This window comes from Micromonospora sp. NPDC051300 (assembly GCF_044455315.1).
Lineage (GTDB): Bacteria > Actinomycetota > Actinomycetes > Mycobacteriales > Micromonosporaceae > Micromonospora > Micromonospora robiginosa.
This window is the reverse complement of the sequence record NZ_JBITEP010000003.1, coordinates 187,988-242,213: the sequence shown is the minus strand read 5'-3', so window position 1 is coordinate 242,213 and position 54,226 is coordinate 187,988. Positions and strand designations below refer to the sequence as shown.

General features: G+C 71.6%; 71 protein-coding genes and 2 pseudogenes (2 of these 73 cut by a window edge). 24 read left to right on the top strand and 49 right to left on the bottom strand.

The window, feature by feature from the left end; genetic code table 11:
• From tsf to ACIA5A_RS06170, 3 genes are all read right to left on the bottom strand, one after another.
• Nucleotides 1-174, bottom strand: the beginning of a protein-coding gene (gene tsf / locus ACIA5A_RS06180) for a translation elongation factor Ts (RefSeq protein WP_396756953.1). 654 nt of this gene lie to the left of the window's left edge; only the first 174 of its 828 coding nucleotides appear in the window; its start codon is at nt 172-174; the stop codon falls past the left edge of the window.
• A gap of 127 nt (nt 175-301) precedes the next feature.
• Entirely contained in the window at nt 302-1,183 is an 882-nt protein-coding gene (gene rpsB, locus ACIA5A_RS06175; RefSeq protein ID WP_396756951.1) for a 30S ribosomal protein S2, read from the bottom strand.
• A 274-nt stretch (nt 1,184-1,457) separates the two neighbouring features.
• A complete protein-coding gene (locus ACIA5A_RS06170; RefSeq protein WP_396756949.1) occupies nt 1,458-2,483 on the bottom strand; it encodes a hypothetical protein in 1,026 nt (341 codons plus the stop codon).
• Nucleotides 2,484-2,698: 215 nt separating this feature from the next.
• On the opposite strand from ACIA5A_RS06170, the gene ACIA5A_RS06165 reads away from it, so the two are divergent.
• From ACIA5A_RS06165 to ACIA5A_RS06080, 18 genes and pseudogenes are all read left to right on the top strand, one after another.
• Nucleotides 2,699-3,058, top strand: a complete 360-nt coding sequence (locus ACIA5A_RS06165; RefSeq protein WP_396756947.1) for a YraN family protein — start codon at nt 2,699-2,701, stop codon at nt 3,056-3,058.
• A 1-nt stretch (nt 3,059) separates the two neighbouring features.
• A pseudogene (locus ACIA5A_RS06160) lies at nt 3,060-4,496 on the top strand (YifB family Mg chelatase-like AAA ATPase); the annotation flags it as partial.
• 103 nt (nt 4,497-4,599) lie between these two features.
• On the top strand, nt 4,600-4,998 hold the full coding sequence (locus tag ACIA5A_RS06155; RefSeq protein ID WP_396756945.1) for a hypothetical protein: 399 nt from the start codon (nt 4,600-4,602) through the stop codon (nt 4,996-4,998).
• A complete protein-coding gene (locus ACIA5A_RS06150; protein WP_396756943.1) occupies nt 4,995-6,029 on the top strand; it encodes a DUF6907 domain-containing protein in 1,035 nt (344 codons plus the stop codon). Before ACIA5A_RS06155 ends, ACIA5A_RS06150 begins: the two co-directional genes overlap by 4 nt.
• A complete protein-coding gene (locus ACIA5A_RS06145; protein WP_396756941.1) occupies nt 6,026-6,229 on the top strand; it encodes a hypothetical protein in 204 nt (67 codons plus the stop codon). Before ACIA5A_RS06150 ends, ACIA5A_RS06145 begins: the two co-directional genes overlap by 4 nt.
• 46 nt (nt 6,230-6,275) lie before the next feature.
• On the top strand, nt 6,276-7,058 hold the full coding sequence (locus tag ACIA5A_RS06140) for a sigma-70 family RNA polymerase sigma factor (RefSeq protein WP_396756939.1): 783 nt from the start codon (nt 6,276-6,278) through the stop codon (nt 7,056-7,058).
• A complete protein-coding gene (locus ACIA5A_RS06135; protein WP_396756937.1) occupies nt 7,055-7,510 on the top strand; it encodes a hypothetical protein in 456 nt (151 codons plus the stop codon). Before ACIA5A_RS06140 ends, ACIA5A_RS06135 begins: the two co-directional genes overlap by 4 nt.
• Entirely contained in the window at nt 7,507-8,760 is a 1,254-nt protein-coding gene (locus ACIA5A_RS06130) for a hypothetical protein (RefSeq protein ID WP_396756935.1), read from the top strand. Before ACIA5A_RS06135 ends, ACIA5A_RS06130 begins: the two co-directional genes overlap by 4 nt.
• Nucleotides 8,761-8,775: 15 nt before the next feature.
• Complete coding sequence (locus tag ACIA5A_RS06125; RefSeq protein WP_396756933.1) at nt 8,776-8,904, top strand: hypothetical protein; 129 nt, start codon at nt 8,776-8,778, stop codon at nt 8,902-8,904.
• A gap of 99 nt (nt 8,905-9,003) precedes the next feature.
• A complete protein-coding gene (locus tag ACIA5A_RS06120; protein WP_396756931.1) occupies nt 9,004-9,132 on the top strand; it encodes a hypothetical protein in 129 nt (42 codons plus the stop codon).
• 158 nt (nt 9,133-9,290) lie between these two features.
• Nucleotides 9,291-9,632, top strand: coding sequence for a hypothetical protein (locus ACIA5A_RS06115; protein WP_396756929.1), 342 nt, complete (start codon nt 9,291-9,293; stop codon nt 9,630-9,632).
• Between the two features lie 15 nt (nt 9,633-9,647).
• Nucleotides 9,648-10,118, top strand: a complete 471-nt coding sequence (locus ACIA5A_RS06110; RefSeq protein ID WP_396756927.1) for a hypothetical protein — start codon at nt 9,648-9,650, stop codon at nt 10,116-10,118.
• A 4-nt stretch (nt 10,119-10,122) separates the two neighbouring features.
• On the top strand, nt 10,123-11,043 hold the full coding sequence (locus ACIA5A_RS06105) for a hypothetical protein (protein WP_396756925.1): 921 nt from the start codon (nt 10,123-10,125) through the stop codon (nt 11,041-11,043).
• An 88-nt stretch (nt 11,044-11,131) separates the two neighbouring features.
• On the top strand, nt 11,132-13,066 hold the full coding sequence (locus tag ACIA5A_RS06100) for a hypothetical protein (protein WP_396756924.1): 1,935 nt from the start codon (nt 11,132-11,134) through the stop codon (nt 13,064-13,066).
• A 136-nt stretch (nt 13,067-13,202) separates the two neighbouring features.
• On the top strand, nt 13,203-14,411 hold the full coding sequence (locus ACIA5A_RS06095) for a helix-turn-helix domain-containing protein (RefSeq protein ID WP_396756922.1): 1,209 nt from the start codon (nt 13,203-13,205) through the stop codon (nt 14,409-14,411).
• Between the two features lie 249 nt (nt 14,412-14,660).
• Nucleotides 14,661-14,822, top strand: a complete 162-nt coding sequence (locus ACIA5A_RS06090; protein ID WP_396756920.1) for a hypothetical protein — start codon at nt 14,661-14,663, stop codon at nt 14,820-14,822.
• Nucleotides 14,819-15,067: a hypothetical protein gene (locus tag ACIA5A_RS06085; RefSeq protein WP_396756918.1), complete on the top strand. Its 249-nt coding sequence runs from the start codon at nt 14,819-14,821 to the stop codon at nt 15,065-15,067. The genes ACIA5A_RS06090 and ACIA5A_RS06085 overlap by 4 nt, the downstream gene beginning before the upstream one ends.
• 5 nt (nt 15,068-15,072) lie before the next feature.
• Nucleotides 15,073-15,282, top strand: coding sequence for a hypothetical protein (locus tag ACIA5A_RS06080; RefSeq protein WP_396756916.1), 210 nt, complete (start codon nt 15,073-15,075; stop codon nt 15,280-15,282).
• 113 nt (nt 15,283-15,395) lie between these two features.
• On the opposite strand, the gene ACIA5A_RS06075 is transcribed toward ACIA5A_RS06080, so the two are convergent.
• The 39 genes from ACIA5A_RS06075 to ACIA5A_RS05885 all read right to left on the bottom strand — a co-directional run bounded on the left by ACIA5A_RS06075 (nt 15,396) and on the right by ACIA5A_RS05885 (nt 44,839).
• Nucleotides 15,396-15,599: a hypothetical protein gene (locus ACIA5A_RS06075; protein ID WP_396756914.1), complete on the bottom strand. Its 204-nt coding sequence runs from the start codon at nt 15,597-15,599 to the stop codon at nt 15,396-15,398.
• A gap of 71 nt (nt 15,600-15,670) precedes the next feature.
• Nucleotides 15,671-15,865 (bottom strand): hypothetical protein, encoded by a 195-nt coding sequence (locus ACIA5A_RS06070; RefSeq protein WP_396756912.1) that lies wholly within the window; start codon nt 15,863-15,865, stop codon nt 15,671-15,673.
• A gap of 13 nt (nt 15,866-15,878) precedes the next feature.
• The gene (locus ACIA5A_RS06065; RefSeq protein WP_396756910.1) at nt 15,879-16,706 is read right to left on the bottom strand and encodes a hypothetical protein; all 828 of its coding nucleotides are present in this window, start codon (nt 16,704-16,706) and stop codon (nt 15,879-15,881) included.
• Nucleotides 16,707-16,709: 3 nt separating this feature from the next.
• Nucleotides 16,710-16,979 carry a hypothetical protein gene (locus ACIA5A_RS06060; RefSeq protein WP_396756908.1) on the bottom strand — a complete coding sequence of 90 codons (270 nt, stop codon included), beginning with the start codon at nt 16,977-16,979 and terminating at the stop codon, nt 16,710-16,712.
• A 19-nt stretch (nt 16,980-16,998) separates the two neighbouring features.
• Complete coding sequence (locus ACIA5A_RS06055) at nt 16,999-17,352, bottom strand: hypothetical protein (RefSeq protein WP_396756906.1); 354 nt, start codon at nt 17,350-17,352, stop codon at nt 16,999-17,001.
• 112 nt (nt 17,353-17,464) lie between these two features.
• Nucleotides 17,465-17,743, bottom strand: a complete 279-nt coding sequence (locus ACIA5A_RS06050) for a hypothetical protein (protein WP_396756904.1) — start codon at nt 17,741-17,743, stop codon at nt 17,465-17,467.
• Between the two features lie 26 nt (nt 17,744-17,769).
• Nucleotides 17,770-18,687, bottom strand: coding sequence for a hypothetical protein (locus tag ACIA5A_RS06045; RefSeq protein ID WP_396756902.1), 918 nt, complete (start codon nt 18,685-18,687; stop codon nt 17,770-17,772).
• A 15-nt stretch (nt 18,688-18,702) separates the two neighbouring features.
• Entirely contained in the window at nt 18,703-20,799 is a 2,097-nt protein-coding gene (locus ACIA5A_RS06040) for a hypothetical protein (protein ID WP_396756900.1), read from the bottom strand.
• Nucleotides 20,799-21,452 (bottom strand): hypothetical protein, encoded by a 654-nt coding sequence (locus ACIA5A_RS06035; RefSeq protein ID WP_396756898.1) that lies wholly within the window; start codon nt 21,450-21,452, stop codon nt 20,799-20,801. Before ACIA5A_RS06035 ends, ACIA5A_RS06040 begins: the two co-directional genes overlap by 1 nt.
• 12 nt (nt 21,453-21,464) lie before the next feature.
• The gene (locus tag ACIA5A_RS06030) at nt 21,465-22,595 is read right to left on the bottom strand and encodes a hypothetical protein (RefSeq protein WP_396756896.1); all 1,131 of its coding nucleotides are present in this window, start codon (nt 22,593-22,595) and stop codon (nt 21,465-21,467) included.
• A gap of 4 nt (nt 22,596-22,599) precedes the next feature.
• Nucleotides 22,600-22,965 (bottom strand): hypothetical protein, encoded by a 366-nt coding sequence (locus ACIA5A_RS06025; RefSeq protein WP_396756894.1) that lies wholly within the window; start codon nt 22,963-22,965, stop codon nt 22,600-22,602.
• Nucleotides 22,965-25,913, bottom strand: coding sequence for a hypothetical protein (locus ACIA5A_RS06020; RefSeq protein ID WP_396756892.1), 2,949 nt, complete (start codon nt 25,911-25,913; stop codon nt 22,965-22,967). The genes ACIA5A_RS06025 and ACIA5A_RS06020 overlap by 1 nt, the downstream gene beginning before the upstream one ends.
• Nucleotides 25,910-26,251 (bottom strand): HK97 gp10 family phage protein, encoded by a 342-nt coding sequence (locus ACIA5A_RS06015; protein ID WP_396756890.1) that lies wholly within the window; start codon nt 26,249-26,251, stop codon nt 25,910-25,912. Before ACIA5A_RS06015 ends, ACIA5A_RS06020 begins: the two co-directional genes overlap by 4 nt.
• A 232-nt stretch (nt 26,252-26,483) precedes the next feature.
• Nucleotides 26,484-26,966, bottom strand: coding sequence for a hypothetical protein (locus tag ACIA5A_RS06010; protein WP_396756888.1), 483 nt, complete (start codon nt 26,964-26,966; stop codon nt 26,484-26,486).
• Between the two features lies 1 nt (nt 26,967).
• On the bottom strand, nt 26,968-27,561 hold the full coding sequence (locus tag ACIA5A_RS06005) for a hypothetical protein (protein WP_396756886.1): 594 nt from the start codon (nt 27,559-27,561) through the stop codon (nt 26,968-26,970).
• Nucleotides 27,562-27,565: 4 nt separating this feature from the next.
• Nucleotides 27,566-27,787, bottom strand: coding sequence for a hypothetical protein (locus ACIA5A_RS06000; RefSeq protein WP_396756884.1), 222 nt, complete (start codon nt 27,785-27,787; stop codon nt 27,566-27,568).
• Nucleotides 27,784-28,176, bottom strand: a complete 393-nt coding sequence (locus ACIA5A_RS05995; RefSeq protein WP_396756882.1) for a hypothetical protein — start codon at nt 28,174-28,176, stop codon at nt 27,784-27,786. The genes ACIA5A_RS06000 and ACIA5A_RS05995 overlap by 4 nt, the downstream gene beginning before the upstream one ends.
• Before the next feature lies 1 nt (nt 28,177).
• A complete protein-coding gene (locus tag ACIA5A_RS05990) occupies nt 28,178-29,533 on the bottom strand; it encodes a hypothetical protein (protein ID WP_396756880.1) in 1,356 nt (451 codons plus the stop codon).
• Nucleotides 29,534-29,557: 24 nt separating this feature from the next.
• Nucleotides 29,558-29,983, bottom strand: coding sequence for a hypothetical protein (locus tag ACIA5A_RS05985; RefSeq protein ID WP_396756878.1), 426 nt, complete (start codon nt 29,981-29,983; stop codon nt 29,558-29,560).
• A gap of 1 nt (nt 29,984) precedes the next feature.
• Entirely contained in the window at nt 29,985-30,449 is a 465-nt protein-coding gene (locus ACIA5A_RS05980; RefSeq protein WP_396756876.1) for a hypothetical protein, read from the bottom strand.
• A gap of 16 nt (nt 30,450-30,465) precedes the next feature.
• The gene (locus ACIA5A_RS05975) at nt 30,466-30,774 is read right to left on the bottom strand and encodes an SAP domain-containing protein (protein ID WP_396756874.1); all 309 of its coding nucleotides are present in this window, start codon (nt 30,772-30,774) and stop codon (nt 30,466-30,468) included.
• Nucleotides 30,774-31,691 carry a phage major capsid protein gene (locus ACIA5A_RS05970; RefSeq protein WP_396756872.1) on the bottom strand — a complete coding sequence of 306 codons (918 nt, stop codon included), beginning with the start codon at nt 31,689-31,691 and terminating at the stop codon, nt 30,774-30,776. Before ACIA5A_RS05970 ends, ACIA5A_RS05975 begins: the two co-directional genes overlap by 1 nt.
• Before the next feature lie 18 nt (nt 31,692-31,709).
• A complete protein-coding gene (locus ACIA5A_RS05965; protein WP_396756870.1) occupies nt 31,710-32,177 on the bottom strand; it encodes a hypothetical protein in 468 nt (155 codons plus the stop codon).
• 59 nt (nt 32,178-32,236) lie between these two features.
• Nucleotides 32,237-32,944, bottom strand: a complete 708-nt coding sequence (locus ACIA5A_RS05960; RefSeq protein WP_396756868.1) for a hypothetical protein — start codon at nt 32,942-32,944, stop codon at nt 32,237-32,239.
• Complete coding sequence (locus ACIA5A_RS05955; RefSeq protein ID WP_396756866.1) at nt 32,928-34,352, bottom strand: phage portal protein; 1,425 nt, start codon at nt 34,350-34,352, stop codon at nt 32,928-32,930. The genes ACIA5A_RS05960 and ACIA5A_RS05955 overlap by 17 nt, the downstream gene beginning before the upstream one ends.
• Complete coding sequence (locus tag ACIA5A_RS05950) at nt 34,349-35,878, bottom strand: hypothetical protein (RefSeq protein ID WP_396756864.1); 1,530 nt, start codon at nt 35,876-35,878, stop codon at nt 34,349-34,351. The genes ACIA5A_RS05955 and ACIA5A_RS05950 overlap by 4 nt, the downstream gene beginning before the upstream one ends.
• The gene (locus tag ACIA5A_RS05945) at nt 35,832-36,146 is read right to left on the bottom strand and encodes a hypothetical protein (protein ID WP_396756862.1); all 315 of its coding nucleotides are present in this window, start codon (nt 36,144-36,146) and stop codon (nt 35,832-35,834) included. Before ACIA5A_RS05945 ends, ACIA5A_RS05950 begins: the two co-directional genes overlap by 47 nt.
• Before the next feature lie 97 nt (nt 36,147-36,243).
• Nucleotides 36,244-36,585 carry an HNH endonuclease gene (locus ACIA5A_RS05940; RefSeq protein WP_396756860.1) on the bottom strand — a complete coding sequence of 114 codons (342 nt, stop codon included), beginning with the start codon at nt 36,583-36,585 and terminating at the stop codon, nt 36,244-36,246.
• A gap of 91 nt (nt 36,586-36,676) precedes the next feature.
• A complete protein-coding gene (locus tag ACIA5A_RS05935; protein WP_396756858.1) occupies nt 36,677-36,958 on the bottom strand; it encodes a hypothetical protein in 282 nt (93 codons plus the stop codon).
• Between the two features lie 11 nt (nt 36,959-36,969).
• Nucleotides 36,970-37,149, bottom strand: a complete 180-nt coding sequence (locus tag ACIA5A_RS05930) for a hypothetical protein (protein WP_396756856.1) — start codon at nt 37,147-37,149, stop codon at nt 36,970-36,972.
• A complete protein-coding gene (locus tag ACIA5A_RS05925; RefSeq protein ID WP_396756854.1) occupies nt 37,146-37,808 on the bottom strand; it encodes a hypothetical protein in 663 nt (220 codons plus the stop codon). Before ACIA5A_RS05925 ends, ACIA5A_RS05930 begins: the two co-directional genes overlap by 4 nt.
• Nucleotides 37,809-37,835: 27 nt before the next feature.
• Nucleotides 37,836-38,069, bottom strand: coding sequence for a hypothetical protein (locus tag ACIA5A_RS05920; RefSeq protein WP_396756852.1), 234 nt, complete (start codon nt 38,067-38,069; stop codon nt 37,836-37,838).
• 2 nt (nt 38,070-38,071) lie between these two features.
• Nucleotides 38,072-38,227, bottom strand: a complete 156-nt coding sequence (locus tag ACIA5A_RS05915) for a hypothetical protein (RefSeq protein WP_396756850.1) — start codon at nt 38,225-38,227, stop codon at nt 38,072-38,074.
• 63 nt (nt 38,228-38,290) lie between these two features.
• Nucleotides 38,291-38,545, bottom strand: a complete 255-nt coding sequence (locus ACIA5A_RS05910; protein ID WP_396756848.1) for a hypothetical protein — start codon at nt 38,543-38,545, stop codon at nt 38,291-38,293.
• Nucleotides 38,546-39,014: 469 nt separating this feature from the next.
• Nucleotides 39,015-40,784: a cell envelope integrity protein TolA gene (locus ACIA5A_RS05905; RefSeq protein WP_396756846.1), complete on the bottom strand. Its 1,770-nt coding sequence runs from the start codon at nt 40,782-40,784 to the stop codon at nt 39,015-39,017.
• Nucleotides 40,781-41,326, bottom strand: a complete 546-nt coding sequence (locus ACIA5A_RS05900; protein ID WP_396756844.1) for a hypothetical protein — start codon at nt 41,324-41,326, stop codon at nt 40,781-40,783. The genes ACIA5A_RS05905 and ACIA5A_RS05900 overlap by 4 nt, the downstream gene beginning before the upstream one ends.
• Nucleotides 41,323-41,847, bottom strand: a complete 525-nt coding sequence (locus tag ACIA5A_RS05895) for a hypothetical protein (RefSeq protein ID WP_396756842.1) — start codon at nt 41,845-41,847, stop codon at nt 41,323-41,325. The genes ACIA5A_RS05900 and ACIA5A_RS05895 overlap by 4 nt, the downstream gene beginning before the upstream one ends.
• A 244-nt stretch (nt 41,848-42,091) precedes the next feature.
• Entirely contained in the window at nt 42,092-42,391 is a 300-nt protein-coding gene (locus ACIA5A_RS05890; RefSeq protein ID WP_396756840.1) for a hypothetical protein, read from the bottom strand.
• Between the two features lie 948 nt (nt 42,392-43,339).
• Nucleotides 43,340-44,839, bottom strand: coding sequence for a recombinase family protein (locus ACIA5A_RS05885; RefSeq protein WP_396756838.1), 1,500 nt, complete (start codon nt 44,837-44,839; stop codon nt 43,340-43,342).
• Between the two features lie 15 nt (nt 44,840-44,854).
• On the opposite strand from ACIA5A_RS05885, the pseudogene ACIA5A_RS05880 reads away from it, so the two are divergent.
• Both ACIA5A_RS05880 and ACIA5A_RS05875 read left to right on the top strand, forming a co-directional pair.
• Nucleotides 44,855-44,959, top strand: a pseudogene (locus tag ACIA5A_RS05880) (hypothetical protein); the annotation flags it as partial.
• A gap of 20 nt (nt 44,960-44,979) precedes the next feature.
• Nucleotides 44,980-46,137: a DNA-processing protein DprA gene (locus ACIA5A_RS05875; RefSeq protein ID WP_396757086.1), complete on the top strand. Its 1,158-nt coding sequence runs from the start codon at nt 44,980-44,982 to the stop codon at nt 46,135-46,137.
• A 5-nt stretch (nt 46,138-46,142) separates the two neighbouring features.
• On the opposite strand, the gene ACIA5A_RS05870 is transcribed toward ACIA5A_RS05875, so the two are convergent.
• Nucleotides 46,143-46,484 (bottom strand): hypothetical protein, encoded by a 342-nt coding sequence (locus ACIA5A_RS05870; RefSeq protein WP_396756836.1) that lies wholly within the window; start codon nt 46,482-46,484, stop codon nt 46,143-46,145.
• Between the two features lie 331 nt (nt 46,485-46,815).
• Between ACIA5A_RS05870 and ACIA5A_RS05865 the strand changes: the two genes are divergently transcribed.
• Both ACIA5A_RS05865 and ACIA5A_RS05860 read left to right on the top strand, forming a co-directional pair.
• Nucleotides 46,816-47,859 (top strand): tyrosine recombinase XerC, encoded by a 1,044-nt coding sequence (locus ACIA5A_RS05865; RefSeq protein WP_396757084.1) that lies wholly within the window; start codon nt 46,816-46,818, stop codon nt 47,857-47,859.
• Between the two features lie 44 nt (nt 47,860-47,903).
• Nucleotides 47,904-49,085, top strand: coding sequence for an aminotransferase class V-fold PLP-dependent enzyme (locus ACIA5A_RS05860; RefSeq protein WP_396756834.1), 1,182 nt, complete (start codon nt 47,904-47,906; stop codon nt 49,083-49,085).
• Here ACIA5A_RS05860 and ACIA5A_RS05855 read toward each other — a convergent pair.
• A complete protein-coding gene (locus ACIA5A_RS05855) occupies nt 49,019-49,690 on the bottom strand; it encodes a murein hydrolase activator EnvC family protein (RefSeq protein WP_396757082.1) in 672 nt (223 codons plus the stop codon). The genes ACIA5A_RS05860 and ACIA5A_RS05855 overlap by 67 nt on opposite strands.
• A gap of 137 nt (nt 49,691-49,827) precedes the next feature.
• Between ACIA5A_RS05855 and ACIA5A_RS05850 the strand changes: the two genes are divergently transcribed.
• On the top strand, nt 49,828-50,478 hold the full coding sequence (locus ACIA5A_RS05850) for a class I SAM-dependent methyltransferase (RefSeq protein ID WP_396756832.1): 651 nt from the start codon (nt 49,828-49,830) through the stop codon (nt 50,476-50,478).
• Nucleotides 50,475-51,581, top strand: a complete 1,107-nt coding sequence (locus ACIA5A_RS05845) for a sulfite oxidase (RefSeq protein WP_396756830.1) — start codon at nt 50,475-50,477, stop codon at nt 51,579-51,581. Before ACIA5A_RS05850 ends, ACIA5A_RS05845 begins: the two co-directional genes overlap by 4 nt.
• A gap of 39 nt (nt 51,582-51,620) precedes the next feature.
• Here the strand turns inward: ACIA5A_RS05845 and ACIA5A_RS05840 are convergent, their stop codons facing one another.
• The 5 genes in view from ACIA5A_RS05840 to lepB (ACIA5A_RS05820) are tightly spaced (at most 54 nt apart) and all read right to left on the bottom strand, a layout consistent with a single transcriptional unit that may run on beyond the window.
• Nucleotides 51,621-51,944 carry a DUF2469 domain-containing protein gene (locus ACIA5A_RS05840; protein ID WP_007075222.1) on the bottom strand — a complete coding sequence of 108 codons (324 nt, stop codon included), beginning with the start codon at nt 51,942-51,944 and terminating at the stop codon, nt 51,621-51,623.
• Nucleotides 51,941-52,777, bottom strand: a complete 837-nt coding sequence (locus ACIA5A_RS05835; RefSeq protein WP_396756828.1) for a ribonuclease HII — start codon at nt 52,775-52,777, stop codon at nt 51,941-51,943. The genes ACIA5A_RS05840 and ACIA5A_RS05835 overlap by 4 nt, the downstream gene beginning before the upstream one ends.
• Complete coding sequence (locus tag ACIA5A_RS05830; protein WP_396756826.1) at nt 52,771-53,238, bottom strand: NUDIX hydrolase; 468 nt, start codon at nt 53,236-53,238, stop codon at nt 52,771-52,773. The genes ACIA5A_RS05835 and ACIA5A_RS05830 overlap by 7 nt, the downstream gene beginning before the upstream one ends.
• A 54-nt stretch (nt 53,239-53,292) precedes the next feature.
• A complete protein-coding gene (gene lepB / locus ACIA5A_RS05825; RefSeq protein WP_396756824.1) occupies nt 53,293-53,925 on the bottom strand; it encodes a signal peptidase I in 633 nt (210 codons plus the stop codon).
• Nucleotides 53,922-54,226, bottom strand: the 3' end of a protein-coding gene (gene lepB, locus ACIA5A_RS05820) for a signal peptidase I (RefSeq protein WP_396756822.1). Its footprint extends 577 nt past the window's final position; the window shows 305 of its 882 coding nt (coding positions 578-882); its start codon lies off the right edge, out of view — the gene reads right to left on this strand; its stop codon occupies nt 53,922-53,924. Before lepB (ACIA5A_RS05820) ends, lepB (ACIA5A_RS05825) begins: the two co-directional genes overlap by 4 nt.

Genomic DNA, 54,226 nt, shown 5'->3' with positions numbered 1-54,226 from the left:
GGCCGCGGTGCGGCCGGCCCGCTTGCCGACATCCTTGGCGCCCTTGACGCGCAGGATCTCGACGGCCTTGTCGAAGTCGCCCTCGGCCTCGGTCAGCGCCTTCTTGGAGTCCATCATGCCGGCGCCGGTGAGGTCCCGGAGCTTCTTGACGTCCGCGGCGGTGAAGTTGGACATGACTCTCTCTTCGGTGTCAGTGAGGTGGTCTGGGAAGCTGGTTACCCGGTTCCGGGCCGGAGCTGCCCGGCGTACCCGTCGCGCCCCACCGCCCGGGAACCCGGACGGTGGGGGCGCGACGGCGAGATCACTCCGCGGCGGCGGTCGCCGGCTGCTCGGTGGCCTTCTTCGGCTCCTCGGCGGCCGGCTGCTCGGCGGCGGCGGGCTGCTCGTCGGCCTTCTTCGGCTCCTCGAGCAGCTCGCGCTCCCACTCGGCCAGCGGCTCGTCGGCGCCGACCTGGCCCGCCTCGGGCTTCTCGTCGCCGCCCCGGTTACGACCGGAGCGGGCGATCAGACCGTCGGCGACGGCGGCGGCGACGACCTTGGTCAGCAGCTCGGCCGAGCGGATGGCGTCGTCGTTGCCCGGGATCGGGAAGTCGACCTCGTCCGGGTCGCAGTTGGTGTCGAGCACGGCGATCACCGGGATGCCCAGCTTGCGGGCCTCGTCGACGGCGATGTGCTCCTTCTTGGTGTCGACGATCCAGACCGCGGCCGGCAGCTTCTGCATGTCCCGCAGACCACCGAGGGTGCGGGTCAGCTTGATCTTCTCGCGGGAGAGCTGGAGGGTCTCCTTCTTGGTGTAACCGGCGGCGGTGCCGCTCAGGTCACCCAGGGCCTCGAGCTCCTTCATCCGCTGCAGCCGCTTGTACACGGTCTGGAAGTTGGTCAGCATGCCACCGAGCCAGCGGTGGTTGACGTACGGCTGGCCGACCCGGGTCGCCTGCTCGGCGATGGCCTCCTGGGCCTGCTTCTTGGTGCCGACGAACAGGATGCTGCCGCCGCCCGCGACGGTGGTGCGGATGAACTCGTACGCCTTCTCGATGTAGTCGAGGGTCTGGCGCAGGTCGATGATGTAGATACCGTTGCGCTCGGTGAAGATGAAGCGCTTCATCTTCGGGTTCCAGCGGCGGGTCTGGTGCCCGAAGTGCACACCGCTCTCCAGCAGCTGACGCATGGTCACGACGGCCATGGTGGGTACTCCTACTGTGTCCCTGGTTGTCCGTCCGGCCGGCGGCCGGACGCCTGGCGCCCGGTCGCCGGCCAGGGTGGGCCCGGGTGAAGAACCGGGACCAGGGAGGCCGTCGCCCCACGGGATGATCGTGGAGAGGGCACGCGAGGTCGACCGCGCGAGGCGGTCGCCGTTGCCAAGTGTACGCGCCCGCTCCGCACCCCGGCCCCGGGGTGCGGAGTCCTGCCTGATCTTGCGCTCGGCGGGCGGCTCCGACGGGTGCCGCCGCCGACGGTCAGCGGGCCGCGAGGGCGGCGGCGACGAAGAGCACCAGACCGACGGTCAGGTAGGCGGTCGGCGGGCGGAGCCAGCCGCGACTGCCCTCGGCGAGCGCCAGCCCGCCGGTGCGCAGCCCGTACAGCCCGGCACCGAAGATCGGCAGCCCGACCACCAGGAACGTGCCCACCACGACGTGCGACGCCGACACCGGGTCACCCACCAGCCCGTGCAGCAACACCCGTAACGCCGGCACCTCCAGCACCACCACCAGCGCCGCCAGCAGCACCGCGAGCGCCGGCCGCCGGGTCCGGTAGACGCCGTCGCCCGGCGGCGGCCCCTCCGGCCGGGGCACCAGCGCCGGCATCGGGCCGGTCGGCATCTCCAGCGGGTTCACCGGCGGCGCGGCCGGGTCCGCCGCACCGGTCGGCCGCTCGCCCACCGTCAACGGGGTGGCCGCGCCGGGGCCCGTCCGGCCGCCGAGGGAGATCTGCGTCCCGCCGGCAGTGGTGGGCTCGGCCGCCCGGCCGGTGTCCACGATCGGGTAGCCGCCCAGCGGGCCGGGTCGGGCCGGATCGGCGCCCCCGGCGAGGGCATCGGCGCTTCGGGCCCCGAGCCCGTACGGATCGGCGCCCCGGGCGCCCGCGAGCGGGTCGGTCACGCCGGCCGACGGGTTGGCCGCCCCGCGCGACGCCGTGCCGAGCGCGTCGACGCCACTGCGGGACACCGCGTTGAGCGGATCCTCACCGGGCGCTTCCGTCGCCTCACGGGCCGCCCGGCGACCTGCGCGGCCAGGCAGCTCACCGGAGACCTCGGGGTCGTCCGGGCGCTGCGACCGCCAACCGCTCGTGTCGTCGACGAGCGGGTCGGCGGCGGAGTAGCCCCCGTAGCGGCTCTCGGCGGCGCGCTGCTCCGGCGCGCGGTAGTCCTCGTCGCGGTAGCGCGGCTCACCAGCGGCACGCCAGTTCGACTCGTACCCGCGGTCGCCCCACCGCGGTTCCTGCTGATCCTCGGGGTAGCTGCGTCGTCCGTCCACGACCGGCACGGTATGCGACAGGCACCAGCCGCGCCATTCGGATCGGCCGCGACGTCGCCGCAGCTCAGCACCGCTCCGGCCGGTGGCGATCGGGTGACGCGGGGTGACCGCGCCCATACCAGGACGCGGCGAAGATCGTGAGCCCGTCCACAGGCGCACCCGCGTCCACAGGCCGACGGCGTCGGGACACCGGCCGGCGACCGGTCACCCCCATCCTGGCGGGCATGACGAACCGGAACCAGGCCGTCGGCGCCTACGGCGAGCGGTGCGCGCTACGGCACCTGATCGACACCGGGCTGCGGCCGATCGCCCGCAACTGGCGCTGCCCCGACGGGGAGATCGACATCATCGCCTGGGAGGGCCCGGTCCTCGCCTTCTGCGAGGTGAAGACCCGGCGCACCGAGCGGTACGGCTTCCCCGCCGAGGCGGTGGTCGGGGCCAAGGCCCGCCGGCTGCGCGGCCTGGCCGCCCGCTGGCTCGCCGAGACCGGCACCACCGCCGACGAGGTCCGCTTCGACGTGCTCTCGGTGCGGCTGCCGGCCACCGGTCGGGCCCGGGTCGAACACCTCCGGGGCGCGTTCTGACATGGGCTACGCCAAGATCCTCAGCGTCGGCCTGGCCGGCGTGGCCGGGCACGTGGTCGAGGTCGAGGCCGACCTCGCCCCCGGCCTGCCCGCCGTGGTCATCTCCGGGCTGCCCGACACCGCGCTGCACGAGGCCCGCGACCGGGTCCGCGCCGCCATCGTCAACTCCGGCCAGAAGTGGCCCAACCGGCGGATCACCCTCAATCTGCTCCCGGCCACCCTGCCCAAGTACGGCTCCGCGTTCGACCTCGCCATCGCGGTGGCGGTGCTCGCCGGCTCCGGCGAACTGCCCCCGGTCGCCCTGGACGCCACAGTCATCCTCGGCGAACTCGGTCTCGACGGCACGGTGCGGCCGGTCCGCGGCACCCTGCCGATGGTCGCGGCCGCCGCCCGGGCCGGCTACCCGCGCGTCGTGGTGCCCGCCGGCAACGCCGCCGAGGCCGCCGTCATCCCCGGCGTACGCGTGCGCGCCGTCGACACCCTGCACCGCCTCGTCGCCCACGTGCGCGACGGCACGCCGCTGCTCGTCCCGCCCGGGCAGTCACCGGTCGACGCCACCGCCGGCCCCGACCTGTGCGACGTCGCCGGTCAGCCGCTCGGCCGCCGGGCCCTGGAGATCGCCGCCGCCGGCGGCCATCACCTCGCGCTGCTCGGGCCGCCCGGCGCCGGCAAGACGATGCTCGCCGAGCGCCTGCCGTCGATCCTGCCCGAGCTGGACGACGAGGCCGCGCTGGAGGTGACCGCGCTGCACTCGATCGCCGGCCTGCTGCCGCCCGGCGGCGGCCTGCTGCGCCGCCCTCCGTTCCAGGCGCCGCACCACACCGCCACGGTGCCGTCGCTTGTCGGCGGCGGTTCCGGGCTGGCCCGCCCCGGCGCGGTGTCGCTGGCCCACCGTGGCGTGCTCTTCCTCGACGAGGCGCCCGAGTTCGCCAAGGGCGCGCTGGACGCGCTGCGCCAACCGCTGGAGAGCGGCCGGGTAAGGGTCGCCCGCACCCGGGGCGCCACCGAATACCCGGCCCGCAGCCAGCTCGTGCTGGCCGCCAACCCCTGCCCCTGCGCCAAGCCGTCCGGCGACGCCGACTGCGAGTGCACCCCGCAGGCCCGGCGGCGCTACCTGGGGCGGCTGTCCGGCCCACTGCTCGACCGGGTCGACGTGCAGGTCCGGCTGATGCCGGTGCGCGCGGCCGAGCTGTTGCAGACCGGCGCCCCGCAGGAGTCCTCGGCCGCGGTGGCCGCCCGGGTCGCCGAGGCGCGCCGGGCCGCGGCCGACCGCTGGGCCCCCACCGGGCACCGGGTGAACGCCGACGTTCCCGGCCCGCACCTGCGCCGGCCACCGTGGCACCTGCCGGGGTCAATCACCCGGGAGCTGCGGCGCCGCCTCGACACCGGCTCGCTGTCGGCGCGCGGATACGACCGGGTGCTCCGCCTCGGGAGTACAGACTAGGGGCAGAGCACAGAACGACAGTGGGCCCGGCCAGGAGTTGCACCTCCCAACCGGACCACTTGCCCTCGACACCCTCGGACACAGGGAGTGAGAACCAGTGGAATCTTCCACGATCCCGGCGCAGCGCGCCACCAGCACCACCGAGACGGGCGACACGCCCGCCACCCGTGAGGACGCCTTCGACATGTACGTCGGCGGTGTTGCCCTCGGCCTGCCCATCCCGGAGCAGGTCGACATGTACTCCTTCCGCGCCCTGTACCTGAAGTTCGACTACGGCGACACGGTCGCTGTCGACCGGTGGGCCGCCTACCTGGACCTGCCGGCCGCTGGCCGCAGCAGCCGCGCCCACACCCTCGACGGTGACACGCCGCTGGCCGGCTACTCCTCGCGCATCAGCCGGCACCAGAACCTTTCCGGCTGGTCGGTCAGCGTGTCGTGCAGCGTCCCGGCCACCGCCGAAGAGATCGCCGCGGCCCGCGCCGAGGTGACGAAGTGACCGCCCCCGCGATCGGCATCTTCAGCATGCCCGACGGCAACCGCGCCGACCGGGGCGACACCGTCCAGTTCACCGCCACCAGCCTGCCCGCCGCCCGGCCCGCCGTGGCCGACCCGGACGACTGCGGCCGGTCGTGGTGCCGCAACGGGCACGCGGAGGTCGTCGTCGGTCCCGCCGACCTGGACTGCGTCATCGACGCCCCGAACCTGGACGACGGGTTCATGCCGCTGTCCCACTACCGGCAGAACGACCACCTGTCGGTGCTGATGCGCCAGTCCCCGCACGAGGTGGCCCCGCGCATCGAGGTCGGCAAGCGCATCGGCGGCGAGTCGAACATGAAGTGGCTGCGGCTCACCCCGCACGAGGCGCTGACGGTGGCGCTGCTGCTGGACACGACGGCGACCCTCGGGGACAAGCCGCTGCCGATCGGGCCGGCGCCGGAGCGGGCACCGTTCTGGCTGGACGGCCCGTGCCCCGGGTGGTGCCTGGGGGGGCATTCGGCGCGGGACATGTACGACGACCGGGTGCACGGCGGCGGCCTGACGGAGATCCCGTTGACCCTGGTCGACGCGGTCGACGGCGAACAGTCGGTGGTCGTGGTGGCGATGCACCGCCACTACCGGTCGACCACCGCCACCGTCGAACTGGATGTGACGGCCGCCGGGGTGGTGTCCCTGTCGTCGGCGGAGGCGCGCGCGCTGGCTGGTCACCTCCGGGATTTGGCGCTGCTCGCCTCGGCCCGGCCCGCCCCGGCGACGTCCGCCCCGGCGTGGGCGACCAGCACGGCGACGGGTGACCCGGGGAAGGTGTTCCACACCGGGCACATCGGCGCCCTGGCGGTCACCGACTCGGCCGGTCGCACGTCGAACACGGTTGAGGTGCTGGTGGAACGCGACGACCACCACAGCGTGACCGGCCGCGCGTTCGTGCGGGCGGACGAGGTGGAGATGACGCCGGACGACGCCCGCAGGTACGCGGGACTGCTGGTGAAGGCCGCCGACGTGGCTGACGCGGACCGGGGTGTGCTGTGACGTACGAGATCGACGTGTACGCCGCCCCGCACCGGCTGGCCGCCGTGCACCTGGTCGACGTCGCCGACGGTTTGCACGCCCAGGCGGTCGCTGCGGCCGACGTTGCCTCCGCCGGCGCGATGTTCGCCGAGGTGTTCCAGTGCGAGCCCGCGACGGGGCCGGTCTTCTACACGCTGGTGCCGGCTGCGGCCGGCTGCTGACATCCCAATGTTCTGCGCTGATCTTGGTCTGCTGGGGAGTGGAATCATGAGCGCCACCACGATCGACATGGATGACCTGGTGCGGGAGCACCGATTCGACGAGCTGGTCCGCAACGAGCAGGCCCGCATCGTCCGCATCATCTTCCGGTTCTGCGGTAACTGGGCCGACGCGGAGGAGGCGGTGCAGGAGGCCCTGGTCAAACTGTGGGCCGACCGGACGCAGCTCGATCACATCGACAACCTGACCGGCTGGCTGGTCACTGAGGCGAAGTGGAAGGTTCGGACCCTCGCGCACCAGCGGCGCCGCGCGGTGCCGGCCCTGCTCGGTGAGGACATCGAGTGGGTGGAGTCGCAGACGGTAGATCCGTCGTCGCTGCCGTGTACCGCCGACCCTGAGGTGCAGGCACGGATTCGGGTGGCGCTGGCCGCTCTGTCGCCGCGGCAGCGGGACGTGGTGCGGGCGCACTGCCTGCACGGCATGTCGATTGCCGAGATCGCGGAGAAGCGCGGGTTGACCACGTCGACGGTGCACTCGACGCTGTGGCGGGCGCTGCACGAGGCGGACCTGTCGGGCTCGCCGTGGGAAGACCGCCGGACCGAACGGGCGGTGGAGTCGCCGGAGGCGGAGGTGTTCCGTAAGTCGCCCACGCTGCTGGCCTTGCTGCCGGCGAAGCAGCAGCAGGCGGTGCGGCTCCGATACGTGCAGCGTCTTTCGCTGGCCGAGGTCGGCAAGGAGATGGGTTGCTCGCTGGGCTACGCGTCGGAGCTGCTGAATCGGGCGCGGCGCACCCTCCGGACGTTGGCGGCCGATCTGGTGGCCGTTCAGTGAAGATCCGCATCAGCGGCACCGTCGGGCAGGTCGACGTGACTGTCGGCCTGCTCCGGCGGGTGCTGCCCGCCATGACCGTCTCACGGCGATACCCGAACCGGGACGGCGAGGTGCGGGTGTACGTGACCTGCGCTGCCCCGCACTGGCGGCAGCACGACGAGCCGGCCTGCCCCTGGTGTCTGCTCCCGCACACCGTGGATGCGATGGGTCGGGTGCCGGACGGGATGGCGTGGTCGTGCCGTAGTTGCGGGCGCCTGTTCGCGATGGCCCACGGCCGGGTGGTCGAGGCGACGACGGTTTCGGGGGGCGGCACCCAGGAGGGTGACTGGGTGCGGATGCCCGGCGGCGGGTGGCAGGTGTGGGACGGCCGCCCGATCGGGGCGGCGCACGAAGTGTTCCGCCCGTCGACGGGCCGGCCCTACAGCGACGTCGAAGGAGGCAACGACCGGTGAAGACCGACGACACGAACTGGACTGTCGTGGGCGAACGCGTCGCCCTCGCGACCGCCGTCGGCCTCACCGCCAAGGGCGAGTTCGACCTTGCGGTGATGGCCCACTTCGTCTGGTACGTGGCGTGGGCGTTTCCCGTCATGATCGACGTGTACGTGATCACGGCGTTCCACAAGCGGCGGCGGCTCGACATCGCGATCAGCCTCGCGCTGATGCTGTTCTGCCAGGGCGCCGTGCACCTGGTGCCGGTGTTCATCACCAAGGGTGAGGAGACGCCGTGGGGTCTGGTCCTCGCCGTCGCGTGTATCGCCCCGATCGTCGTCGTGCGGGTGAAGGCGCTCACCGGGAAGACCGCCGCCGAGCGTGAAGCGGAAGACGTCTCGGCGCGGCTAGCGGAAGATGCCCGCGGCGCGCGCGCCCAGGCGGAAGAGGCGGACCGGAAGAGGGCCGAGGCTGAGGCCGCGTTCCGGGCGGAAGAGCGGAAGAGGACCGAGGCGGAAGAGCACGCCGAGGCGGAAGAGGCCAACCGGAAGAAGGCGGAAGAGCAGGCGGAAGAGGAGCGGAAGGCGTTCGACCTCTTCCGGTCCCGGCAGGCGGAAGAGCGCGCCGACGCGGACCGGAAGAACCGCGAGCAGGTGACCTTCCTGAAGGCGCAGCACGCGGAGGCCGCCGCCCGGTACAAGCAGCAACTCGAAGAGGTGCAGGCATCCGCCCGCGACGCGCGTGCCCAGGCGGCGAAAGTCTCCGATGAAACCTCCAGAACCGCAGGTCAGTTGGAGGAGGCGCGGCTGATGGCGGAGCGCGCGGTCGCCGAGAAGGTGACCGCCGAGCAGCACGCCGCCGCCGTGGAGCAGTCCCGGCAGGCCGTCGCCGACGAGCTGGCGCGGGTGCGCGCCGCCCACGATCGGCTGCTGCGGAAAGCGGAAGACGCCGACCGGAAGAGCGCCGTCTCTTCCGGTTCCGACAACCGGAAGAGCAACCGGAAGAGCCCGGCCTCTTCCGGTGCGGAAGACCGGAAGAGCGTCACCGCCGTTCCGGTTGCTCTTCCGCTCCCGGCGGCGGGAGACGTGCCCGCTCTTCCGGGTGTGAGCGCCGACCTGGTGGCCCGTGTGGTGGCCGCGTTGGCGGCGGAACCGGCCGCGAAGCAGGCCCGGCTTGCGGAGTTGGCCGGGACGACGGAGCGGTCGGTGCGGACCGTGCAGAAGGCTTTGGCGGCTGCCCCGGCCGCCGACGACGACCGCGCCGCGGTCTGAGGGGAGGTGCAGGCCATGACCAGGCGGATCGAGCAGTGCGCGACGTGCGGTGGCGACATCGAGTACGTCGACGTGAAGGACCCGTACTGGCGGCACGTGGGGGCGACGACGCACCCGGCCAGGCGGAAGACCCGCAGCAGGTAGACCCCCGGGGCGCGACCGATCGGCCTGGCAGCACAGGTCGCGCCCCGGGTCCCCAACCGACCGGCCCCGCACCGGAACCGACCTGAAGGAGAACCCATCATGCCCCACCAGCCCCCGCAGGCGCCGTCCCCACACGCCACCATCGGCCCGCAGGTGTACGCGGCCCTGCTGCTGGCGTTCATGGTCGGCGTCATGCTCGGCACGATCGTGTGGGCGGTCGCCCGATGACCGCCACCAACGGCCAGCGCGTCACCGTCGGTAACTCTCCGGTCGGGAAACTCTCCACTGGACAGTTCCAGCCAGGCACCCGCGAGCGCGAAACCGCCCAGCGGACGGCCGAAACTCTCCACTCTCCGATCACCCACAGTCACGGCGGTCCGGGGTGGGTGAGCCGGACGGCGGGGCACCTCAAGGGGTTCTTCACCCTGCCGTCGCCGCTCGCCGAACGCGCCCCCGCCGTCGAACAGATCCTCGACTACGCCCGCCGCGCCCCCTGGACCGCCCGCACCGACGGCCCGATCCGGTTCGCCGGGGTGGCGTTCTGCTGGCTCGTCGCGGTGCCCGCCGTCGTGGTGCTGCGCACCGCCGAGTGGCCGTTCACCCGGCCGTCCCGATTCGTGTTTACCGCCGTCACGGTGAAGCTGCTCGCCGAGCTGCCGCCGGTCGAGTGGTTCACCGACCACATCGTCAAGCCCGGCGCCGACTGGGCGCTCTGGCTGTTCCTCTGAGAAGGGAGCCACCCCGTGGCCAAGAGGTTCAAGAACACCGTCCGCCCGAAGGGCATCAAGGTGCTCGCCTGGGCGTCAACCGCCGCCGCCCTGGTCGGCGGCCCGCTGGTCGCCGGCATGTTCATCGGCGACACGATCGACACCGTCCTGTCGGCGATCCCGTGGGGCTGGGTGCCGCCCGTCGCGCTCGGGGTGCTGGTGGTGCTGCTCGTCCGTGACCTGGTCGTGGACTGGGAGCCGAACCGGCAGGCCATCTGGTCGCTGCTGCTGATGCCGTCGGTGGCGCGGGCGTGCGCCGGGAAGCTGGGCGACCGTATCGGGGAGTGGACGCACGCCGCCCTCGACCTGATCGCCGGGCCGCTGCGGGAGTGGCTGGGCACGGCCTCCCCGATCGCGCTGGCCCTGTTCGTCGGGGCGACCGCGGTGCTGCTGGCGCAGCGGTCCATCAAGGCCAGCGGCGGCGGCGCCGTCACCGTGGAGGTGTGACCCGATGGATCCGATCTTCTGGGTGCTGGTGTTCGCGTTGATGTTGCAGCGCGGCGTCACCGACGGCCTGTACGCCTACCGCGGGAAGCCGAACCCGCGCTACGAGTTGAAGAAGGCCCGCGCCCAGGCGGCCGGGCAGCCGGTGCCGGCGCAGCCCCGCTACATGACCGGTGACTGGTTCAAGGATCTGTACTCGGACTCGCTGGCCGCGAACACGGACCGGCGGCGGGCGAAGGCCAAGGCGAAGGCGCAGCCGGTCGACGACATGCTCGACGTGGTGGCCGAGCCGAAGCCCGCGCCCACCCCCAGCGACGGCAAGCCGACGCCGGCGGCGCGGCCATCCGACGCCGCAGGCAGGGTCGCCGCCGGTGTCTCCGAGGCGCGCGCCAAGCAGCGGCCGGTGGGCGTCACCACGTGCGACCGGTGTGGCCGGGAGCAGCACATCGACGCCATGACCCCGGTGACGAACGGCAGCCAGGTGCAGATGTGGTGCAACCGGCACGACATCCCCGCCGCCCCGACCCCGACGCCCGACACCAAGCCCACCGCCAGCCCCGACCCGACCCCGACCGGCGGGCAGCCGAAACTCGCCACCGTCATCCCCATGTTCCCCATCCTGAAGGAGACCGCCATGCCGAACGCCGAGATCACCGGCCTGCCCACCGCCATCGCCTTCGCGCAGGGCATGGCCAACGCCCACCGCGCCGCGTCCACCGCCGGCGGTGAGCAGTACGTGGCCGCGCTGCGCAGCTTCGAGGTCGGTGACGGCACCATCGCCACCGTCGCGTCCGCCCGGGAGCTGTCCGCGCAGGCCGCCGCCGCGTGGGAGCGGGCCGCCGACGAGATCGGCAAGCAGAACACCGTGAAGGAGGCGTACCAGGCGGTGCCGGACGCCGGCAACAAGCGGTTCGTCACCGGCGAGTAACCGGCCCGGCTACCGCCGTGCGGCGCAAGCCCCCACCCGGGGTTTGCGCCGCCGCGGTGGAAGCCGGGACACCTTGAAGGAGACAGGAATGAGTGACGTCGAGGTGCCCGAGCAGGGCATCCCCCGAATGACCGTGGACCTGCGGGCGCAGCGGGCACCGCACATCGCCGTGGGCGCCCTGGTGCTGGCCGCCGGCGCGGCCCGCCTCGCCGCGCACATGGTCGGGCATGACGCGGAGGTTGCCCGCTGGACGGCGGTGACCGCGTTCGTGGTCGCCGTGGTCGCCGCCACCGCCGTCAACCGCAGGCGGCGGGTGTTCGGCCGCAAGGCCACCGCCCGCGCCCTGGCGTTCATCGGCGTGGCCGCCGTGTGGCTAACCACTGTCGCCACCGTCGGCCTCAGCTTGGGTGCGGTCGGGGCGCTGATGGCGTTCGGGTACGGGCTGCACCTGCACTGGTGGCGGGAAAACCGCATCGACGTGGTCACCGAGCCGGTGGTGCTGCGGGCGTACACGGATCTGTGGCACGACAACCTGTCCGCGCCGGGCGGCGCGCTGGCGGGCACGCGGGTGCTGTCGGAGAAGCCCGTCACCGGCGGCACCCGGTTGACGGTCCGGCTGGTGCCCGGCAAGCAGGAGTTGGCCACCGTCACCGGGGCGCTGGGGAAGATCCGCACCGGTCTCGGTCTGCGACCCACCGACGAGTTGATGGCCGAGCACCACCCCACCCGCGACCAGTCGTACGTGCGGGTCACCGTGCTGGAGAAGTCGCCGGTGCTGGCCCGCGACAACGTGTGGCCCGGCCCCGTCGCCTACAACCCGAAGACCGGCAAGGTGGCGTTGGGTCCGTTCGTCGACGGCGACGGGTACGCGCAGTGGCGCGTCTACTCCAGCAACAGCATCTGGGGTGGCTTCCTCGTCGGCGCCCAAGGCTCGGGGAAAACCCGCATGGCCGAGAACGTCATCATGTCGGTGGTCGCCTCCACCCCCACCGTGGCGTGGTTCGCCGACGGGCACGGCGAGACGGGCGCGTCGTCGAAGCTGCTGCGTGACCACTGCGACTACTTCGCCGGCACCCCCGACCAGTTCCGGATCATGCTGGCCGGGGCGCACCTGGTCGCCGCCGCCCGCTTCGACGACATGCTCCTCGACGACTTGGAGGGATTCACCCCGACCGACGAGCGGCCCGGCCTGATCGTTTTCGTGGACGAGTGCCACCGGTTCTTCTGCCACGACGACATTCAGGAGTTGGCCGCCGACCTGATCACCGAATACCGGAAGGTCGGTATCACGATCATCGCCGCCACCCAGTCGGGCAACCTGGACCGGGCGTTCGGCACCGGCAAACACGCCGACGTGCTGCGGTCGGCGCTGCTCACCGGCAACGGTGTGGCGCTGCGCATGAAGTCGGGTTCGGTGAAGGACGTGCTGAAGCTGGCGTACGACCCGCGGGACTTCCCGGACGTGCCCGGCTACGCGCGGATGGTCGACGAGTCGCGGGGTGCGGCGTTCCGAGGTTTCCGGGTCACCGACGAGCAGTTGGCGACCTTGGCCCGCGACATGAACTGGCGGAGCCTCGCGCCGGCGGAGGCGGCGGCGTTCGGGCCGGGTTACGCCGACCGCAAGGGTGTGCGGGCGAAGGCGAAGGAGGAGGCGCTGCGTCGCCGGCGGGCGCGGATGGCGGGTGTCCACGTTCCGGCCCCCGCCCCGCAGTCGGCGGTTGCGGTGACGGTCGCCGCGCAGCCGCAGGTGGTGGCGGAACTCCTCGAAGACGTGGTGTTCCCGGTGTGGCCGGGCACCCAGGAGCCGGAGTTCGAGCCGTCGGACAGCCACCGCAAGGTGCTCGACGCGATCGGCGCCGGTAACCGGCAGCCCAAGGATGCGATGGAGGCGGCGGGGATCGGCTCGTCGCGCTTCTACCAGCTCGCCGCCGATCTGCTCGCCCACGGGTATGTGGCGAAGGAGGGCAGCGGCCGGGCGGCGAAGTACCGGCTGACCGAGCGGGCGTTGACCCGGGCGGCCTGACGCGACACGACGGCGGGGCGTCCCCATTCGTGGGGGTGCCCCGCCCCGGCATTCCCGGCGTACCGTGACTACAGGTGGTCCCGCCGGGTAGCGGCCGGCGGGCCACCACCCGAGCCGCTACCTCGGAGGAACCACCATGGAACCCGCGATCACACCCGGCATGACCCCCGGCCAGCGCATCAAGCTGTACCGCAAACGGGCCGGACTCACCCAAGAAGTCGCCGCCCAACTGAAAGGCGTCACCGTCTCCGCCTGGCGGAAATGGGAATCCGGGGAACGCAGCGTCAACACCCTCGGCGACTGGATCGACATCGCCCGGATCCTGCGGGTACGCGACCTGTACCGGCTCACCGGCCTACCTGTAGGGCACCTCCCCGACGACCCCGCCGAACACGAAACGGTGAAACCACTCCGCGCCGCCATCCACGCCTACACCCCGGCCGACGACAACCCGATGTCCCTGACGGAGCTTCGCGCCGCCGTCGACCTGGCCTGGACGACCTGGTACCAGTCACGGCAGCGGTACACCTATACCGGCCCGGTGCTGCCCGGCCTCATCCACGCGGCGGGCGTCGCCCTCAACCAGACCAGCGGCGCGTCTCGGCGTGAGGCACTGCGGATCGCCGCCGACCTGTACCTCCTCGTCCGTGCCTACGCGAAACGGGTCGGCGCCAACGACGTCGCCCTGATCGCCGCGGACCGGGCACTGTCCGCAGCCCGAGACGCCGACGACCCCATTTACCGCGGGTCTGCCGCATGGAATCTGGGGCAGGTGCTGTCGAACCGTGGGCACACCGAAGAGTCCGCCGCTCTCTGCCGGGGCGCCATCGCCGATCTGGCGGCGGTCGACGACCAAGACCCGGTGCGGCTGTCGGTGCTCGGCGGCCTGCACCTGCTGCTGTCCATCCAAGCAGCCCGGCTGCGCGACGAACGGGTGTCGCTACAGGCGTTGGACGACGCAGACCGGATCGCCGCGGCGACCGGGGAAACCCGCCACCACTGGATCTTCTTCGGGCCGGTGAACGCCGGCATCCACCGGGCCGCCGCCACCTTGGAGTTGTCCCGGCCGGGTGAGGCGTTGCGGGTGGGTGAGCGGGTGGACGCTTCCCTGTCTCCGAGCATCGAACGTCGACACTCGCACTTCCTGCACCTGGCCCGCGGTTACGCCACCCAGCGGGACGATTTGGCGGCGGTGCACATGCTGCTTCGCGCAGATCGGGAGTCTCCGGAGGAGTCCCGACTGAACCTGCTGATGCGGGCGACGGTGCGGGAGTTGCTGGCTCGGGAAACGCCCACTACCCGGCCGGAGCTGCGGCTGCTCGCCGATCGGGTGGGTGTGGCCTGAGGTACCCCGCTGCGTGGTAGTGCCCCACCGCGTGACGTTGGTTGTGTGAGCGCGCCCCTACCGTCTGTGCAGGTCGCGTGGTTCGACGCCCCGTGTCGGGCCGGGCGGCCCGGGACGGCGGTGGTGTACATCAGTTCCCCCGATGCGATGTGTGCGAGCACCACCGCCGCCCCACCTGGGAAGGGTGGGGGCGGTCGCGCCGACGAATGACCGGCCGCCTCAACCCCCACGTCGTGGAGGAGGCAGGCGATGTTCGGGCCGCGGTGGTGCATCAGCGTTGACGGGCGACTCGGCAACGACGGATCGCCACCCGAACCGCCGCCCGGCCGCTGGTTGAACCCGGACCGCCGGTTCGCCGCCGGGGTGGCGGACATCAACCGGATCCGCCGCAACACCAGGCGGCGGCCGTGACAGTGGATCTGCGCGTCGAACCCGGCACTCAACTGTTTCTGCTGCTCGGCGAGTTCACCCCGAATCCGAACCGCCGTGACGAGATCATCCGGGCGGTCGCCGTGTACCGGCAGCCGATCGGCGGCAGGGTGTGGGTGCGCGGGCACACCTGCACCGGGGTGTGCCCGTACGCCAACGCCGGCTGGTGTTGGGAGGGGCGGGTGTCGGTGGCGGCGATCCGCGCGAACCTGGCCGGGCAGCGGTGAGCGGCATGTACGACGAGTGCGACGCGTCCACGCTTGTCGTCATCGCCTCCATGACCGAGGAACAGCACCAGCCCGCCCCCGGGAAGGCGTACAAGCCGGGCACGTGCCGGCAGTGCACCCCCGACGGATGCGCCCAGTTGACGTGGGCGCAAGGCATCCTCGCCGCGCATCGGGCGGAGCGGGCGGCGTGGCGGGCCGCCCGCCCGCCGCAGTGACACCAGACCGGTAGACGCGAAAAGGCCGCCCCGCCGCACCCCCGGGGAGTTGGGGGAACGGCGGGGCGGCAGCATTTTCGGGGTGCACCCCAAACGGGGTCCGGTAGTTGGGGCTACTCGGTGGGGGTGTCGGAGCCGTCGGCGTCCGGGGTTTCCGCCCGGAAGTTGTCGACGAACGCGGTCAGCCGGTCGGCGGCGGCCTGCGCCTGCGCGTCCTCGGCCGGGACGGTGGCGGCGTCGAGGAGGACCTTCACGTCGTCGCGGACCTCGCCGAGCTTGCTGGTGGCGGCGTCGAGCTGGTCGGACAGTGCGGACATGGACTGCTCCATTCGGTGGATTCGTGCGGGCATCTGGATCGCGTCGCGAATCCAGGTGATCAGGTGGCCGGTCACGCCGGCACGTCGTCGGCGCGGGTCTTCGCGGCGTTGGGCACCACGTACACACCGAGGGCGCCGAGCAGCGCGAGCGCGACCGTGATGCCCTCGGTGGCGGTGAGGGTGTCGTCGCCCATCGCCACCGTGAGGGCGGTGCCAGCAGCGACGAGCGCGGCGACGATGGTCTTGGCGTAGCTGGCGATCTTCACGATTCCTCCAACATCAGATGGTCTGTGTGTCCCGCCACGCCTGCCCCTCCGGGCTGCCCGACGCGAACGCGAACTGCGGGAACTGCGCGTTGTTGTTGAAGTACGCCCACCCGTCCACGTCGGCCTGGGCGCGAATGAACGCGGCATGATCACGGATGGCCTGCGCCCGCCCCTGCCCCGATGTGTCGGCGGTGGCGCGGACCAGCCCGTACTCCGGCACCCACAACCGGATCCCCGGGTACGCGGCCCGCACCTTCCCGAACGCCACCCCGAACATGCGCGACGCCGGCCAGTACGCCGTCTTGTCCTGCGAGTAGCAGTCGATGCCGTAGTGGGTCATGCCCGGGTACGCCCAGTCGGCGGGGTTGCCGCCGCCCTCATCCAGCCAGTAGCGGGTGACGATCGGCCCGTGCCCCAGCACCCACCGGCGGCGGGGATGGTTGGCGAGGATCTGCGTGACCCGGGCGGCGGTCGCCCGGTACGTGGCCGGAACGACATCCCCCATCGGCTCGTGATACCAGGTCAGGTACACACGCCGGTCGATGCTGTTCAGCCACGTCGCCAGGTACTCGACGTCGCCCTTCCACGAGCAGTGCATGATCGCGTTGGCGGGCAGCGCCGCCCACTTCCCGGCACCCGGTGTGGTGAGCAGTGTGGGTGAGCCGGCACCGAAGTCACGGGTGTACACGACACCCGGATAGTTCGCGACGGCCGCGGTCCACTCGGCGCCGAGCGGGGCGTCCATGCCGGCGAGGGTGGGCACCGCGATGGTGGCGGTGCGGGTGGTGGTGTGGCCGGCGGCGTCGCGGACCCTGCCGGTGAGGGTGACCGTGCGGCCCACCGGTCAGACCGTGACGGTGAAGCGTCCCGGCGCGGCCGGGTCGGGGGTGACGGTGACCGTCGGGTCGGTGCTGGTCAGCTCGATGAGGATCGGGTCGCCGACGGTCAGGGTGGTGGTGACCGTGGAGACGCTGCCGCCGGTGTCGGTGACCCTCCCGGCCAGGGTGACGGTGCGGGCGTCCGGGTCGAACGCGTCCACGGTCACCTGCGTGGACTCGCCCGGCTGAAGGGTCGTCTTGGTGGCGGTGATGGAACGGATGACGGGGTTGGCCACGGTGGGCTCCTTCGCGATGTCAGCAGCGTTCGGACGGCGGTGGCGGCGGGGGCAGCGACGCCCTGAGTTGTTCTTGGTCGCGGACGGCCTGCGCCCACGCTGCGGCGGCGGCCCGCACCTGGGCGACGTCCTCCGCCCGGGACAAGGCGTCCGCCACAGCGATTTGTGCCGCCGCCGAGCGGTTGGTCGCCTGCGCGATCTCCGAGGTGCGCCGCGCCGACTGGTCGGAGTATTCGGTGACGCACGTCTGCACCTTCGTGTAGCCGATGATCAGCGCGCCGAGGATCATCGCGTACACGAGCATCCCGGCGGTAATCACCCGAACCATGGTTGGTGTGCCGAGCGCCGACCACGCCCTGTTGGCGGTCTTCACTGGTGACGCTCCTGTCGGCGAGTGTCGTATACCCGTCGCGCCGCCCGCCCCAGCAGCGCATACACGACACCGCAGGCCACCGCCAGCAGCACGTACATCACGAGTTCGATGGTCATGCGACAGGCTCCGGTGGGGTCGGGCCGGCGGGCGCGGCCGGCGCGGTGGGCTCGATACCGTTCGGGTTTCCAGTACCCCGCCAAGGCGTGTACAGCGCGGAGTACGGGGCCAACGGCACCCCCCAGAAGTAGAAGGGCGGGAGGCTTTCCAGCACCTTCGCCCCGGAGGTGAACAGTTGGACGACGGCGGCGCCGGCGTACACGATCCACACCAGGAGGATCAGGCTCATCGTGATGTCGCGGACCTGTTCGGCCCGCGTTCTGGCGGTGGTCACCGGGCCTCCCGGTCTTCAGTTGTGGGTCAAGCGGCGAGACGCGCGGACAGCTCGTCCGCGACCTGCTTCGCCTGGTCGGCGGGCAGGTGCTCGGCGATGCGCTGCGCGATCGTCGCCGGGTCCAGGCCGGCCAGCACCCCTGCGATGATGGCCTGCTCGTCGGTGCCGTCGCGGCCGGCGGCGTTGAGCAGCAGAGCCAGCGGCGACGTAGGCGACAGCTTCAGGTAGGCGTCCTGCGTGCCGACCGGCGACACCAGCCAGTTCCGCAAGTTCGCCCAGTCCCCCAGAACCTGCCCCACCGTGCGGTTCGCGTTGTCGGTGCGGGCGGTCAGCTTGTCGGACTGCTCCATGTCGGGTTCCTCCACGGGTGTAGGCGCCGGCGCCGGTTTCGGTGCGGGCGGCTTGATGAGGCCGATCGAGGTGAGGTAGCGGCGGAACACCGGGGTCTGGTCGCGGCCCGCCTTGATGGCGTCACGGTGAAACGAAATGTGGGTGTGCCACAGATGTGACGAGTCGCCGGACGTGCGCCGGGCCCACCGGTCCCAGCGGCGTACCGTCCGCCCGTCCGGTGAATAGATCACCTCCCGGATGTCCCCGGTGTCCCCCGCACCCGCCTTGCACTGGGCGACCAGCCACACGCTGAACGAGCGCAGATCGTGGCGTCTCCCGCCCACGGACACCGTGAAGTCGCCGACGTCGAGGGCGCACGCGTAGCCGGTCAACGCCCGATCGCGGGGCGTCTCCCGCACCGAATAGGAGCCGCGCGGATCCTGCTCCGGGGACCCCAGATGGTAGGAGTCGCCCTCACCGACGTGGGCTGCGTCGCCGACGATGCCCACCTCGGCCGGGTCCAGATCCGCCGGGACGACCTTGCCGGGGTGCAGGTCCAGGTGGTCGAGCAGCAGCCGGCGGGCGGCCAGCAGGGTTGGTGGAGCCGTCGTCATGCATCCCCCTCGTGCTCATGGCGTCCACGCGCCGAACGCGGTGGTGCCGTTGACGCCTTTCGCGACGCCGCGGTACTCGTAGGGCACCCCGGATACGGCCCGCCAGTCGTCCACCACCGCGCCGCCGGCGAGACCGGCCGCGACGAGCGTCCCGTCGCCGGTGGCGCCGACGCCACGCCGGTACAGGGCCTGCGTGGACAGGGCAGGCTGCCCGCCGGACGGGGTGGGGTTGGTGATGGTCACGCGGATGACGCCCAGGTCGGATAGCGGGGTGGACACGGTGGTGGGGGTGGCCGGTTCCACGTAGTCGACGGAGAAGGCGCGGGTGACGATCCCGGAGGCCAGTTTCTGGCTGTTCTGGGTTTGCAGGCCGACGGTGTAACTGCTGCCGTCGGCGAGGCTGACCGGCGGGGTGTAGGTGGTGGCGGTGCCGGTCTGCCAGCCGGAGTCGTGGACCTGGTTGCCGCCGGTGGTGAGGGTGACCCGGTAGGCGGACTGGTCGGACACCGTCCACCCGATGGTGACTGTGTCGGAGGTGACGGTGGCACCGGACCCGGGGGTGGTGTAGGTGGGTGCGGCGGGCTGCGAGGGGACAACGCCGAGGCCGGCGGAGTAGGTGCTGGCCGTGTCAGCGGAATCCCACACCTTGACCTTGTAGGTGTGCGGGGCGTCGCTCGTCGCCCCCCAGCCGGAAGCCAGGCTGGCTGAAGTGGTCGAGCCGGTGTTCTTGACCTCGGCGGCCTGCCAGGTGCTGTCGCTGGCCCGAAAGTAGGCGAGGCTGCCTGTGCCGATCTGACGGGACAGCGCCCACGCCGACTGGGTGTCCGCCGGGTCCGCGTCCACGAAATCCCAGTCGAGCAGCAGTGCGGCGCTGACCGAGGCGGCGCCGGAGGAGGCGTACGGGGTGGACGCCGCGTTCCAGGCAGGCGTCGACGGCGGGTAGGCCACCACCTGCCGGACGTGGGCGAGGGTGTTCGGGCTGCCGGAGTGGGCGGTGTACACGTCGTAGCGGGCCGGGCTGGCGGTCGCCGGGCGGGTGCCCCAGTTGTTGACGCCCAGGATTGCGGTGGCGGTCACCGTGGCCCACGACGTCCACAGGCCGGTCGCCCGCACGTAGTCGACGTAGTAGAGCACCGCGCTGCTGGTGCCGACCGCGTACACCCGCATGTCGCCGGTGCTGGTGTTGTAGTTGACGCCGCAGTTGCGGACCACCCCAGCCGGATGCGACGGCGTGTTGCGGGAGGTGGTGACGGTGTTGGCCTGGTTGCGCTCCAGCACCAGCACGGTGTCGGTGGTCGTCGGGTCCGGAACCGCAGTGAGGAACCGTGTCCCGTCCCAGCGGGCGGCCAGTGCGTCCTGCGCGGGCGTCAGCGTGCCCACGAGCACAACCGGGGACGTCGGTCCGCTCCACTTTCCGCCGCTCCAGCTCAACTTCACCATGCGGGCGGAGGTGCGGCCCCACGCGATCCACACGTGCGGCGAGCTGGACGCCCGGGTCAAACCGTCGCCGGTGTGCTCCTTGTCGGCGCTGACTCCCACCCGACCGGTGCCCGGTGACAGCCACTGCCGGGTGCCACCGATCAACGCATTGTTGACCACCACCGTGTTTTCCGGCTTCGCCGTCAGCGCGTAGCAGGTGACACCCTGGTTCGCGCCGATCTGCGTTCCCACGACGAGGCACACATAGGTGGTGTCCGTGGCCCCGGACCGGTCCAACGCGAAGTCGATGCCGGTGTGGTACGCCCCGGCGGTGCCCCCGTTCGACGGCGACGCCACCAGCTTCTCCACCTGCCACGTCGCACCCACCGTGAACGCCGAGCAGCGCCGGTAGTAGATCCGGTCCTGGCTGGACTCGTTGGTGCGGTAGCACCAGTGCAGCCACCCGTCCTGCGTGATCTGGATGCCGCTGTACTCGACGACGTTCGCGCGAACCACTGACGTGCGCAACGCCCACGTGGCCCCGCCGTCAGTGGACCGCCACAACTCGAACGTGTTCGCCGTGCTCGCCGCCACCAACACCCACAGCGACCCGTCGTTGGGTTGCAGGGTCATGTACGCCTGGCTCGGGTAGTCGAACGGGCTGGCGACGGTCGTGGTGGTGATCGTGGCCATCAGAACGCCTCCACCAACAGCAGGTTCTCTTGCCGGTCAACCGCGCCGAACGACTGCAACGTGCCGGTTCCCGTATCGCGGGCCATCCCTACGGCCACCGTCACATCCCCGCCCACCCCGGAAATCTGGCCGATGCACACCGTGATGACGCCCCGACCGGAAGCCGCGATGGCGGGAATGTTCTGCGTGATGACCGTGCTGTTCGCCGGTGTCAGCGTCTTAGCGTTACGCCAGCGCAAGCGCACCGACCCGACGTCGTTGGCGACCGTCGACTGGATCGACTGCACCGCCGTGACCTTGTAGTTGGCCGCCGCCTCAGCCGTGAATGTCACCGACTGCACGATGACCTCCGTGCCAGTGAACGTGGCCGACGCGGAGTCGCGGATGCTCCTGGCGATAAACCCCCGTGTCGGGGACTGGAAAGACCCGACGACCGCCCAGTCGGTGCCAAAGCGCATCAGGCCGACCCGATGCCCCACCCCGGCGCTGATCCCACCGAACGCCTTCACCGGCACCGCCAGCGCCGACCCGTCGAACTGCACCATCACGGTCGGCGGTGCCCAGTCCGCGACCGTGCCCACGGCGGTGAACCGCTGGTTCTTCTGGTCGATGCGCTCGTCGACGACGGCGAGCCAGTCCGCGTTCAACGCCACCAGGCACTCCCGTCAGATCGTCGACCAGTCGTGTGACATGTCGGCGCCGTCCAGCGGCAGCACCCACGACGTGCACATGACGTCGAGTAGCGCCGAACCCATCGCCGGGTCGGCGACCGCGAGCCGGTCGAAGTGCCAGTGCAGCGGGTTCGGTGAGGTGCCCACCGTGACCGTGGTGCGTCGCCTGCGGTCAGCGTCGATCTGCTGCCGCGCGGCGGCGACCAGCGCGGCCTGGTCGGCGACGTCGAGTTGCAGCAGCGGCGCGGTGATGACCCGGCCGCGCGCCTGCACCGAAGTGGGTCCGTCCACGTCGTTCTGGTAGGTCCACAAGCCGTTGCCCTCCACCGGCGCGGCCCCGTCGACGTTGTTCGAGCGCACGGCCACCCACCGGTTGGGGGCGTCGAAGTAGTCGTCGGCGAGAGTGCGGCGGCTCGTCAGCATCGACGTGGCGTCGTCAACGGTGTACAGCCACTCCGGGGCACGGTCGCGCGGGTTCTGGTAGGGGCCGCAGCGCAGCCGACCATCCCAGTCCGACCAGACTCCGGCGTACCCGACCGCGCCGAGCAGGTCGTTGACGATCGTCAACCAGGTGGCGTTGTCGTCGAGGGCCCAGGTCCGCGCCGACGGCAACACCCGGTCGGCGGCGGCCTGGTCGATGACGTACGCCTGAACACCCCGATCGACCAGGATGGCCTCCACCGCCGCGAGGTACGGCTGACCGGCGGCCACCGCGTACGACTCGCCCACGAGATCGCCGAGGATGAGCAGGATGTCGTAGCCGGTCGCCGTCCACGTCGGCGGTTCCTCACCCAACTGGGTTTCCGGGGTGGACGTGTAGTAGGCGCCCAGGTTGAACCGGGCCGTGTCGGTGCCGTCGGACAAGGTCATGTACGGGCGGACGATCGCCGAACCCCAGTCCAGGGGCCGGGAGAACGACAGCTCCGCCTGCCCGTGCAGGGTGTTGTAGGAGTGCCGCTCCACCCGGCCGCCGGCGAAGTCCAATGTCAGGTCGTCGAGCACCGACAGGGACAGGTCGACCAGTTCGATGCCGCGGCCGACGGTCAACGCCGGGCTGTCCTGGATCAGTGACACCACCTGCTGCTGGGTGATCCCGTCGCGTGGGGGTGCGGTCGGCGGCTGCACGCTCTCACTCCTGCTCGACGGTGACGCCTTGGAGGCTGATCGACGCCGTGTAGGTGCCGTCGCGTAGCTCCCCGACACCGACGGTCGCGTACACGCCGTAGAAGCGTTGCCCCCGGTGGTCGCGGACCTGCACCGTCTGACCGGCCCACGCCTCCAACTGGGTGACCGTGGCGGCGATCACCGGTGTCAGCGTGAACTCGAACTGCCGTTTCGCGCCCTCCGCGGTGACTGCCCGCTGCCGCCCGCCTGCGTAGGTGCGTACGTCGGTGGGCACCGTGTAGGAGCGGGACCGGTCCGACGAGTAGGCGGAGATCGCGGATCCGTCGGCCAGCAGGTTGATCCACAGGCGGGTGAGGGTGAGTGTGGCCATCAGGTGGTCCTCGCCATCGCCCGCATACCCCGGCTACCGCCGCGCAGTTCCTGCCCGAACCCGGGCACGATCTGCCGGACCTCGGCGATGAGCACGGCGAGCAGGTCGACCACCTCCCCGATCTCCGCCGGACCGTAGATCGGCTCCGGGGCGCCGGTGCCGTTGGGGATGACGTTGAGACCGGGGCGCAGGAACCGCCGGCCGCCGTCGTCCATCGCCGCGTGGATGTGGGCGTTGGAGCCGAACACCCCGTGCTGCGCCTCGATCGCTCGGCTGTAGCGGTGCGGCCGGCCGTTGAGCATGTTCAGGTCCCGCCACGGGGTGATCAGCTCCCGCAACTGCCCGCCGAAACGGGCCGCCAGGAACTCCGCCCACCCCCGCACCGGCGCGATGTCGACAGCCCGTCCCGACGAGTGATACGACGTGTTCCCGGACAAGGTGCGGGATCCGGGTCGCAGCCCGGAGATGATCGGCACGCTGCCGAATTGGCCACGCAGAGCGGCCAGCACGCCGAGGATCCCCGACCGCAGCCCGCCAGCACCGACGGAACCGCCGCCGCCGAGGGACCCGAGCAGTTCCCCGGCGAGGGACTTGACCCGCTCCAACGCGAAGTCCCTCGCCCGGCCAGCCGCCCCGGCGACCGTCTTCGCGAACGGATTCGACCCGAACTTCCCGACGATGCGGCTAAGGCCGACCCGGTCGGCGAGCCACTTCCCAGGGCCTGCGAGCAGCGACCCGAGACCGTCACCCACCCCGTCGCCTTGGCCGTAGCCGTCACCGCCGCGAGTGTTGCCGCTGATCTTGTCGCCGCGGGGCTTGCTGCCGCCCCCGCCGCCGCCCCACCGGATCTCCGGGATGCGGTCCTTCACCCCGACCTTGCTGGCCAGCCAGTTGATCGAGCCGATGATGCCCCTGTTGAGCACCTGGTCGACAACGAACCGCACCGGCGCCGAGGCAGCCTCTTTGATCTTGTCCCATGCGGCGGCGATCGCGCCCACACCGGCGCGGAACGCCGGTGCCACCTTGTCCTTGATGAACGAACCCAGGATCTGAAAGACCGGCTTGATCCGCTTGTTCCAGCTATCCGAGATCATCCACACGATCGAGCTGAAAATCGGCTTGACCACGTTGTTGTACAGAAACCTGATCACCGGGAAGACAACGGTGTTCAGGTACGCGCGGAACGCGGCGAGCGCGATCTGGATGACCACCCAAGCGGCTTTCACCGCGAGGGAAATCCCAGACCAGGCCGGCTTGAAGACGTTGTTCCACAGAAACATGACGTACGGGGAGACGACGTTCTTGAAATACCAGACGAGCGCCGACACCGCCGGTTTGATCACGTTGTTCCAGGCGAAAGACACCGCCGCCTGGATGCCCTGCCACGCACCCTGCACTATGTCGCGGAACGTCTCGCTGTTCTTGTAGGCGATGACCACCGCAGCGACCAGGGCGCCGATCGCCAACACCACGATGCCGATCGGGTTGGCCAACAGCGCCGCGTTCAGCAGCCACTGCACGCCCGCCCACACCTTCGACGCCGCCGCGGCAACCTTCGTGGCCACCGACCACACCGTGGTCGCGATCGCCGCAGCCTTCGTGTACAACTCGTACGCCTTCACCGCCACAACGACCGCGCCGACCGCCACCGCGAACCCCTGCATGACGCCCTGGTTGCGGCTGATCCATCCGGCCAGCGCCGACACGGCAGGAACCAGGGCGGTCAGCACCGTCGCCGCCATCTGCGCGAAGTACGGCAGTAGCGGTGCCGCCACCACCACCAGTTGCGCGAACACCGGGGCGAGAGTGCCGACCGCCGGGCCGAGTGCCTTCACCGACTCGGCCACCGCCGGCAGCACCCCGCCCAGCGCGGTCCGCAGCGACTGCCCCAGCGCGCCGAGGGTGCCGAACAGGCCGGTCAACGCCTGGCCGCCCTGCGCAGACTCCAGGAACGCCCGCACCTGCCCGGTCAGCTTCTCCAGGTTGGTGAGCAGGTTCCCGCCGCCCGTGTTCGCGGCAGTGAACACCGCCCGGAAGATCCCCCCGATGTTGCCGAGGATGCCGCCCAAGGTGCGCAGCGTGTTGACGCCGTTGGTGAGCCACGCCGACAGTTGCCCGGTCTTCGCCGCCTCGGTGACGAACTTCGACACCCGCGTCACCGCATCCGCGAAGCCGATCCCGAGTCCGCGCACCGCCGGCCCGCCGACGATGAGCAGTTGACCGAGGGCGTTCACCGCCGGGCGGACCGCACCCTGCAAGGCGGTAGCCGCCGTCGCCGTGTTCGCGAGCACCGACCGCACACCGGCCAGAAGCGGCCCCTGCCGGGCGGCGACGGCGAACTCCTTCACCACGCCACCCAACGCCCCGGCCAGCAGCGGAACCTGCCGGTTCAGCGTCGGCAGGAACGCCTTAGCCAGCGGCTGCACCTGCGTGTTGAACCGCCGGAAGAACCCATCCGCGGTGGTCTGTTGCAGCTCCGACAGCCGGGTCTTCAAGCCGATCACCGACTGGGCGAACACCCGCGCTTCCGGCGCCAACGCCTTCAGCGCCTTGCGGGCTTCCTCGGCGGTGCCGGTGAACCCCGAGCCGATGGCGTCACCGACACCGCTGATGGCCAGCTTGACCGTGCCCGAGGCGGCCTGCACCGCCGCGAACGCGGCTGGCAACGCCAGCGCGGCACCTGCCGCAGGCGCCAGCGCCGCCCCGAGCTGCGCGACGGCCGGGGCCGCGTTCGCCGCCGCCGCCGCCATGAGAGACATGCGGACGGTCACCGCCGCAGCCGCCGCCGCGAACGCCCCACCCCGGTCGGCGAACCCCTTCGCGAAGGTGGACCCCGACTGCGCGCCTTCCTTCGACACGTCAATGCGGCGCAACTTCGCCCGCAGCATCGGCTCGAACCGGTCCGTCTTCGGCTCGACCGGCACATACGCAGCCCGAAGGACCGTCACCGCTGATCCCCCCGCATGGCAACCGCTCCATGCGCGATGGCCGCAGGAACCAGATGCGGGCGCGGCAACGCGTCCTCCGTGCCGGCCTCAACCAGCCACCCGTACCAGGCTTTCTGACCCCACCCGACGAGGTACGACACCCGCCGCGTCACCGGGTCATACACCCGCTCGACCTCGATGTTGCGCCGCAGCGTCCCCTTCTTGGACCGCTTCGGGGCCAGCCGCCCCGCGTCCCGGCGGATCGCGTTCGCAACATGCCGGACTTGCTTCTGCACCTCCGGCACCTGAGACAAGGCGGCAAGCACCTCGGGGCGGATCCGCCGACGGTCAACCTCCACGACGACCCCCTCTATGCAGGTATCTCTCCGCGCCACAGCGCCGTCTCACGCTCACGACGCCGCGCATCAGCCTGAAAGTCCCGTTCAGTCAGCGGGCCGGCCAGCCATTCCTCCAAGCCCCGGAACCCGCAGTCGGAACCGCATGCCCTGGCCGTGCACTTCTCCCCGTGCTGCTGCCTCGACCGCAGATGCACGTACACCACGTTCAGCAGCAGCCGCGGGGAAACCGTTCTCAGCCAGCCAAAACCTGGCCGACCGGGGTCATGCCCGGCCAGGCCGGGGAGGGAGAGGGCGAGGTGTTCGAACTCGTCGAAGTTGGCAGCGACCCAACCGGCGAGTCGGGCCGCTGCTCGGTAGGGCGGCCGGCCTGCGCCTCGAACAGCGCCATCGTCAAGGCGATCAAGTCGTCAACCTCGACGCACCGCTCGACGGCCAAGCGGTAGAACCGGCCGAACGCCGACGGGTCAGCGGGCACGCTCACACCGTCGGCCAGGCGCTCGGGGACGGTCAGGGAACAGCGCATCGCCTCCCAGATCGCCCCCAGCCCCTCCTGCTCGTCGATCTTTCCGGTGGCGGCGGCACCGAGCTGCACCATCAGCATCGGCGGGAGTTTCCCCACCACCGTGAACTGCTCGCCGCAGAAGTCGAACACGTCGGCCTCAGCCCGCGGGTCTGCTTCCCGTATGGCCGCGCCGAAACTGCCCAGGTTCGCCACGTCAGATTCCCTGCGCCAGCGACCCGGCGGTCCACCGCTTGTACGGAACCGCCATCACCAGCGGGTCGGGCAGCTCCACCGCGAACTCCACCGGAAGGCCGGCCTTCGTCTCGAAGCTGCCGCGCGCGGTCTCCACGCTGCCACCGTTGAACACCTGCGGCCAGATCAACGCTTCGTCGTCGTCGGCCGACAGGAAACCGAGCATCACCCGCACCTCGGCGCCGGCCAGCGGCGGCACGTACACGTTGAGCTTCGTCGCCCCGGTACCCGAGGTGGTGATGGTGCCGCCGTTCATGGCCAGCTTCCAGTTCAGGTCCGACAGGTGATTCATGGTGAACGCGACCTGACCGGACTTTCCCGTCGTCACCGTCTTCACCGGGTACAGGGACTCGGCGACCGTGATAGGGGACGTGTCCACCGACTCGGTGTACGTCATGCCCTCGTCGGTCGCCCCGACCTCCACCCAGCTCGTCCACGTGCCGGCGATCTTGTTGGCGGCGGCGGTGAACGTCGGGATCGCTGTTCCCAGCGGGGCGTACAGGATGCGTCCCGGGCCGGTCTTCACCTGGCCCGGCTGGATCGTAGGCAGCGCCATCAGGTCAGCCCCTCTTCCCGGTCGTCGTGGTGGTGGCGGGCTGGTCGCCGGTCACGTCGGCGACGGCCTGCTGGCCGGCCTTCGACCCGGCGCCGGAGACGAACTCCTGCCAGCCGTGCTCGTCGACGAGACCGGACGGGACCGTCTGCCCCTTGCGGAAGGCGTAGACGCCGCGGCCCGGGTCGCCGAACGGGATGTCGCTGGTCGCGACGGGATCGGTGCTCATACTTCCTCCGGGTGGACGATGAAACTGGCCTGCGTGATGAACCTGGCCCGCCCGGACGTGTCGTCCGGGGACCACAGTTGGGAGAGCGCGATGCCCAGCCCGGCGACACGCCCGCCGGTGATCGGGCCGATGAAGCCCCACAGGGCGGACTCGCCGGTGCGAGCGAGCGTTTTCGCTTCCAGGTCGGTGCCGCCCCACCACTCAACCTGGTATTCGAAGGTGCCCTCCCACGGCCACGGCTGCCCTCCGCCCAGCGACGTCACCCGCACACTCGGCGCCGCGGACTGAAGGCGGGTGCCGACCCGGCCACCGTGCAGCGACACCAACCCCGGATGCTGGTCCAGGTAGTCGACGAGCGCCTGGTCGACGTCGGGCAGCGGGTACGGCATGTCACCCCTCCGTGATGTAGACGCGCCGCAGCGCCACCTCGACGCCCGGCGCCCAGCCGGTCAGCGGCGACCGCCACAACCCGACCTCGCCGACGACCTCGTACACCTGGCCGCGAACTTCCATACGGTCCGTGGGCTGCACGTCGGCGGTCGGTGGCCCATAGCCGGTCAGCCCGGCGATCACGGCGGGCACCTCGGGGTCCGACTGCTCGTCGCCGGCGCGGGGAGCGAAACCCCAGCCCGGTGAGTCGACGCGGGCCGCGTTTTCCCAGTCGCGTGACTGGTTGCCGTACGGGCCGTCGACCAGCGAAGCCCGTAGGATCACCACCGTTTCGCCGGCCATAAGCCGCAGCCCACCTGCGGCGGGTGGTGGTGGCGGTGGCGGCCCGCCGACGCCCGGTTGACCGACCTGAATCGGCACGGCAACACCCTGCGGTGCCGCAACCGTCGACCAGAGCGCCGCCGGCTGGCCGAGCTGCACCGGCACGGCCTGGCCGTCCGGAGCGGCGTCAGCCGTCCAAGCCGCCCCCGGTTCGCCCGTCTCGACGGGCACAACCACACCGCCAGGTGCCGTCTCAGCCGACCAGGCGGCGGTCGGCCCGCCGAGCGTCACGGGCACGGCCACACCGTCCGGGGTGGTCGTCACCGCCGCTACGACCGACGGTGAGCCGACAGCAACCGGCACCGCCAGCCCGACGGGTCCTACCGTCGCGTCGACGCCCGCAGCGGTCACCTCGACCAGCAGACCGATCATCGACCCGGTCACGTCGGATGTCACTGTCTCGCCGCCGTAAGCGCCGGCGGTCGCTGCCGTCCGGGTCGCCGCCGCGGCACGCACGTTCGCCGAGCCGGTCGACCGGGATGTGGCCGTGTCCGACTGCTCGGTGTACGCGACGTTGAATGTCAGGTTGCCGGGAACGGTTCCGGACACGACCCGGCAGTGTGCGGCGGCGACAAGTCCGCTCCCCGCGACTACACCTGGAAGGGTGGGCAGGGTGACGCTCGTACCGGACGCGGTGGCCGTGGCAGCCTGGGCGACCCCGGACACCCCGCGCAGCACCACGGCGATCCACCCGCCGGTCATCGCCCCCGACGCCGAGATGGTCGGCTCGGTGTCGCTGGCCTGCAATGTGCGCGACCAGGCGTACATGCGACTGTTGGAACCCTCGGCGACCGGCCACGACGGTCCGGGAAGCAGCGTGAACCCGACCGGCGTGCTCATCGTCAGCGCCACACCTGACAGGCCGCCGATGAGCACCACCACGTCGTCGGCCTGCCAGCCGGCCGGATACGACGTGGCCAGCGACGCCGAGGTGCCCGCCGCCGTGTTGCCGGAGGTGACGCCGACGATGGACACCGCCACGACGACCTCCCGGTCCGGTCAGCCGACCTTGAGGATGCGCGGGCTGGTGTTCGGCCAGGTCACGGTCACGTTGCCCGTGCCCGGCTTGATCGGCAGGCCGGTGCCGGTGTCGAACCAGCCGATCAGCCGCTGCGAGCCGGCCGCCACGTCGGCGCCACCCGTCGCCGCCGACGCCTGAAAGAGCAGCAGGCCGTGGTCTGCGGTGCTGGCCGTCGCCGCGATCACCGCGTCGTCGGCGTCGAACACCCCTCCGGCGACGGTGCGGTTCGCCAACGCCACCGGCGTGCCGTTGATGACCCCACCCGCCGACGTCACGTCGGAGACGAACTTGTGAGCTGCGCTGAACGTGTACGACCGCACCAACGCCACCTTGACCACACCGGTGACCTGGTTGATCGACCCGTCCTGAATGCCTTCGGTGTACGCGGTGAAATAGCCGCTCATCTCAATTCCCCCACAGTGGCCAGGAGCCGGTCAGGTTCGCGCCGCACGAACAGTGCAGAGCGCCGAAGTTCAGGGAGCAGACCAGCGAATGGGCGCTGCCCCCGGCCGGCGCGGTGTCGACGGTGAACGCCGAAGTGGTGCCCGCGCGGCACAACCCCTGCAACGCCTCAATCTCGCTGGGCCACAGGTTGAAACCCGATCGCTGCCGGGTGTCCGTCGTGACGGAGAACGGGCCGGCGGTCTGCTGCTGGAACGCCCCGGCGCCGGCCTCCGTCCACCGTTTCACCGCGCCGAGCAGGATCAGCTTCGCCTCCGCCACCTGGTCGGCGGTCGGCGGCGGGTCGGTTGAGGTGAGGCAGGGGGCGACCCGGGACGCCTTCGCGTTCGCACCGGCGACCATCGCGTCGACCAGTTCGGCGGACTGCAAGCCGGCCGGTAGGTCGGTCACCTGAATGATCTGCGCCAACGGGTCACCCCTCCGCTCACTGCTGGCCGGTGCGGGCCGTGTCGTCGGCGACCAGGACAGCCACCAGGTCGGCCTTGCGGCCCTCGGTGGACAGCAGGTCGGCGGTGTCGCGGCCGGTGTTGCGGCGCTCAATTTCCGCCTTCAGGTCGTCGACCTTCAGCCCGTCGTAGCCGCCGGCCGATTCAGAACCGGCGGGCCCGGCGGCCGGCGTCGAGCCGGGCGCGGAACCGTCGTCGACGCGCCACAGCGGGGCGGCGAAACGGTTGTCCTTGTGGTCGGCGACGGTCACGATGACGCCGGTCTGGGAGTTGACGAAGCGGCCCATCAGACGTTCGCCACCGCGTCGGTGACCTTCGCGAAGCCGTCCAGGTCCATAATCCCCCAGCCGTAGACGACCTCCAGGCGCAGCGCGATCTGGTTCTTGCGCTTCAGGTCGCCCTGGCCGTCCGGGTCGCCGTAGCGGATCAGCTCGACCGGCACCCGCCGCTGCACCCCCCAGCGCAGCAGGTCCCACTGGCCGATGATCGCCTTGATGTTGGTGTTCGCCGACGCCTCCGGGGTGCCCGACACCGTGGAGCTGGACGCCGCCGACAGCCCCTCGAACGTGGTGATGTTCGAGCCGTAACCGAACTCCGGGTACTTCTTGCGGCCGTCGGCGTAGCGGGCCGTCGCGATCGTCCACGCATAGGTCGGGTCGAAAGCGATGCCGTTGGGCACATACCCGTCGGCGATGACCAGGCCGGCGGCCTGCTCCATCACGAGGTCCGGCGTGGTCAGCGTCGCGGTGGTGATCTCCACCGCGTTGGTGGTCGACGCGAGCCGGTCACCGGCGACGATGCTGGAGATGACCGCGCCGGACAGCGGGTTGATGCCGTGCATCACGCCCAGGTCCAGGGCACGGGCCAGCGCCAGACCGCCCTCGTCGGACAGGGTCGACAGGATCCCGAGCTGGTAATCCTCGTCGGCCCACATGACCTCTTCGTTGAACCGCATCGTGAACTGCACCTTGTGGGGCGTCACGACCTTCGTGCCGAAGGTGGCGTTCGTCGACGCCTTGTCGGCGCCCTCACCGACGTACTCGGCGCGCGGCCGGCCGGTCAGGGTCATGTGAGTGACCTCGCCGAACTGCTGCGGCTCTGCGCCGCTGAGCTGAGCCACGGCCGAGCCGGTGGCGGCCTTGCTGAACAGCCCGGCTGCGATGTTCTTCGGCAGGGTGATGTTGCTGGTGGCGAGAACGGCCACAGCCGTGCTCCTTCCGGGTCAGTCTCCGGCGAACAGGGAACGGGCCAGTTCCCGCTCGTCACTGCCACCGGAAGAGGTAGATGTGCCCTCGCGGGGCACGTGGTTGCTCCTGCGACTCCCCGCGCCAGCGGCGAGCCGTTCCGCGAGGCGCCGCATGGCGTCCTCGTCGGTGATCGCGTCGAGCAGCGCCGCGTCGTCCTTCGTGAGCGTGTGCTCCAGGGCGACCTCGCGGCGCACCGCGCGCGCCTCGGCTTCCCGGGCGGTCTGCTCGGCTTTCGCCAGCCGCTCCGCCGACCGCTCCGCCTCAGACTTGTTGGCTTCTTCGATCTCCGCGAGCCGCCGCGCGGCGTCGGCGTTCACCTTCGCCTCGGTGCGGTACTTCGCGTTCTCCTTGCGCAGCTTCTCGACGTAGTCGGCGTCGAAGGTTTTCGGCTCGCCCTCCGGGGGCTGCTCGACAACCGGCGCCGCTTCGGTGCCTTCCGGCATGGTGGCCCTCCTGGGGCTTCGTGCGTGGTGGTGCCAACCCGCCACCTGGGCGGGAAGCTTCAGTTGACGCCCAGGTCGTCGCGCATCTGGGCGGCTATCGCCTTCGGGTCGCCGCCGGCCTTCGCCCGCGCGTCCACGTACTCCTGCAAGTACCGGTCGGCGTCGTACGGCAGCGCCTGGCCTCGCCACACCGGCACCGGCTGACAGTCACAGTCGTTGTGCCACGTGTTGTCGTCGCCACCGGCCGATTCGCGGTCCAGGTACACCGCGCCGCGGCTGGCCAGCATCCGGCACCAGGCGCACGTCTCGTCGCCCTGCGGCATCCGCGCCCACCGGGGCTCGGCCGGATCGTCCAGCACGTTGCGGCGCAGCGTGTCCCGGCCGCCCTGCTGTACCAGCCGCTGCACCGCACCCGACGCCAAGCCGAGCGCCTTCGCCGAGTTGGTGGGGCCGAACAGCGGGCCGGCGGCCCACCGCGCGACCGCGCGGACCTGCTCACCGGGCAGGGCAGCCGCCAGCGATGCCCGGAACGACCCGCGCACCCGCGCCTGGTCGCGCTGCTCGTCGTACCAGTCCGCGGCAACCGTCATCGCCATGTCGCCGTACGCGGCGACCAACTCCGACAGGAACACCTCCAACGCGGCGGCCACCCCACGGGCGTCCGACACGTCGAGCATCGCCCACCAGACGGTCAACTCGCGGCGGGCCAACGCCACCACGTCCTGCTGCGAAGACCGGTACGCGGCCACGTCAGCCGGCGTCGCCACCGGCCACCACCGGGTCCTGCCCGGCCGCCTGCGCCGCTGCCGCGAGCGCGGTCAGCCGCTGCTGCGCCTGCACCCGCCGCCGGTCAGCCTGTGCCCGATCGATCTGCTGCCGGTCGAGGCCGAGCAGTTCCAGGCCCACCTCGGTCTCAGCCAGCCACGGAATCGCGGCGAGCTGCTTCATGCCGGCGTCGGCCTGCGCCGCGCGGCTGAGGAACCGCGGGTCACGCCAACGCGGCTGGATCGTCGCCCACTGGTCCGGAATCTCACCGGCCGGCACACCATTGGCCATCGCCAGCGCGCGCACCGCCGCACGCCGCAGATACGGCGCCCAGTCGTCGGTCGCGCCCTCCGCCTCCGCGATCAGCTCATGCTGGGCAGCGTCGTACGCCTCCGCCGAGGTGGGGTTCGCCATGTCGGTGATCGCCACCGCCGTATCCGGAAGCGACGTCGCGCGGGCGAACATTTTCGCGTACGCGTTCAACGCCGCCAGGTGCGGCTCCGGCGAACTAGCGGGGAACTGCTTCACGTCCGCGCGCGGAGTCGAGGCGTCCTCGTCGTCGGGCACACCCTTGATGCGCCCCATCACCACCTGCCACGACGCCTTCAAGCTGCCGTCGGCGTTCTTGAAAATCGACTCGTCGGCGCCGAGCAGCCACAAGTCCGGGATCGCGTAGATGTCGGAGTGCGCTTCCAGACGGATCAGCGCCCGGGTGGCCTGGTCCTGGAGGTTCATCACCTCGCGGGAGATCCGCGACGACCCGAACGGCCGGTCCAGGCGCGGCCGGTACGGCAGCGGCTCCGCCGGCACTCCCCACGGATGTGTCTGCACATCCACCGACCAGCCCGACTGGTCCTTCTCCGCCACGATCGTCCGGCCATCCAGGTACAACGCCAGCGACGTCACACTCTCGTCGTCGCCGCGGCCCGTCACCGACAGCAGGCTGTCGAGCCGCCGGGTTCGACCATTCCACTCCCCGGTCGCGTTCAGCGCGTCCCGGAAGTGCAGCAAGGCCGGCGGCTCACTGGTCCCGCCGACCGTGTTGACCACGAACGCCGTCGAGTGAATCAGCGACGAGATGGCACCCTGCGAAACCTCCGACCCGAGGTGGTTGCCTTCCCACACCTCACGCCACCCGAGGTCGTCCAGGTCGCCGTCCGGCCACACGAACCCGTCAAGGTTGCAGCGGCGGGCCAGGACGTCGACGGCCTTACCCGACCAGCCCAGCACGATCCCAAGACCCCAATACTGCGGGGGGATCACCGAGCCGACCAGCCGCACCGCGCGGCGCATGTCGTAGTACGCCGACCGGATCCGGTTCCGCTGCGCCTTCGCTTCCAGCCGATCCAGCAGCAGGTTGAGGGTGCGGTGGTCGTCGTCGGAAACATCCGGCAGGGTCAGCCGCATCATCCGAGCACCACCGCCTTCCGTCCACCCGTCGTACCCCGGCCGCCGGCCGCTGCCCGGCCAGGCCGGCGAACCCGCGTCTGCTGCGCCCCGATCAGCGCCAACGTGCCCGCCTGAATCGGCGTGATGTCCGACTCGGCGGTCTTCCGCGACCACACCCACATGCCCGTATCACCCAGCGGGCGTTTGCCGGCAGGCAGGGCCGCCGACGTGAACTGCGGCTGACCGATGTGCCACAGCCAGCCCGTCACGATGCCGTCCAACACCCGCGAACAGCCGGCGCCCAGCTCGACTACCTTCACTGGGGTCACCTCAAGCCGGGTGTTCTTGAAGAACCAGCGGCCGTTGCGGACCTCCAACAGCGCCGCGATCGGCCCGCCCACGTCCACCACCACCGCGCGGATCTGCGGGTTCGCCGCCACCGTCGCCTCAAGGTGCGGCACCAGCCACGCCACACCCAGGCCGCGGGTGTGCTGGTCGTCGTCCAACTCGAAATGCCACTGCCCGTCGGCGCGCTGACCGGCCAACGCCACCGATGCCCACCGCAGGTCCGGGCCGCACTCCACACCCAGGGCGAACCGGTCCACCGCCGTCGACATCTCGTCGGCCTGGTCGCGCCACGACGGCGCGGGAATCACCCCAGCCGGCTTCGCCGCATCCCAGATGCCCAGACCCTCACGCAGGAACGAATCATCCGACGGCAGGTTCGCCCGCAGCCGCAGCATCGCCTCCCGCGGGGTTCGATGCGGGTACGACGGGTTAGCCCGCTCCCACTGCTCCTGATCGTCCGGGTCGGCGTCCTCGTCGGCGGAACACTCGACGTACACCATGTCGTCGGAGTCGCCCGACAACGCCTGCGCCCGCTTGTTCGCGAACACCTCACCCGGATCCACCGGGCGGGGCGGGGTGCCCATGTAGAACAGCAGCGCCCCGTGCGGATGCCGGGACTGGTTCGTCGCCGCGATCATGTCTTCCAGCGCCTTCTCCGTCAGGATCTGCGCCTCGTCGAACACCTCGACATCAACCTCGTCGAAGCCGCGGCCGAACCCCTGTTCCCGCGCACCGAACATGATCAGGCTGCCGTTGCGGAACCCGATCTCCTGCTCGCCGTTCGCCGTCCGGATGTGGTCGACGTGCGGGGCGACCTTCTTCCGCCGGCACATGCCCTGCATCGACCGGAACGTGTTCGTTGCCGTCCGGGTGCGGTGCGCGGTCCACACCACCTTCAGGCCGGGGAACAGCAGGCACAGGATCACGACCAGGGCACCGACGAAGTACGTCTTCCCGACCTGGCGGGGGATCGACAGCACCACCCCGCCGACCGTCGCCGCGTAGACGCCGTCCGCCCGCTTGCCCAGCGCGATCTGCCCGGCGCCGTCCTGCCACGGGTCGAACCCCAACCCCAACTCGACGCCCTTCGCCCGCACCGCCGAGAAGCCAGTAGTGACGATCCCCGACGGAATCACCACATGCCGGGCCGCCTCAGATAGCTTCGGCGCTGAACGCCTCGTCGGAGACCGGGCCGCCACGCTCGCCCTCCTGCTCCTCCCGGGCATCGATCGCCTCGATGTCCCGCACCACCTCGGTCAACCGCTTCGTCAGCGCCGCCAAATCCCGGGCCGGAGTGTTCGAATCCTCCACGGCCGTCGCGATCCGCGACCGCATCGCCACCAACAACTCGCGGGTCGTACCCGCGTCGGCGGCCTCCGTCACCGTCTTCGGCTTGGCCGGCGGCGCCGGCTTCTCGCCAGCAGCGACCACCCGCAGCGGGGCGGACTTACGGGCACGCGGTGGCACGGCGGTCACCTCCTGTCGTGGAAAACGGTCCGGGGAGAGATGCCGCCTACGCCGGGACACCTCTAAGCCTCCGGGGGGCGGGGGCCTCCCCCACCCGTCAGCGCGGTCGGGTGAGGCTGCCGGATCGGCGCATGATGGGGCCGCCATCGGTGCGGTCGCTTTTGGCGCGGTTGCAGCGTCGGTGGCTGGCCTGCTTGTTGGTAAGGTCGTCGCTGCCGCCGCGGTTGCGGGGAATCCTGTGGTCGACTTCGTACCGGTCGGGGTGGGGCACGCAGCCGCGGCAGGTGAGTGGGCCGGGGCAGCGTTGGCCGTGTTGGTCGGGTAGCACGGTGAGTGTGTAGTCGATGGGGTCGCCGCACAGGCCGCACGGTGGTTGGGTGCGGGCAATGGTGTGGCGGTGCCGGTCGCGGGTGGTGGTGCTGCGGTGTGGTCGGGGCATGTGCACCACCCCTTCGGGTACGCGGGCGGCCCGGGAGCCGTGGGGCTCGACCGGGCCGTGGGCAGAGTTCGCCTGCTACGTCAGCGTGTGATCATCGTACAGCCTGCTGGGGGCGGGTGACTAGTTCAACGGTTGCGGCGTCAACGACCCGGTAGTAGCTGTTGCCGGTGCGGGGTCCGGGGGTGTGAATGGCGGGCAGCAGGCCGTATAGCCGGTCGGCGGGTTTGCGGGAGCGGCGGGCCCAGTCGCGGATCCTGGCGTCGGTGATGGGCCGTTCGGGGCTGGTGAGTAGGGCGGCGAGTTGTCCGGCGGTGCCGTACTGGTAGCCGTCGCGGTCGCGGGGCAGGCCCAGCGGGGCGAGGGTGCGGTTCATGGTCCCTCCGGTCAGCGGCAGGTGCACCAGGCGGTGGCGCGCAGGCAGCCTCGGCAGCGCAGCGTGTAGCCGTCTCGGTCGTAGGCACCCATGTACGTCTTCCACCTTCTGCATTGGCAGCGGGGCGTGGCGTTGCGTCGGGCGAGTTCGGCCGCCAGGTCGGCGGTGGTGGCGTCGGCGAAGTCGCTCATGCGGTTGTGGCCTCCATTTCGGTGGCGGTGAGGTCAAGCGTGCGCGTCGCCCAGGCGGCCGGCCAGATGTGGACGGTCCGCTTCTGCCGGACGTCCATGCCGCACGGGCACGTCTCGCCGATGCAGAGGCAGCCGGCGGCGCAGATGACGGGCCACTGTGCGCTGTCCGGGTTGGAGGTTCGGGCGCGCAGCATCCGCACCCCGCAGGCCGGGCAGGCAGGGTTTTCGGGGATCGGCCAGTGGTCGTCGCCGAGACGTAGGGTGCGGCGTAGCGCCCGGTCGGCGCGGTCGAGATAGCCGGTGACCTCGTGGGCGGTGGCCGGGTCGCAGGCGGGGATGAGCCGGCTCATGACGGCGAGGGCGGGGCCGGTGGGCATGGGTGTGTCGCGGGTGGCGGAGGCGAGCAGCCACCACGCCTGGTCGACGTTCGCGCGAACTTCGTCGATGGTGCGGGCGGTGTTCGTGTGGTGGTCGACGTCGGCGGCGATGTGGTCGCCGGTGGGGTCGCCGTGCCCGCCGCTGCTGGTGCGGGTGCCGTAGACGGGGGAGCGGATTCCGTCGCGGGTGTCGCTGGTGTTCGTGTTGCGGGCGGCGGCCCAGGCGCGGCGGAGGCTCCAGCAGTTGCTGGCGGCCCAGAGGGTGGCGGGGTGGGTGGTCATCGGCGTCTCCCGGCGGTGCGGTGTGGGTTACTGCTGGATGGTGGCGGCGATCCGGTTGTACGCGGCGACGGCCAGGCCGAGGTGGCGGGCGCACAGTTCGATCGAGTCGTCGGGGGTGGTGACGGGTTCGGCGGTGCACCGGTCGGTGGTGTTGCCGCGGCCGGTGAGGTACCGGCAGGTGGCCAGCCGCTGGCCGGGGCTGCGGGTGCGGCCGGGCGTGCCGGGGTCGGGGCGGGTGCTGACCTTGATCGTGTGGCCCACGGCTACTTCTCCTTGCGGGGCGGGGGATTGTCTCGGCGGATGGCGGCGGCGAGCCGGCGGAGTTGGTCGGCGAGTCGGTCGCAGTCGTCGGGGTCGAGCGAGCCGCCGTAGCCGCAGCGCAAGTGCACGTACCGGCCGGCGCGGGTCACGGTGACCATGGCGGTGTTCTCCCTGGCGGATTGGCTATCGGTATGGCTATGCGATCGGTGCGGCGATGGCGGTCAGAGCCCGGCCGGCTGGGGCAGGTATTCGATGCGGGCAAACCCGTTGTCGCGGGCGATCAGTTCGCGGAGGCCGGACAGCGACCAGAGGTGCTGGCCGTCGACGAGCAGCACCGGTTCGACCTGGGGGAAGCCGTCGAGGTCGGGGGTGGTGAGCCAGCCGGCGATGGGGCTGACCCGCTGGGTGCCGTCGTCGAGGGTTACCCGGACGTCGGTGAACGTGACGGCGGGGTTGGGGGCGAACGTGGCGTTCATGGCGGGCTCCTGTCGGGTGGTGGCGGGTGCTGCGGGTGATGGGTTTCGGGCTGGCGGGGGGTGGGATTTCCCTACCCCCCGCCGCCCACTGTCGGCGTTCGCGCTGGTCAGGCTCACTGACGCATCGATGAGGCGGGGGATGCGGGTAGTAGGCGGGCGTTTCTGGCCCGTTTTCGTGTGGGCGTGTAGAAGACCCCCCTCCCCAAACCGGTCAGATATGGTGCGTATCGGTCATCTCAGGGGGGGTGTTTTTTCTCGCGCACGTCCCGGGAAGCTGAAATCGGCGTTCTACTACCCGCATCCCCCGCCTTATCGATGCATTTATGCCCCTGAGCTGGTGTTTCGTGTTCGGAATTTGGCGGGGGGTAGGAATCGGTCCCGGAACCTACCCCCCGCCGCACGCTGGTGACCGGCGGGTGGTGGGCGGGGGGTAGGAAATTCCTACCCCCCGCACCCCCCGCCGGGGTCGTCACCGGGCGTCCTCGGGGATCTGCTCGCCGTCCTTGATCACCGAGTACGTCCACACCTTCGTCTTGGCGTTGAAGAACCCGTTGAGGCGGAACCCGCCCCGGTAGCGGCCGATCTCGGCGGCGAGCATCTTCCCGAGGCCGCCGACGGACGGGATCTGGCCGTCCTTCTTGCGCACCAGGAACGCGCCGTTCCACTTGTCCCGCTGGTCGAATGGCAGCTTGACGTCGGGCATTGCCGAGTCGTGAAGCTCCCTCGCCGTGAGCCGCTTGTCGCCGTGCAGGTGGTCCCACTGGGCGTAGAACGCCCCGTACTGGGCTTCCTCCTCGTCGACCTCCAGCAGGGTGTCCCGGTTGGTCATGAACCCGGTTTCACCCATCCAGTCGAGGAACCCGGCGGTGGCGGACGCCCACGGGGTGAACGTCCGCATCGGTGTCTCGATGCGGTTGGCGCCGGCGACGATCCATCCGCGGACGAGCACGAGCAGGTGGTGCAGCACCTCGGCTCGGTGCGCCGGGTCGGTCAGCCACTCCTCCAAGTCGCCGAGCGCGAATTCGGAGGACGGCCGCATGTCCGGGTTGGGGGTCCGCGCGTCGACCTTAACGGGCACGGTGCGGGACGGGTTGTCGCCGCCGATGGACAGGTTGTTGCCGGTGACCATCCACACCCGGTCGTTGGGCACCTTGACGCTGGTGGACGCGCCGAGCAGCCGATCCGACCAGGCGGAGGCGGTGAGCATCGAAGACAGGCACGGCTGGTCGACGGTTTCGCCCTTGCCGACGTTGTCGAGGCAGACGACGGCGCCGCCGCTGTCGACCAGGATCGACGTGATGGCCTTGCGGAGTTCCACGTCGTCGCTGACCCACGGCCGGATGTGACCGGAGTGCGCCTTGGTCATGATGAGGGCGAGCAGCGACTTGCCGGTGCCGGGTGAGGCGGCGTCGATGGCGATCAGCGGCACCAGCACCCCGCCGAGGTAGTGGCGGACGAGCGGGGCGACGAGCGCGCCGATGTAGTTGGCGCGGGAGCAACTGACCCACGGGAAGTTGGCGAGCAGCTTCCCGAGGATGAACGCCTTCGCGGCGTCGATCTGCTCGGCGGTGGGCTGGTCGGGCACGCGGGCAATGTTCAGCTTCGGCGCGTAAATGACCTTCGTGGCTTCGTCGTAGCCGGGCTCCTGAATGAGGGTGCCATCGGGGCGGAACAGCGGCGTGGTGACGATGCCGTGAAGCACCGGCAGCCCGTTCCACCGCGCGGAGGACAGCGCCGCCGCAGCGAGGTGCTGCTTCGGGGTGGACTCCACTTCCAGGAACTCAACGGTCCCGTCGGCGAGTTTCCGCTTCTCCAACTCGTAGGTGTAGGTGGCATCGGCGAGGATCCGGGACAGGCGGGTCGGGTCGACGGCGCTGATGATCTGCGCCGGCTCGTCGTCGTCTTCGATGGCCCCAGACGGCGTTTCGACCACCACGACGGCACCGGCCCGCACGTACGTGTCGGGCAGGGCGCGCGTGTCGATGGCGCGGGTGAGTGCCCGGATCGACTCGGGGTCGGTGCCCAACTCGATGTGAGGTCGAGGGTCGGCGGCGACCTGCTTCCGTCGCGCCTCGATTTGCTGGCGCTGCTTTTCGGCGAGGGCGGCCTTCTCCTCCTTCTCCTTCTGGCGGGCGAGGTGCCGTTCCTGGACTTCCCGGGCGGCCTTGGCCTTCGCGGATTCGGTGTCGCCGCCACCGGGGAGGACGGTGAGGTGGCGGTCTTCGGCTGCCTGGGTCATGCCACCGCCTGGAGGTGTCGGCGCGGCTTGCGGGGCTGCGCCCAGTAGTTGGGGTCGCCATCGGGCGGGTTGACGTGGCTGCCGTCGCGGGTGCGGGGGCAGTGGCACGGCCACACGCCGCGGATGGCCTTCGGGTCGGTGACGGTGCCGGGCACGGTGACGGGCGGCCACGTCGGGTCGTCGAGGCGCAGTGGGTACGGCTGCCGGTTCTGCTCCCGGAAGCGGATGTGCTCCCGGCGCAGCAGGTCGGCCTGGGCGATCTGGACCGCCTCGCGCATGGTCTTCGCCTCCGGGCCGCCGAGCGCGTACCGCAGGTCGGCGTGAACCTCCGCGTAGGCGGCCTCCTCCCCGGCGTCGAAGCCGGCTGCGTGACCGGCCTGGTAGGCGAGGTTGACGGCCACCTGGTCGTCGTGCGGCTCGCCGGTGTCGACGTTGAGGGCGAGGGCGAGCAGGTAGGCGACCTGCCCGGCGGTGTAGGTTTCCTGTCCGCTGGTGAGGGCGGTGATGGCGCGGGCGGTGACGTCCGGGTCGAGGTGGCTCACGCGGCACGCCCCGTCTCGTCGTCGGGCAGCGTCCAGCCCATGAGCCGGGGAAGCTCCGCCGAGCGACCCTCGCGGAAAGCGAGTTGCCTGATCCACGCGTCGGCGTCGGGCGCCCGACGCAGCTCGAACAGCCCAGCCATGCCCGGCTCGCGGTACATGATCAAACGCCCGTACCACGCCGACCAGTTGTTGTTGACCTTGTAATGGGGGTCCTTGGTGGCGAACCGGACCTCCCACCGCGACTTCTCGACCAGTGCGCGCACGCCGAGCCGGGCGCCGGTGAACTGGCGAACCCACTGACGGCAGAGCCGCACCATCACGTCGTAGACGACCGGGTTGTTGGCGCAGTACGCCTCGAACTGCTCGGCCAGGGTGAGCGCCTGGTCGGTGTCGTTCTCTGGGGTGATGCCGGCGGCATCACGAAGGAGGTCGAGCAGGCTCTCCGGCTGGCTGTCGGAGGTGTCGGATGCCTTGCTGTGGCGGTTGTCGCCTTGCGCGTGCCGCCCGAAGTCGTTTATCATTGATCCATCCACATCGATCAACGAGAAACCCGGCGCCCTCCCAAAAGCGGCCGGGTTTTTCGGCGTTCAGGGAAAGGTCAGGCGGCGCGCTGCGCGGGAATGCGCGCAGGCTGCCGACGCCGAGACGGAGCCTCGACCACGAGATACGGCCGCATCAGCGCGGCGACGTCGGCCATCTGCTCGGCCGACGGGGCGGGCCAGTCAGCGACCAGGGCGCGGGCAGCCTCCCGCATCTGCTCCGGGCTCACAGGGCACCCGCTGCGGCGGCCTCACTGCGGCGCTGGGCGCGCGCCTGGGCGGAGCGGAGACCCATGCGGGCGAACCGTTCGCGGCGGGCCAGGTCGACGAGACGCGCCAGCTCGTGCGGGTCGGTGGCGGCGAGCCGGCCGTCGGGGTCGATGTTCCGTTCGATGGCCTTGAGCTGGGCGGCGCGGGCGTGCGCCATGGCGGCCTCGTGCTCGGTGCGGGTCTTACCGGCGGCGTTGGCGAGGCCGCCGATGACGGCGGCGTAGTGCCGGACGTGCGGATCGGGGCTGGCAGGCATGGGGCGAGGTCCCTTCGATGGGGTGCCTCGCGGTGATCGCCTGTGACATTTCGCGGACAGCCGGGGGCTGTCGTTGATGCACGGGCTCCGAACTCCGTAGAGTTTGGAGTGGCTGGCGTGGAGGTAGGAGTCCACTACCGGCCCGATCACCGCCGAGGCGGTGGTTGATAACGGGTGACAGGGCCGGGCTTAAGCTCGGTCCTGTCGCTTTTTGTGACGCCTCGAATTCGAGGCCGCGTACGCATGCGCACGCTTGGGGCTTGACTTACAGGACCAGTTTTTCGGCCCTTCGCTCACAGTCAAGCTTAGCGATCACACGAGGTCCGTCAAGCTGTGCTGTCACGGAGCGTGCGCCATGGCCGGCACCCATTGCACTGTCCTGCACTGGCTTGCACTGTCCTGTACTGGCCTGCACTGGTGTTGTCGTCGGGACATGAATGTCGGCTTGCAGGTGCGAAGATTAGCGATCCTCGATGGTGTTCCTACCCGCTCGTCCCACGGGTGATACATGGCGGGCGCGCACCCCGGGGCATCGGCACTCATCAAGGCTTCACTACCCTGTGTAACAATGATCTAGGTGGAGGTGTCCACTCAGGCACCCTCGTCGTTCGACCATCCATCGACACTGGCCGAAATTGCCTGTTCGCTGTGAATGCCGAATCCCAGAGACATCGATCGGTCGACGTTTCTGTTTTCCAGAGTTGTCGTCACGGTGCGCTTCCATTCTCCACCTTTCCAAGCCCCGTAATTCCCCCCAAGTGACCGCGGGCCCACCCGGGCGGCACCACAGAGGGGAACACACAGGCAGACCAGTGGGGTACCGCCTCGCGCCGGGCCGGCCAGCAGGCATCGTCCGTCGATCCCGCCGGTGGCGGCAGACCCAGCCGCCGCGTCGCACCCCCTTCCACTCGACCACTCCCCCCACCGACGTGCGGCACATCACAGCCATCACGATTCCCCGGCTGTTTTCGGGGTGATCACCACCGACTCCGGCCGGAACGTCCGAGTCCCCCGCCCCGGCGGCATGATCTTCACGACCATCAGGTGCTCGACCACCGCCCGGCGCCGGTCGACGTCCATCGACTCCCACGCCGCCTCGACATCCGGGGCGTTGATCAGCGGCTCCAACACCGACGCACGCTCCGACCGGACCAGCGTCCGCTCCATCTCGGCGATCCTCTTGCGCAGCGTTCGCGTGCCGGTGCGCAACTGCTCGTCGTCGATCTCATCGGACGCATGCAGCGCGGCCAGGCCGTTGAGACGCTTCCGCAGCCGCCGCACCTCCGTGCGCGTCTCGCCCGGGTCGTCTTCCTCCTCTTGCAGCAGGTACTTGGAGGCGTCGGGGCGGCTCAGCCACGCGATGACCACCTGCCCGACCCAGTCGTCGACCGGCTGGGCGCGGCGGCTCACGTGCCCGTAGTCGGCGGAGCATCGGTATCCGGGCTGCCGGTTCTGCCCGCCGCCAGCGTGGACGGTCGCCTCGCAGACGCCGCAGAGTCCAAGGCCGGAGAGCATCCGCCGGCCGGTGCGTCCCGGGCTGGTTCGGCTGGGGTCGGTGAGGATGTCGACGACCGCCCGCCACGTCTCTTCCCGCACGATGGCGGGCCAGGTGGCGGGGCCGACGATGCTTTCGAGCCTTGCCCGGATGGGGTGCACGGCCCCCCGCTTCTCCGCGTCGACGTGGTACCGCAACCCGGCGTTGCGTGGGTTGAGCAGCACCGCGCGCAGCGACGGGGTGGACCACTTCGCCGGCTGCCCGTCCCGGCCGCGCTGCGTGGTGGTCAACCCGCGCTCATTCCAGGCGCGGACGATCCGGCCGAGCGGCACACCACGAAGCACATCCTTGTAGGCGTCGCGCAGCGCGGTCGCCTCTTCGGGCAGCTCCGCGTTGAAGTCGCGGATCTCGCGCGACTCCACCTCCCCGGTCAGCTTGTTGACGACCTGCTCATGCCCGATGACCGGGCCGTAGCCGAAAGGGCGGCGCCCACCCACCCTCCGGCCCTGCTCGGCGGCCTGCCGGTTGGCGGCCTGCTGCCGATCGCTCTTGACCTTGATTTCGTTGCGGCTGACGGCAGACAGCACGTCGGCGATGAGTGCGCCGCTGGGGGTGGACAGGTCGAGGTCGCTGCCGCGCACGAACGCGAGGACGATGCGTGCCTTCTCGCCGGCCTCAAGCAGCCGCAGCGTGTCGCGGCGGTTGCGGGAGAGCCGGGACATGTCCCAGCAGATGACCGCTTTGACCTCGCCGGCCTCGATGGAGGACAGCACCTGTTCGAACTGGGGGCGCTTGTGGCGGCCGGCTGCGGAGACGTCGTTCTCGACTAGCTCACGCACGACGTGCCATCCTCGGAGGCGGGCGAGCTGCCTGCCGTCGTCGAGTTGGCGGGTCACAGCGAGTTCGTCGCCGTCCTTGTCGAGGCTCTGTCGGCAGTAAATCAAGGCTTTCACATCAGCAAGTCTTGCATATTCCGGCTCTCCTGGACCGTCGCCGACCTGGACGGGCGGGACCGACCCGACACGCGGGACATCGAGGAAGCCATCCACTTCAGGACGGGAGAGGGCACGTGACGGGCATCGACGACCGCAGGATGGCCCGGGTGGCGCTGACCTGGCTCGCCGAGCCGGGCACCCGGTCGGTCCACCGGCTCGTCGACCGGCTCGGCCCGGTGGCCGCGCTGGACCGGCTGCTGGCCGGCGGCGCACCGGACCGGACGCTCCGGGCGGCGGTGGCGGCGCGCACGGCGGCCGGCGACGCGGTCGCGGTCGCGGCGGAGGCACTGGCACGCGGGGAGCGGCTCGGCGCGCGGCTGGTCACCCCGGAGGACGACGAGTGGCCGGCGCAGGTCGCCGAGCTGCGCGACCTGGTCCTGCCCGAGGCCGTCCGGCGGGTCGACGTGGAGACCGACCCGCCGCTCTGCTTCTGGGTACGCGGAGCCTGGCCGCTCGGCGACGCGCTGGACCGCTCGGTGGCCGTGGTCGGCGCCCGTGCGGCCACCCCCTACGGCACGCACGTCGCCACCGAGCTGGGCTACGGGCTCGCCGACCGGGAGTGGACGGTGGTCTCCGGCGGGGCGTTCGGCATCGACTCGGCGGCGCACCGCGGGGCGCTGACCGCGGGCGGGCGCACGGTCGCGGTGCTGGCCTGCGGCCTGGACCGCCCCTACCCGATGGGCAACACCGCGCTGTTCGACCGGATCGCGGAGACCGGCCTGCTGGTGAGCGAGTGGATGCCGGGCGCCGAGCCGCTGCGGCCACGCTTCCTCGTCCGCAACCGGGTCATCGCGGCGGCGACCCGGGGCACCGTGCTGGTCGAGGCGGCCGCCCGCAGCGGCGCCACCCAGACCCTCAACCGGGCGCTCGGCCTGGCGCGCCCGGCGATGGTGGTGCCCGGGCCGGTGACCTCGGCCATGTCCGTGGGCGGGCACCAGGTGCTCCGCGAGAGGCCGGGCGCCCGGCTGGTCACCGGCGTTGCGCACGTGCTGGAGGAGGTCGGCCGGATCGGGGACGACCTGGCGCCGCTCGCGCGGGCCCCGGAACTCCCGCGGGACCGGCTCGACGACGACGCGACCCAGGTGTTGGAGGCGCTGCCCCGCCGCCGGACGCTCGACCTGGAGGCCGTCGCGACACGGGCCGGCGTGGACCTGCGCACCGCGATGCGGAAACTGTCCATGCTGGAGGAGTTGGCCCTGGTGGTACGCCGCGACGGCGGCTACGCGCTCGCGCCACCCGCCCGGACCGACAGGTGAGCGGTTCAGTCGCCCTCGAACCGCAGCTCGACGTCGCGGCCCTCCCGGCAGCGGTGGGCGAGCCGGGCCAGCCGGCGGATCTGGTCGACCTCCTGCGGCGCGCGGGCCGCCTCCAGCAGGCAGCGCAGCTCGGTGAGCAGGTGCGGCACCTGTTCGGCGTCCACGGTCAGCTCGCCGAGAGGCGCGACGCGATCCAACATCGGGGTGCGCCCGCCACCCCGCACCCGGGTGAGCAGGTCGAGCAGCACGTCCTGCCGGTCGGCCACCACCTCGATCGACACGTACGACGACCGGCGGCGGTCCGTGCCGGCGCGCACCCGCCGGTAGAGCACGGCATCCACTCCCACGCCCGGGTCCCTTCTCGCGCCGGCGTCACCGTCTCAGCGACTCGAGTTTCCCCTGTCCACGGCCCTTTCTGCCACCCCGTTCGGCGCGGCGGCACGGCAGCCGGTCCCGGGCGCGCCGTTCGTCGTCCGGGCGGCGACGCACGCCCCCGGGATCCGACGTCGGCGGTGGCGGGCGGGCCGTCCGGCCGGCTCGGCCCGTAGTCTGGACCGGTGTCCGGCGACAGCTCCCGCCTCGGTCGGCGCCACCACACGCACCGGACCCGCGCGGAGCCGTCCGGTGGCTGAGCGGCGGCGGAGCACCCGGGCCGCGCACGAGGAGCTGCCGGCACCGATGCGCGAGGCGGTGGACGACTTCGCCGACCATCTGTCCCGGGTGCGCAACCGGTCCACGCACACCGTCCGGGCCTACGTCACGGATCTCGTCTCCCTGCTGGACCACGCCGTGCGGATGGGCTGCACCGACCTGCCCGAGCTCGACCTCGGGGTGTTGCGGAGCTGGCTGGCGAAGCAGCGGACGACGGGGACGGCCCGGTCGACGATGGCCCGGCGGGCCGCCGCCGCCCGCACGTTCAGCGCGTGGGCGCACCGGGCCGGCCTGCTCCCCGCCGACGTCGCCGCGCCGCTGGCCAGCCCACGGGCCCACCGGGAGCTGCCCACCGTCCTGCGCGCCGACCAGGCGGCCGCCCTGATGGACGCACCGACCCGGGCCGGCCGGACGACGGACGCCGGCGACACGGCCGGCCGGGCGACGGACACCAGCGCGACGCCTGGCGACACAGGCGACACCGCCGGCCGGGCGGCGGACGGCGGCGGGACGGCGCACGGGGACACGGCAGCCACCGCCGTGCCGGACGGCGACGCGGCGCCGGACGCGGTGCTGCTGCGGGACCGGTTGCTGCTCGAACTGCTCTACGGCACCGGGGTGCGGATCAGCGAGGCCTGCGGGCTCGACGTCGCGGACGTCGACCAGGCCCGCCGGGTGGTACGCGTGCTGGGCAAGGGCGGTCGGGAGCGCGCGGTGCCGTACGGGGTGCCGGCACAGCGGGCGCTCGACGCGTGGCTGGCCGACGGCCGGCCGGCGCTGGCGGTGCCCGGCTCGGGACGGGCGCTGCTGCTCGGCGCGCGGGGCGGGCGGCTCAACCCGACCACCGCGCGCCGGATCGTCGCCGGGTGGGCCGGGACGGCCGGGGTGCCCCGGGTGACCCCGCACGGGCTGCGTCACTCGGCCGCCACCCACCTGCTCGAGGGCGGCGCGGACCTGCGGGCCGTCCAGGAGCTGCTCGGGCACTCGTCGCTGGCCAGCACCCAGATCTACACGCACGTCTCGGTCGAGCGACTGCGGGCGGCCTACCGGCAGGCGCATCCCCGGGCCTGACCGAAGCGGCGAGGGGATGATCGACGGCGGGCTAGGATCGACGGATGACGGTGCCGCAGCCGCCCGAGCCGATTCCCGGGGCTCGGCTGCTCTTCTCCCTCGACCCGTCCGTCAGCCACCTCAACCACGGCTCGTTCGGCGCCGTGCCGATCCCCGTGCAGCGCGCCCAGCAGCGCCTGCGGGACGAGATGGAGTCCAACCCGCTGCGGTTCTTCACCCAGGGGCTGGTCGACCGGATCGCCCATGCCCGGCGGCACCTGGCCACCTTCCTCGGCGCCGACCCGGACGGCACCGCCCTGGTCGGCAACGTCACCGCCGGCGCGGCAGTGGTGTTGCAGTCGCTGGCGCTGCGCCCCGGGGACGAGGTGCTGACCACCGACCACGGCTACGGCGCGGTCGCCCTCTCGGTGGCCCGGGAGTGCGAGCGGACCCAGGCGGTGTCCCGCACCGTGGCCGTGCCGTTGGGCGCCACCGACGAGGAGGTGGTCGAGATCGTGCGGGCCGCGCTGCGCCCGGGGCGGACCCGGCTGCTGATCGTCGACCAGCTCACCTCGCCGACCGCCCGGCTGTTCCCGGCGGCGGCGCTCGTCGCGGTGGCCCGGGAGCGGGGCGTGCCGGTGCTGGTGGACGCGGCGCACGCGCCGGGCATGCTGCCGGCCTCGGTGACCTCGGTCGGCGCCGACTTCTGGGTCGGCAACCTGCACAAGTGGGCGTACGCGCCGCGCGGCACCGCCGCGCTGGTGGTGGCGGAGCCGTGGCGGGAGCGGGTCCAGCCGCTCGTCGTCTCGTGGGAGCAGGCCAGCGCCTTCCCGACCCGGGTCGAGTGGCAGGCCACGCTCGACTACACCGGTTGGCTGGCCGCGCCGATCGGCGTGTTCACGCTGCGCAGCCTCGGCGTGGACCGGGTCCGCGCGCACAACGCGGCGCTTGCCGCGTACGGGCAACGGGTCGTCGGGGACGCGCTGGGGGTGGCGCCGGAGCGGCTGCCGGCGCCCGGCGGACCGGCGGTCGCCATGCGACTGGTGCCGCTGCCGCCGGGTGTCGCGACGACGCTGGACGCCGCCCGGGCGCTGCGGACCGAGATCGCCGACCGGCTGGGCGCGGAGGTGTCGGTCGCCGGCTGGAACGGGCGCGGCTACCTGCGGCTGTGCGGCCAGGTCTACAACACCCCCGAGGAGTACGACCGGCTGGCCGCGCGGCTGCCCTCGCTGCTCGCCGGGCGCTGAGCGGTCCGCCTCCCGGTGCCCGGATCAGCCGGGCCGGACGGGAGCAGGCGGACCCGGCCCAGCCCGAGCAGGGCGAGCGGGTCCAGATAGTCGTCGCCCCGGCGCAGCCCCCAGTGCAGGCACGCCGGGGCGGCGCAGCCGGGGTGCCCGGGGAGCAGGTCGCCGATCGGGGTGCCGGCGTCGACCCGGTCGCCGGCGGCGAGGCGGGGCCGGACCGGCTCGTAGGTGGTGCGCAGCCCGTCGTGGTGGCCGACGGTGATCACCGTGCGGCCGGCCACCGGACCGGCGAAGAGGACCGTGCCGGCGCCCGCGGCGCGGACCTCGGCGCCCGGTCCGGCCGCCAGGTCGACGCCCCGGTGGCCGGGCAGCCAGGGCTCCGGTGGCGGGTCGAACCGCCGCGCCGGCCGGGGTCGGCCGGGCAGCGGCCACCGGAAGCGCGCCGCGGCGGGCGGCAGGGCCACGGCCGGGACCGGCCCCGCCGACGACGGCGCCCGGCCCACGGCCGGCGGCGGCGCCGGGGTCGACGCGGGGTCGGCAGGTGAGGCGGCGGACCCGGCGGTCAGGCCTTCCACGAGGAGCAGGAGCAGTGCGGGGCCGAGCGGGATCCTCATGCCGCGCACTCTGCCAGCCGGGGTCGGGTCCGCGCGCCCCGGCGGGAGTGGCACTGTGGACAACCGCGGGTTGTGGACGCCGCCCGAATTCGGGACGGATCTGCTAAGGCCGGGCCACCTATGCTGGCCGCGTGACGAAGGACTGGCTCGACTGGCACCGTGACTACGACCGGCCCGACTCCGCGCTGTCCCGACGGCTCGTCGAGGTGCGGCGGCGCATCGCCGAGGCGCTGGACGCCGCGCCGCCCGGCCCGCTGCGCGCGATAAGCCTCTGCGCCGGCCAGGGGCGCGACCTGGTTCCCGTGCTGGCCACCCACCCGCGCGGCGGCGAGGTGACCGCTCGGCTGGTCGAGTTGGATCCGCGCAACACCGAGGTGGCCCGCCGGGCGGTCGCCGAGGCGGGGCTGACCGGCGTGGAGGTGGTGACCGGCGACGCGGCGGTGACCGACGGGTACGCCGACCTGGCGCCGGCGGATCTGGTGCTGGTGTGCGGCGTCTTCGGCAACATCCCCGACGACGACATCAGGTCGACGGTGCGGCACTGCGCGTCGCTCTGCGCCACCGGCGGCACGGTGCTGTGGACCCGGCACCGCCGCGAGCCGGACCTGGTGCCCGCCATCTGCGACTGGTTCGCCGAGGAGGGTTTCGTGCCGGTCGCGGTGAGCAGTCCGGCCGACGGCGTGGGCGTCGGCGCGCACCGGTTCACCGGCCCGCCCCGGCCGCTGGCGAGGGGCGCGCGGATGTTCGAGTTCGTGGGCTACGACGAGTTGGAGCGGCGATGACCACAGTGGACGACATCAGTCGGCCCGCCCGGGTGGCCGGGCCGGACGAGGCGATCAGCGCCGAGGAGCTTCAGCTCGCCGCGCGCAACCACGGCATCCCGCTGGAGGCGTTGCGCTACGACGTGACCCCGGCGGGCCTGCACTACCTGCTGATCCACTACGACATCCCGGACGTCGACCCGGACGCGCACTCGCTGACCGTCGCCGGGGCGGTCGCACGCCCGCTCCGGCTGGATCTGGCGGCGTTGCGGGAGCGGCCCCGGGTCACCCGTCAGGTCACGTTGGAGTGTGCCGGCAACGGCCGGGCGCTGCTGCACCCGCGCCCGGTCAGCCAGCCGTGGCTGGTGGAGGCGGTGGGCAACGCGGAGTGGACGGGCACCCCGCTGGCCCCGCTGCTGCGCGAGGCGGGCCTGGCCGACGACGCGGTGGACGTCGTGTTCACTGGCGCGGACCACGGGGTGGAGCGCGGCGTCGAGCAGGACTACCAGCGGGCGCTGCCGGTGGCCGACGCGCTGCGCGAGGAGGTGCTGCTGGCGTACGAGATGAACGGCGCTCCGCTGCTGCCGCAGCACGGCGCGCCGCTGCGGCTGATCGTGCCGGGGTGGTACGGCATGGCGCACGTGAAGTGGCTGCGGGACATCCGGGTGTCGACCGAGCCGTTCGCCGGCTACCAGAACGCGGTGGCCTACCGGCTGCGGCGCGACGCCGACGATCCGGGGGTGCCGGTGACCCGGATCGAGCCGCGCGCCCTGGTGCGTCCGCCCGGCTTCCCGGACTTCATGTCCCGGGCCCGGGTGCTGCGGCCCGGTCCGTGCACGGTGGACGGCCGGGCCTGGTCCGGGTACGGCCCGGTGACGTCGGTCGAGGTGACTGTCGACGGCGGTGACACGTGGGTGCCGGCGCGTCTGGACGAGCCCACCGGGGACGGGTGGGGGTGGCGCCGGTGGTCGGTGGCGTGGACGGCGGAGCCGGGGCGCTGGGTGCTGGGGGCCCGGGCGACGGACGCCTCGGGGCGGACCCAGCCGGTCGAGCAGCCGTGGAACCGGGGCGGGTTCGCGAACAACCTGGTGCAGCGGGTCGTGGTGGTGGTGCCGGCGGAGTGATCCGCCGTCGGGGCGGCGGGCGGTGCGGGCCCGCCGCGCTCAGCCGCCGAATCCGGAATCTGCGGGAAGCGAGATGTCGGGCTTTTCGAGCTCTTCCACATTGACGTCCTTGAACGTCATCACTCGGACGTTCTTCACGAAACGGGCGGGACGGTACATGTCCCACACCCAGGCGTCATGCATCTCGACCTCGAAGTAGACCTCGCCGTCGGAGTTGCGGACGTGCAGGTCGACCTGGTTGGCCAGGTAGAAGCGGCGCTCCGTCTCCACCACGTAGGAGAACTGGCGGACAATGTCGCGGTACTCCCGGTAGAGCTGCAGCTCCATCTCGGTCTCGTACTTCTCGAGATCTTCCGCGCTCATCGCACTCCGCCTTCCATGACCACATCTTCCCCCACCGACGCCGGAGGTCGAGGCTGCTCGCCCAACGCCACGCCGACGGTACCCCCTGGCGCGCCGGAGTGCTCCATCGGCTCGTCCGGACGCCCGAAGAGCGCCGCCTCCTCCTCCCGCCCCACCGGCCGGCGGGCCCGGGGCGGCCGCTCCTCCCGCCCGGAGACGGCGGCCACGTTCACGTACGAGAAGCGGTGCTCCCGGCACGGCCCCCGCTCGCGCAGCGCGGCGCTGTGCTCGGCCGTGATGTAACCCTTGTGCTCGGCGAAGCCGTAGCCGGGGAACCGCCCGTCCAGCTCCACCATGATCCGGTCTCGGGTGACCTTGGCGAGCACGCTCGCGGCCGCGACGCAGGCCGCCACCCGGTCGCCCTTCCACACCGCCAGCCCCGGCACGTCGAGCCCGTCCACACCGAAGCCGTCGGTCAGCACGTAGTCGGGGCGGGTGGCGAGCGAGGCGAGCGCCCGGCGCATCGCGGCGAGGTTGCACACGTGCAGCCCGCGCGCGTCCACCTCCTCGGCCGGCACGACCACCACGGCGTATGCCAGAGCCCGCGCCACCACCTCCTGGTAGACCCGTTCCCGGGCCGCCGGGGTGAGCAGCTTGGAGTCGGCCAGCTCGTCGATCTCGCCGCGCCGTCCCTCGGGCAGGATCGCGGCGGCGGCCACCAGCGGGCCGGCGCAGGCGCCCCGGCCGGCCTCGTCGGCGCCCGCCACCTGGCGGAAGCCACGGCGCTGCAGGGCCCGCTCCAGCGCGTAGAGGCCGCCCTCGCGGCGCACCACGGTGCGCGGCGGGGTCAGCACGCGTCATCTCCGGTCAGCACCCGACCGAGCCGGGCGGGCAGGTCCGGCGGGTAGTAGCGCTCGGTGGTGTCGGCCAACTCGGCCACCGTCCACCAGCGGTGCCCGTGCACGGTGGCCCGCTCGATCGCGTCGAAGCCAGCGGTGTCGACCTCCCAGCCGGGCACCCGGGCGAGGAAGAACTCCTGCTCCTGGCGGTACCAGACGCCGTCGAACGGGAACTCCACCGTCTCGGACCAGACCGGCGCGCCCAACTCGGCCGGAGACAGCCGCAGGCCGGTCTCCTCGGCCAGCTCGCGGGCCGCGCCCTCGGCCGGGGACTCACCCGGGTCGAGCCCGCCGCCCGGGGTGAACCAGTAGCGGTGCCCCGGCCGGGCCGGGTCACTGCCGTGGAACAGCAGCACCCGGTCGGCCGCGTCGACGAGCAGCACCCGGGCCGCGCGTCGAGGGGTGTAGACGGTCACCGCACCAGCCTGCCAGACGCCACCGACGGACGACCACGCCGTCCCCGGCCGACCTCAGGGATTCGGGATGCCGTCGAACTGCTTGGGCACGGTCAGCCAGGTGGCCCGGCCGAACGGCCAGAAGATGGTGAAGGCCCGACCGACGACCTCGCCCTCCGGGATGGTCGCCTCGTTGATGTCCTCGCCGGACTGCTGCCAGTGCTCCAGCGAGTCGCCGGAAGCCTCCCGGTGGTCGCCCATCACCCACAGCCGGCCCGCCGGCACGGTGATGTCGAAGTCCTGGTCGGCGGGCTTGTTGCCGGGGAAGACGAACGGCTCGTCGATCGGCTTGCCGTTGATGATCAGCCGCTCCTGGCCGCCGGCCCGGTCGCAGCAGACCACGTGGTCGCCCCCGACGCCGATCACCCGCTTGATGAAGTCCTCGCCGTTGGGGTTGCCGCTCCACTCGGTGGGCGCCTTGAAGACGATCACCTCACCGCGGTGCGGCGAGCGGAAGTCGTAGACCAGCTTGTTGACAAGCACCCGATCGTCGATCTTGAGGGTGTTCTCCATGGACGGCGACGGGATGAAGAAGGTCTGCAGCACGAAGGCACGAACCAGCACTGCGACCAGGATCGCCACACCCAGGAGGATGGGCAGTTCCTTCCAGAAGGAACTGCGCGGCTTTTCGGTCTGCTCGTCAATCACGGGAGGAGCCTACGTCCCCGGGTACGACGCAGTCGCCCCGAACCCGCGAGAACGGTCAGCGTCGCCGCGACCGGGATAATCAGGACGACGCCGCCGACCGGGTCCGGGTCGACCGGGGCCGGTCGCGCCGGCGCGGCGTCCGGACGGGGCAGGTCCGTGAAGGTCTCCGGTACGGGCAGACCGGTCCACCGCTGGGACGGCCAGACGATCATGAAGGCGCGGCCGATCACGTTGTCGATGGGCACCGGCCCCTGACATCGGGCGTCCTGCGACACCAGCCGATGGTCGCCCATCACGAAGA

Bases quoted from the DNA above. Each gene is read 5' to 3' on its own strand.
- rpsB (WP_396756951.1), bottom strand. From the start codon at position 1,183: ATGGCCGTCGTGACCATGCGTCAGCTGCTGGAGAGCGGTGTGCACTTC.
- ACIA5A_RS06165 (WP_396756947.1), top strand. From the start codon at position 2,699: ATGACGAACCGGAACCAGGCCGTCGGCGCCTACGGCGAGCGGTGCGCG.
- ACIA5A_RS06140 (WP_396756939.1), top strand. From the start codon at position 6,276: ATGAGCGCCACCACGATCGACATGGATGACCTGGTGCGGGAGCACCGA.
- ACIA5A_RS06125 (WP_396756933.1), top strand. From the start codon at position 8,776: ATGACCAGGCGGATCGAGCAGTGCGCGACGTGCGGTGGCGACATCGAG.
- ACIA5A_RS06120 (WP_396756931.1), top strand. From the start codon at position 9,004: ATGCCCCACCAGCCCCCGCAGGCGCCGTCCCCACACGCCACCATCGGC.
- ACIA5A_RS06105 (WP_396756925.1), top strand. From the start codon at position 10,123: ATGGATCCGATCTTCTGGGTGCTGGTGTTCGCGTTGATGTTGCAGCGC.
- ACIA5A_RS06100 (WP_396756924.1), top strand. From the start codon at position 11,132: ATGAGTGACGTCGAGGTGCCCGAGCAGGGCATCCCCCGAATGACCGTG.
- ACIA5A_RS06095 (WP_396756922.1), top strand. From the start codon at position 13,203: ATGGAACCCGCGATCACACCCGGCATGACCCCCGGCCAGCGCATCAAG.
- ACIA5A_RS06090 (WP_396756920.1), top strand. From the start codon at position 14,661: ATGTTCGGGCCGCGGTGGTGCATCAGCGTTGACGGGCGACTCGGCAAC.
- ACIA5A_RS06080 (WP_396756916.1), top strand. From the start codon at position 15,073: ATGTACGACGAGTGCGACGCGTCCACGCTTGTCGTCATCGCCTCCATG.
- ACIA5A_RS06075 (WP_396756914.1), bottom strand. From the start codon at position 15,599: ATGTCCGCACTGTCCGACCAGCTCGACGCCGCCACCAGCAAGCTCGGC.
- ACIA5A_RS06045 (WP_396756902.1), bottom strand. From the start codon at position 18,687: ATGACGACGGCTCCACCAACCCTGCTGGCCGCCCGCCGGCTGCTGCTC.
- ACIA5A_RS06040 (WP_396756900.1), bottom strand. From the start codon at position 20,799: ATGGCCACGATCACCACCACGACCGTCGCCAGCCCGTTCGACTACCCG.
- ACIA5A_RS06025 (WP_396756894.1), bottom strand. From the start codon at position 22,965: ATGGCCACACTCACCCTCACCCGCCTGTGGATCAACCTGCTGGCCGAC.
- ACIA5A_RS06005 (WP_396756886.1), bottom strand. From the start codon at position 27,561: ATGGCGCTGCCTACGATCCAGCCGGGCCAGGTGAAGACCGGCCCGGGA.
- ACIA5A_RS06000 (WP_396756884.1), bottom strand. From the start codon at position 27,787: ATGAGCACCGATCCCGTCGCGACCAGCGACATCCCGTTCGGCGACCCG.
- ACIA5A_RS05995 (WP_396756882.1), bottom strand. From the start codon at position 28,176: ATGCCGTACCCGCTGCCCGACGTCGACCAGGCGCTCGTCGACTACCTG.
- ACIA5A_RS05985 (WP_396756878.1), bottom strand. From the start codon at position 29,983: ATGAGCGGCTATTTCACCGCGTACACCGAAGGCATTCAGGACGGGTCG.
- ACIA5A_RS05975 (WP_396756874.1), bottom strand. From the start codon at position 30,774: ATGGGCCGCTTCGTCAACTCCCAGACCGGCGTCATCGTGACCGTCGCC.
- ACIA5A_RS05965 (WP_396756870.1), bottom strand. From the start codon at position 32,177: ATGCCGGAAGGCACCGAAGCGGCGCCGGTTGTCGAGCAGCCCCCGGAG.
- ACIA5A_RS05955 (WP_396756866.1), bottom strand. From the start codon at position 34,352: ATGATGCGGCTGACCCTGCCGGATGTTTCCGACGACGACCACCGCACC.
- ACIA5A_RS05940 (WP_396756860.1), bottom strand. From the start codon at position 36,585: ATGCCCCGACCACACCGCAGCACCACCACCCGCGACCGGCACCGCCAC.
- ACIA5A_RS05935 (WP_396756858.1), bottom strand. From the start codon at position 36,958: ATGAACCGCACCCTCGCCCCGCTGGGCCTGCCCCGCGACCGCGACGGC.
- ACIA5A_RS05930 (WP_396756856.1), bottom strand. From the start codon at position 37,149: ATGAGCGACTTCGCCGACGCCACCACCGCCGACCTGGCGGCCGAACTC.
- ACIA5A_RS05925 (WP_396756854.1), bottom strand. From the start codon at position 37,808: ATGACCACCCACCCCGCCACCCTCTGGGCCGCCAGCAACTGCTGGAGC.
- ACIA5A_RS05915 (WP_396756850.1), bottom strand. From the start codon at position 38,227: ATGGTCACCGTGACCCGCGCCGGCCGGTACGTGCACTTGCGCTGCGGC.
- ACIA5A_RS05910 (WP_396756848.1), bottom strand. From the start codon at position 38,545: ATGAACGCCACGTTCGCCCCCAACCCCGCCGTCACGTTCACCGACGTC.
- ACIA5A_RS05905 (WP_396756846.1), bottom strand. From the start codon at position 40,784: ATGACCCAGGCAGCCGAAGACCGCCACCTCACCGTCCTCCCCGGTGGC.
- ACIA5A_RS05895 (WP_396756842.1), bottom strand. From the start codon at position 41,847: ATGATAAACGACTTCGGGCGGCACGCGCAAGGCGACAACCGCCACAGC.
- ACIA5A_RS05890 (WP_396756840.1), bottom strand. From the start codon at position 42,391: ATGCCTGCCAGCCCCGATCCGCACGTCCGGCACTACGCCGCCGTCATC.
- ACIA5A_RS05875 (WP_396757086.1), top strand. From the start codon at position 44,980: ATGGCCCGGGTGGCGCTGACCTGGCTCGCCGAGCCGGGCACCCGGTCG.
- ACIA5A_RS05865 (WP_396757084.1), top strand. From the start codon at position 46,816: ATGCGCGAGGCGGTGGACGACTTCGCCGACCATCTGTCCCGGGTGCGC.
- ACIA5A_RS05860 (WP_396756834.1), top strand. From the start codon at position 47,904: ATGACGGTGCCGCAGCCGCCCGAGCCGATTCCCGGGGCTCGGCTGCTC.
- ACIA5A_RS05845 (WP_396756830.1), top strand. From the start codon at position 50,475: ATGACCACAGTGGACGACATCAGTCGGCCCGCCCGGGTGGCCGGGCCG.
- ACIA5A_RS05840 (WP_007075222.1), bottom strand. From the start codon at position 51,944: ATGAGCGCGGAAGATCTCGAGAAGTACGAGACCGAGATGGAGCTGCAG.